Below are 55440 nucleotides of genomic sequence, written 5' to 3' on the forward strand. Positions count from 1 at the left end.
CGAGCCGGGCCTCGACCAGCTGGTGGGCAGCAATGCGGCGGCCGGCCGCCTGACCTTCACCACCGATCTGGCAACCGGCGTCAAGGGCGCGGACGCGATCTTCATCGCCGTCGGCACGCCCTCGCGCCGGGGCGATGGCCATGCCGATCTGTCCTACGTCTATGCTGCAGCGCGGGAGATCGTCGAGGCGCTCGACGGCCCGGCGGTGATCGTCACCAAGTCGACCGTGCCCGTGGGCACTGGCGACGAGGTCGAGCGGATCGCCCGCGACCTGCGCCCCGATCTCGACATCCAGTGCGTGTCGAACCCTGAATTCCTGCGCGAAGGCGCGGCGATCGGCGACTTCAAGCGGCCCGACCGCGTCGTCGTGGGCACCACCGGCTCGGAACGCGCGATCGCGGTGATGAGCCAGGTCTACCGGCCGCTCAACCTCAACCAGGCGCCGCTCATGTTCACCGGCCGTCGCACCGCCGAGCTGATCAAATATGCCGCCAACGCCTTCCTGGCGACCAAGATCACCTTCATCAACGAGATGGCCGACCTGTGCGAAGCGGTCGGCGCCGAGGTGCAGGACGTGTCGCGCGGCATCGGCCTCGACAATCGCATCGGCTCCAAATTCCTGCACGCAGGGCCGGGCTATGGCGGCTCCTGCTTCCCCAAGGACACGCTGGCGCTGGTCAAGACCGGCCAGGATCATGACGCCCCCAGCCGCATCGTCGAGACGGTGGTGCAGGTCAACGACCTGCGCAAGCGGGCCATGGGCCGCAAGATCGTCAAGGCGCTGGGCGGCGACGCCCGCGGCAAGACGGTCGCGCTGCTCGGCCTCACCTTCAAGCCCAACACCGACGACATGCGCGACGCGCCCAGCATCGCCATCGTCCAGGCGCTCGAGGATGCCGGCGCGAAGATCGTCGCCTATGATCCCGAAGGCATGGAGGTCGCCGCGCCGATGATGCCCGGCGTCACCATGGCGAAGGACGCCTATGAGGCCGCCAGGGATGCCGACGCCCTCGTCCTCGTCACCGAATGGGATATCTTCCGCGCCCTCGATCTGAAGCGCCTCGCCGGTTCGATGAACGGCAACGCCCTCGTCGACCTGCGCAACATCTACCCCGTCGCCGAAGCCGCAGAGGCCGGCTTCTCCCTCTCCCGCGTCGGTGGCGCGGGTACAACTCACTAACTCGGACCAGGCAAAGCTTCATGAAAACAGCCATTGTAACGGGCATTTCCGGCCAGGACGGCGCGTATCTTGCCGAATTGCTGCTGGATAAGGGATATATGGTCTACGGCACCTATCGCCGGACCAGCTCGGTCAATTTCTGGCGGATCGAGGAACTTGGGATTGCAGACCACCCCAATCTGCATCTGGTCGAATATGACCTGACCGACCTGTCCACCACCATCCGGTTGCTGCAGAAGTCGGGCGCGACCGAGGTGTATAATCTCGCCGCGCAGAGTTTTGTCGGCGTCTCCTTCGAGCAGCCGCTGACCACCGCCGACATCACAGGCATCGGCCCGCTCAACCTGCTGGAAGCAATCCGCATCGTCAATCCGGCGATCCGTTTCTATCAGGCCAGCACGTCCGAAATGTTCGGCAAGGTGCAGGCGATTCCGCAGAAGGAAAGCACGCCCTTCTGGCCGCGCAGTCCCTATGGCGTATCGAAGCTTTACGCCCATTGGAGCACCGTCAATCATCGCGAGAGCTACGGCATTTTCGGATGCAGCGGCATCCTGTTCAACCATGAAAGCCCGCTGCGCGGCCGCGAGTTCGTGACCCGCAAGATCACCGACAGCGTCGCGAAGATCGCGCTGGGCAAGCTGGATTGCCTGGCGCTCGGCAATATCGATGCCAAGCGCGACTGGGGCTTCGCCAAGGAATATGTCGAGGGCATGTGGCGGATGCTGCAGGCTGACGAACCCGATACCTATGTGCTGGCGACCAACCGCACCGAAACCGTCCGCGATTTCGTGCGCCTGGCGTTCAAGTCTACCGGCGTCGACATCGAGTTTTCCGGCGAAGGCGAACAGGAAGTCGGCATCGACGCCGCATCCGGCAAGACGCTGATGCGGATCGATCCGCGCTTCTATCGCCCCGCGGAAGTCGAACTGCTGATCGGCGACGCTAGCTATGCCAAGGAAAAGCTGGGCTGGGAGCCAAAGACGACGCTTGAGCAATTGTGCGACATGATGGTGCAGGCCGACCTTCGCCGCAACGAGGCAGGCGCGAGCTTCTGACCGGAGGACGGGCGATGAGCACGACCCTGATAACCGGTGCGGCGGGGTTTACAGGCCGCTACCTCGCCCGCCGGCTTGCCGAGCAAGGCCATCGCCTATGCGGCCTTTTCCGGGAACCGCCGCAGGATCGGATCGAAGGCATGGCGGAAAGCCATGTCTGCGATCTGGCTGACGGCCCCGGACTTCGCGCGGTGCTGGATGCGGTGCAACCCGATCATGTCGTCCATCTGGCGGCGATCGCCTTTGTCGCCCATGGCGATATCGGCGAGATGTATCGGACCAATGTCATCGGCACCCGCACCCTGCTGGGGGCGCTGGAGATGATGGATCGCAAACCACGCTCCGTGCTGGTCGCAAGCAGCGCCAATATTTATGGCAATGGGCGCGATGGCATGCTGGACGAAAGCATGCCCCCCGCGCCTGCCAATGATTATGGCGTCACGAAGGTCGCAGGCGAACTGATCAGCGGCCTGGCGACGGCACGCCTGCCGATCATCGTCACCCGACCGTTCAACTATACCGGCGTTGGCCAGTCGAAGAGTTTCCTGATCCCGAAGATCGTCGACCATGTCCGTCAACGGGCGCCCGAGATCGAACTGGGCAATCTGGATGTGGCGCGCGACTTTTCGGACGTGCGCATGGTCGTGGACACCTATGCCCGGCTGCTGGAAACACCCGCCGCCATTGGCGGTACATTCAACGTCTGCTCCGGTCGCGCGACAAGCCTGCATGCCGTCCTCGACGCCGTTCGTCGCATTTCCGGCCATGATTTTGCCGTGCGGGTCAATCCCGCCTTCGTCCGCGCCGACGAGGTCAAATCGCTGTGCGGCAATGCCGCCCGGATCGAATCCGTGATCGGACCGCTCAGGCATGTACCGCTTGACGATACGCTCACCTGGATGCTGACGGCATGAGGTGACAGTATTGCAGCCGGTCGATATTAGTCTTGCAACCGGCTGCGGCCTATTGTTTGAAATGGTGGCATCTGAACAGTTTGCGCCGGGATGCCAAATTCAGCCCCGGGGCACTAGGAGACTTCATGAATAGCTTGTTGCATCGTCGGATCGGCACCCGTCTTCCTCGCCTGTGCCTGACCGCCGCGCTGCTGACGACAGCAGCCTGCACCTCGGTCGGGCCGAGCACGCAGAGGGTCGCGAATGCCGGCGAGAGCCGCAACGTCTCCATCCGCGGCATCCAGGTGATCCGCCTGGATGAACAGATGCTGGCGGCACGCCCCCGCGCCACGACGATCGACTTCGCAACGGCGCTGGGCCATGTGAATGCGGTCGGGGAAACGGTGGGCCAGGGCGATGTGCTGGAAGTCACCATCTGGGAAGCGCCGCCGGCGGTTCTGTTCAGTTCGGCTCCCGCCGTCAGTTCGGTCGATACCAGCCGCGCGACGGCATTGCCGCAATTCATCGTCGGCGAATCCGGCAGCATTTCGGTACCCTTTGCCGGGCTGGTCCCTGTCAGGGGCCGGCGACTGGACGAAATCGAGCGGGATATCACCGCGCGCCTGCGGGGCAAGGCCCATTTGCCGCAGGTTGCGGTACGCCTGCTCCGCAACCTGAGCGCCAATATCTCTGTCGTCGGCGAAGTGACGGCCAGCACCCGGATGCCGTTGACGCCCAAGGGCGAACGGGTTCTCGATGCGATCGCCGCGGCCGGAGGCACCAAGGCGCCATCGGACAAGGTGACAATCCAGGTCAGCCGGGATGGACAAGTCTACGCCATGCCCATGGCAGCCGTGATCAGCGACCCCAATCAGAATGTCGTATTGAAGCAGGGCGATGTAGTGACCGCCCTCTTCCAGCCTTACAGCTTCACCGCGCTGGGCGCAGCGGGCAAGAATGAAGAGGTCAATTTCGAAGCGACCGGCATCACCCTTGCCCAGGCGATGGGACGCATGGGCGGGTTGCAGGATGGCCGGGCCGACGCCAAGGGCGTATTCCTGTTCCGCTGGGAAGACCCGGCGCTGGTTCCGGACCGCGGCGCGGATGTCGCGCCGGGACCGGATGGCCGGATACCGGTCATCTATCGTGTCGACATGAAGGATCCGACCACCTATTTTGCGATGCAGCATTTCGCGGTGCGCAACAAGGACGTGCTCTACATATCCAACAACCCCGTCGCCGAGGTCCAGCGCATCATCGGCCTGTTCGCGTCCACCGTGCTGCCGCTGGTCGCGATCGACAATGCTGTAAGCACCAATTGATGCGGGCATGAAACGCAGCGTACCGGCCAGTAGCATGCAGCGATTGCAACCGCGCCTTGTGGAAAAGCCCTGGGGTCGTTCCGCCCTGCCTGCCATATTCGGCGCGGGCGGCGCGGTACCGATCGGCGAGATCTGGTTCGAGAGCGCAGCGGAAAAGCAGCTGCCGCTACTGGTCAAATATATCTTCACCAGCGACCGGCTGTCGATTCAGGTTCATCCCGACGATACGACAGCGCAGGCGGCCGGGTTGCCGTTCGGCAAGGAAGAAATCTGGTATATCCTTGATTGCGAGCCGGGTGCGACGCTGGGTATCGGCCTAAAACAGCCGATGACGCCCCAGGCCTTCCGCGCGGCGGCGCTCGACGGGTCGATCGAAGAGATGATCGATTGGAAACCGGTGAAGCCCGGCGATTGCTATTTCATCCCGGCCGGCACCGTTCACGCCATCGGCGCGGGGATCGTGCTGGCAGAGATTCAGCAGAATGCGGATGTGACCTATCGCCTTTACGATTATGGGCGACCGCGTGAACTGCATCTGGATCAGGGGCTGGCGGTCAGCATCCTTGAACCTTATCGACGACCCGCCGTCCATGCGCCGCTCGGAACGCAGGACGCCATCCTCACGCCTGCCGACGCCCCCTTCCGCCTGACCTTGCACCAATGGGACGCAGGCGTCGTTGCACTGCCGGCAGCCGAGCAGATCTGGTTCACGCCGCTGGACGGCCATGGCGCCATCGATGGTGCGAGCTGGACCAAGGGCGATTGTTGGCTGCTCGATGGCGGATGCCGGCTGGAAGCTATGGCGCCCACATCCGCGCTGATCGCCACTCTGGCCTGACGATAGCGCATCCTGCACAGAGGCATGTTCAGGCGCTGAAGTTGCAGCCGGCCCGATTGAACCAGTACCACTCCAGCATCGGCCACGGTCCGCTTTGCCTATCATCGGCCGTATCGCCGACTGCAGGACGCGCCTGACGGATCAGCCGAGCGCGCCGGCCTTCATTTTCTCCGCCACGGCCTTCACGTCCTGGGACCGGTCGCGCGGCATGACAAGCACGCCCTTGGCCGTCGATACGACCACCGAGTCGCGCAAGCCGATCGTGGCGACCGGCGGACCGCCATCGACATAGATGAGATTGCCCGCGCCATCGACGCTGACAGACCCGCCCTTCGTCGTATTGCCATCACCATCCCGCTCGCGGATCGACCAGAGCGCGTCCCAGGATCCGACATCGGACCAGCCCATGTCGACCGGCACCACGGCGGCGCGATCGGTCTTCTCCATCACGCCGACGTCGATCGACACGTCAGGGCTGGCGCCGAATGCCGCGCTGTCGGGGAGAATGAAGCCATCCTCTTCGCGTGCTTCGGCCATGGCGCGCGCAGCCGCAGCCGCCACCTCCGGTGCATGCCTCTCCATCTGATCGAGCAAGGCACCCGCGCTGAACAGGAAGATGCCGCCATTCCAATAATGGCTGCCCCCCGCCAGATAGGCTTCGGCCTGGGCGCGCGGCGGCTTTTCGACAAATTGCGCAACCGCATGGACTGCGCCATCTGCGTCGATCGGGCCGCCCTTGGCGATATAGCCATAGCCCGTTTCGGGATAATGGGGCTGGATGCCGAAGGTCACGAGCCGCCCGTCGCGCGCAGCCGGTACCGCGGCCGCAATCGCGGCATGAAAGGCGGGCACGTCCGCGATGACATGGTCCGAGGGCATGACCAGCATCAGGGCATCGCGGTCCCGCGCCGCAATCCAGCAGGCCGCAAGGGCGATGGCGGGGGCGGTATTCCGTCCCATCGGTTCCAGGATGACGGCTGCGGGCACATGATCCAGTGCAGCCACCTGTTCCCGCACCAATTCACCATGACCGGCGTTCGACACGACCAGCGCCGGTTCAAAATTCTTGACGCCCAGGGTGCGCAACAATGTTTCCTGCATCATGGACCGGTCGGTCACGAGAGGAATGAACTGCTTGGGGCATTCCGGCCGCGAAAGGGGCCAGAGGCGCGTGCCGGAACCGCCCGACAAAATCACCGGATAGACGGGCGCATGAGGAGAGATGGCAGAAATGGCTAATCGTCCCTGTTAGTTCGCTAAGGCAGATCGATACATGATGCGACCAGCAAGTCGAGGCAGCATGTCGGGCGGCCCATTTGCGCCCTGTCTATTCGGGCAAATCAACCGATGCAATGCGGTGCAGCACACCACCATCCTTTTTGTGCGTTTTGCAAGATCGACAAAAAGGACTGTTCGCCGCGGGTCGCTGCGGATATGCCCCCCTGCGAGCAATCGTCCGATCCGGGCATTGCGGACCCGGGGGTGTGAATGGATTGGTTGCATGCGGTCGCCGGACTGTTCGTCGGCGTCATGGTGGGCATGACCGGCGTGGGTGGCGGATCGCTGATGGCTCCGATCCTGATCCTGCTGTTCGGCGTTTCGCCGACCACCGCAGTCGGCACTGACCTATGGTTCGCGGCGATTACCAAGTCCGTGGGCGGCTTCGTGCATCATCGCCATGGCGGTACGCATGGCGGCCCTGACTATGAGGTCATCCGCCGCCTCTGCATGGGTAGCCTGCCCGCCGCCATCATCGTGCTGATCCTGCTGTCCCAGATCGACGCGCATCAGATCAAAAGCGGCCTCATCATGACGGCGCTGGGCGTGGTCCTGATCCTGACTGCGTTCGCAACCCTTTTCCGCAGTCGCTTCCATCACTGGGCCGTTCATGCCCGCACCGATACGGCGAGCAATTTCCTGCGCTACCAGGCCGGCCTCACCGTGGCGGCCGGGGCGCTGCTGGGGGTGATGGTGACATTGACCTCGGTCGGGGCCGGGGCACTGGGCGCGACGCTGCTGCTGGCGCTCTACCCCTTGCGCATGCGGCTGCAGCGGCTGATCGCGACCGACATCGTCCACGCCGTGCCGCTGACGCTGGTGGCAGGCATGGGGCATTTGTGGATCGGCAATTTCAACCTGATGCTGCTGCTCAATCTGCTCATCGGCTCCATCCCCGGCATCATTCTGGGATCGATGCTGGCATCGAAAGTGCCGGAACGCGTGTTGCAGCCCCTGCTCGCTGTGGTCCTGCTCGTCGCGGGGTGGCGCCTGATCGGCTGACTCGGCGATCAAGGCGTATCGTCGAGCAAGCCTGTTTCATGGGACAAATGAGACCCCTCCCATATGGGAGGTTCCATTCAAATTGCTTGCTGCCATGAGTCTGCGCACAGAAATTGCGAGGATAGTTTGGTGGACGCAAAGACTCTGACCCATTTGGAGCGACTCGAAGCCGAGAGCATCCACATCCTTCGGGAAGTGGTGTCGGAAGCGGAGAAGCCGGTGATGCTTTACTCGGTGGGCAAGGACAGCGCGGTGATGCTGCATCTGGCGCGCAAGGCCTTCTATCCCTCGCCGCCGCCCTTCCCGCTGCTGCATGTCGATACGACCTGGAAATTCCAGGCGATGTACGAACTGCGCGACCGCATGGCGCAGGAGTCGGGCATGGAGTTGCTGGTCTATCAGAACCCCGAAGCGGCCGAGCGGGGGATCAACCCGTTCGACCATGGCCCGTTGCACACCGACATGTGGAAGACCGAAGGGCTGAAGCAGGCGCTCAACCTCTATGGTTTCGATGCGGCCTTCGGCGGGGCGCGCCGCGACGAGGAAAAGAGCCGGGCGAAGGAGCGCATCTTCTCCTTCCGAACCGCATCGCACGGCTGGGATCCCAAGAACCAGCGGCCGGAACTGTGGAACCTCTACAACGCCAGGAAGAATAAGGGCGAGAGCATCCGCGTCTTCCCGATCAGCAACTGGACCGAGCTGGATATCTGGCAATATATCCACCTCAACGACGTGCCGATCGTCCCGCTCTACTTCGCGGACCAGCGCCCGACCGTGGAGCGCGACGGCATGCTGTTGATGGTCGATGACGACCGCTTTCCGCTCAAGCCCGGCGAGGAGCCGGTGATGCGCTCGATCCGGTTCCGCACGCTCGGCTGCTACCCGCTGACCGGCGCGGTCGAGAGCGAGGCCAAGACGCTGCGGGAGGTGATCCAGGAAACGCTGCTCACCACCACGTCGGAGCGCCAAGGCCGCGCCATCGACAAGGATGCGGGCGGCGCCGGCATGGAGAAGAAGAAGCAGGAAGGGTATTTTTGACGCGTCACGTCATCCGCGCAGCGGGTGACGAAGCGTCAACTCCGGCGAAAGCCGGGGCCTCGTGCCTCCGGGCTGAACCTCTCCCCAGATCAACGTATTCCCCGCTTTCGCCGGGATGACGGGACAGACAACATGACCGATATTGCTGAACCCATCTACAAGACCGACGCGCTCATCGCGCAGGATATCGACGAATATCTGAAGGTGCATGAGCACAAGACGATGCTGCGCTTCATCACCTGCGGCAGCGTCGACGACGGTAAATCGACGCTGATCGGCCGCCTGCTCTACGACAGCAAGATGATCTTCGAGGATCAGCTCGCCGCCCTGGAAGCCGACAGCAAGAAGGTCGGCACCCAGGGGCAGGAGATCGACTTCGCGCTCCTCGTCGACGGCCTCGCCGCCGAGCGCGAACAGGGCATCACCATCGACGTCGCCTATCGCTTCTTCGCCACTGAAAAGCGCAAGTTCATCGTCGCCGACACGCCGGGCCACGAACAATATACGCGCAACATGGTGACGGGCGCGTCCACCGCCGACCTCGCCGTCATCCTGATCGACGCGCGCAAGGGCGTGCTGACCCAGACGCGGCGCCATAGCTATCTGGCGCACCTGATCGGCATCAAGAATATCGTCCTGGCTATCAACAAGATGGACCTCGTCGACTATGATCAGGCCGTCTATGACGGCATCCTCAAGGATTATACCGAGTTCGCCAACAGCATCGGCATCAAGGCGTTCACGCCCATCCCGATCTCCGGCTTCAAGGGCGACAATATCACCGGCCCGTCGGCCAATACGCCCTGGTACAAGGGGCCGGCGCTGATCGAACATCTGGAAACGGTCGAGGTCAACAGTGCGACCGATGCGGAAAAACCCTTCCGCATGCCGGTCCAGTGGGTCAACCGCCCGAACCTCGACTTCCGCGGCTTTTCGGGCCTGATCGCCACCGGTACGGTGAAGCCGGGCGACGCCGTGCGCGTGCTGCCTTCGGGCAAGACCAGCACGGTCACGCGCATCGTGACGCTCGGTGGCGATCTCGATCAGGCGGTGGCCGGCCAGTCGGTGACGCTCTGCTTCGCCGACGAGATCGACTGTTCGCGCGGCGACGTGATCGCGCTGGCCGACAGTCCGCCCCAGACCGCCGACCAGTTCGAGGCGACCATCGTCTGGATGGCGGACGAGGAAATGCTGCCGGGCCGCTCCTATTGGCTCAAGATCGGCACACAAACCGTGACCGCCACGATCCAGCAGCCCAAATATCAGGTCAACGTCAACACGATGGAGCATCTGGCGGCCAAGACGCTGGAGTTGAATGCCATCGGCGTCGCCAACCTGTCGACCGACAAGCAGATCGTGTTCGAGCCTTATGAGGCCAACCGCACGCTGGGCGGCTTCATCCTGATCGACAAGATCAGCAATGCCACCGTCGCGGCAGGCATGCTGCACTTCTCCCTGCGCCGCGCGCAGAATGTCCACTGGCAGGCAACCGACGTCAGCCGCGACTTCCATGCGGGCCTCAAGAACCAGAAGCCCGCCGTGCTGTGGTTCACCGGCCTGTCGGGCGCGGGCAAGTCGACCATCGCCAATCTGGTCGAGAAGAAGCTGGCGCGGATGAACCGCCACACCTTCCTGCTCGACGGCGACAATGTCCGCCATGGCCTGAACAAGGATCTGGGCTTCACCGATGCCGATCGGGTGGAAAATATCCGCCGCGTGGGTGAGGTCGCCAAGCTGATGACCGATGCGGGCCTGATCGTCATCACCGCCTTCATCTCGCCCTTCCGGTCGGAACGCGACATGGTGCGGCAGATGATGCAGCCGGGCGAGTTCGTCGAGGTGCATATCGACACGCCGCTGGCCGATGCGGAGGCGCGCGACGTCAAGGGTCTCTACAAGAAAGCGCGATCGGGTGAACTGAAGAACTTCACCGGCATCGATAGCCCCTATGAGGCGCCGCATGACCCGGAAATCCACATCGACACGACCAGCCTTACCGCCGAAGAAGCGGCTGATCTGATCGTTGCGAGGTTGATCCCATGAGTGAGGCGCAGAACAACGCCACGATGACCGACGCCGATCTTGCCGCCCATCTCGCCGATGTGGCGGGGCGCATCCTGGTCGAGGTTCGATCTTCCGGGCTGTTCAGCGCCAAGGCGCTGGGCAAGGCGGGCGACCAGACCGCCAACCAGTTCCTCTGCCACGCCCTGCGCGAAGTGCGGCCCGAGGACGGGCTGCTGTCGGAGGAGGAGAAGGACAATCCCGCGCGGCTCGACAAGAGCCGGGTATGGATCGTTGATCCGGTCGATGGCACCCGCGAATATGGCGAGGAACGGTCCGACTGGGCCGTCCATGTCGGCATGGCGATCGACGGGGTGCCGGCAATCGGTGCGGTGGCGCTGCCGGGACTGGACCTCGATGGATCAGGGGGGGGCACGGTGCTGCGGTCGGACCAGCCGCGCCCAGTGCCGCCCGCGCCCGAAAAGCTGCGCATGGTCGTCAGCCGCACCCGCCCCGCTGCCGAAGCGGTCGCGGTGGCGCAGGCGCTGGATGCCGAACTGGTCCCGATGGGCAGCGCCGGGGCAAAGGCCATGGCGGTGATCCTGGGACAGGCCGACATCTATCTCCACTCGGGCGGCCAATATGAGTGGGACAGCATGGCCCCGGCCGCCGTCGCGCTCGCCCATGGCCTTCATGCGAGCCGCATCGACGGCAGCTCGCTGGTCTACAACCGGAGCGACGTCTACCTGCCCGACCTGCTCATCTGTCGAAAGGAACATGCCGACGCGGTGCTGGGCCATATCGCCGCGCTGGCGAAGGACGCCGCCTGATATCCAAGCGGCCGGGCGATCTGCATCACTCGGCCAGCAAACGGTCGATCAGCCTGCCCCAGGCGGCCGATACCGCCTCCATGCCAAATTGATCGATACGATGGCCCGGCCGGATTCGGGTCGCGGGATCGATCTGTAGGGCGATGGCCTGCGCCATAGCCTGTGCATCGGCCGGGTCGACCAGCAGGCCATGGCGGCCGTCATCGAGAAGCTGTGCCGCATTGCCCGCGCTGACCGACGCGATGCACGGTGCATCGACCGCCATAGCCTCCAGCAGCACATTGGCCGTCCCTTCCCACCAGGATGGCAGCACGAAGGCATCGCAACGGGCCAGCCAGGGGAAGACATTATCGACCGTGCCCGGCAGAGCGAGATCATCGGCGACGCCGAGTTGGCGGGCTTGGGCCATCAGCGTCGCGCGCGCAGCGTCGCGGCTTTCGCCCAGGATGATGAGGCGGGCATGCTGCCGCTGGCGGAGCAGCGCGAAGGCTTGGAGCAGCGTGCCAAAGTTCTTTTGCGGCGCAAGGCGACCAATGGCGAGCAGCGCCGGCACGTCCCCGCCGAGCCAGGGGTGCGGCACATCCGTGCCGATCCGCTCTCGCGCGGCCACCGCATCGATGCCATTGGCAATGACGCTCGACCGGTCCTCCTGCGCGGCACGGGCGAAAGCCGGCGTTTCCGCAAGGGTCGGTGACACCAGCACCAGATGCGCGGCATCGGCCGCGACCAACCGCATCATGGCGCTCCGCACCTGACGGGACAGGCCATGGGACGGCGCACCGCGCCGCATGATGTCGTTGCTGATGCGATAGACCCGCTTGACGCCGGCGACGCCGCGACTGCCGGCCCAGGCCACGCCATGACCATGATTGCCGGCGGAAATCAATATCGCCGGCCGTTTCCCCAGCAGATGGCGGCGCAATGCCAGCGCCGCCTGCCCCTTTTCCAGCAGGCGCGACCGGCACGCATCGGACAGCAATGCGCGATGGGAAACGCCGGGCACGGCATCCCCTCCCGGCAGGGCCGTCACCAGTTGCACCCGATGCCCCCGCGCGGCGAGATCGGCCGCGATCAGGCGCGCATTGCGCACCACGCCCGTCGCGACCAGCGCATGGACGTAAACGCAGATCAACGGCCGCGCCGGTCCCATTGCACCACCGCTGCGCCGCGCCAGCGCTCGATCGAAACCTGTTCCAGATGATGGCGATAAAGCGCGCCCAGCCGGGTGTCGGCCAGCCCCTGCCCGCTCACCAACTGGAGAATGTCGGTGCCGGGATTCCAGTTGCCCTCGACCAGCATCGGGCCGTCGCTGGTCAGGCCGATGTCCCAGCCGATCACGGTGAAACCTGCGAAGGCCAGATGCGCGCGGCAGGCCAGCGCGATCGCCTCCGCCAGATCAGGAACGAGCGTGCCGGCGATGGCCGCACCGGTGGTCGGATGCCGGTCATGGGCGGTCGGCTTGTCGCTGCCTCCCAGCCAGGCGGTCAGGCACCGCCCCTGATCGTCGATCCCCAGCACCAGATTGCCGGCGTTGAAATTGTCGACCGGCCGCGCGCCGCCCGCCGACAGGCGCAGCGCCAGAGCGCAGGCTTCGGGTGCACCCGTCTCGTCCAGACAGGTCACGACACGCAGGGTCGGGAGCGCTCCCGGTGACAGGTCCGCCAGCGCCGCATGGGTCGGCAAGCGCCGCTGGATCACACCACCCGCCTGCCACAAGGCCCGCAACCGGGCCTGCAACCTGTCATTGGCGATCAGGCCATCCGCGCCTTGCCAGCCATCGGCACCGCGCCGGAAGCGTTCCACGCCCTGCCCTTTGGAGCGGAAGCTGGGCTTGGCGATGATGTCGCTTTCGTTGGCCAGCCACGCGTCCAGATCGTCGCGCATGGGGTCGCACGCCGTCGCGACCGGCAGGCCCACCTGCTGCGCGACTTGCGCAAACAACTGCTTGTTCTTGAGCGGATTGGCGGCAATCGGGAAAGCCCCCGGATTGAGCAATCGGTGCACCCCCTTGCGATCGCGCATCGACAGGCCCGCGCGCCGCACGGCATCGGGCAGCAGGTTTCGCTCCGACGACGACCAGCCACCCCGCCCCGCCCTTGCGAGCAGGCCGGCAAGGGTGCGCGCGCCGAGCGGCCAATGCCGGCGCAGCCCGGCATGATAAGCTGCGAGCAGGCTATTCTCGTCCCGGTGCGGAACCGCGCGGATAGTGAGCAAATTCTACTCCGCCGCCTGCATCAGGGCGGCGCGCTGGTCCAGTACCTGTGTCGCGACGCCGTGCGTGCGCGCATTGTCGACATCGATCGCGACCGCGCCATCCGATAGGATCACCGGCGCGACCGTCATGCGGAAACGGCGCGAGAAGCGCTCGAACGTAGCCGCCAACGTGCCGAGGCCGAACCGGAAGCGGATGAGGTTCATGAGGCCAAAGGTGCCGATGATGCGCATCGGATGCTTCACGAACTGCCCGCCGGTGCGGAAGGTCTCCGCCGCCGCCAGCGCCGCACGATCCTTCAGCCAATAGCTGTTGCAGTTGGAATAGCTGTCTTCGGAAAAGCGGTAGAATTTCCGCTGCCCTTCCGGATGCGCCGCCAGCACGGATTCGCGCCGGGTGAAGGCGACAGCCGCGTCCGCGCTCTGCGCCTTGCAGCCGTCCAGCATCTCGGCAATGGCGGACGGGGTCAGCAGCACATTGTCGGCGGTGGTGATGAGCAACGGGAACTGTGCGCCCTCCGCCGCCGCCAGCACCGAATCGACCAGGTTGGGGCGAGCCGCGACCGGCACCAGCCGCCCGGTCGAGATCAGACCGCGCAGTTGCGCCAGCCCCTCCAGCACCGCCGGTTCCTCGATAGCGACGCGAATTTCGCCGATCCGATCGCTCTTCGCCAGCGCGTCGATGACATGGACCAGCATCGGCTGGCCCGCCACCGGCACCAGGCATTTATGGGTGACACCCGCTTCGAGCGCGAGCGGATCGGTCGCCCCATCGCGCTTGCCGGCCAGCACAAGGGCTGTCGTCATGCCACCCATGTCAGGCAGCGACCCGCATCGGTGCTTCGGTCAACAGCCCCTGCCGTTCCAGGCTGTGGCCGATGATGGTTTCGACCAAGGTCTGGTGATCGACGCCGATCGAGCGGGCGGAGCGCGAGATCGTCTTCTTCGACCAGAGGTTGCACGACAGGTTTACTTCCATGAACTGCACCGCACCGCTCACCGGATCATAGCGAAACTCGAAGCGGCCATAGTCGAACGGCCAGAGTTCGGGCAACAGCCGACGGGTCATGTCCTCCAGCTGGCCGAGCAACACGCGATCCTCGACCAACACCAGCGGATCGTCGCCCGCGTCGATCAGGCCACGCTTTTCCTCATGGCTGCGCGCACGGTGGGGGTCGGCGGGAACATACATCATCGGCGGCAATATCCAGGGCTGGCCGCCGCTGCCGCCCACCACCGGGACGGCGACGTCAAGCAGCGGCGCCCATGCCTCGACCAGCGCGTCATGGCCTTCGCCATGGAGATAGTCGATCTGCGCCTGCGCCTGCGTCCAGCTGTCGACCATGGCGAGGCCCCATGAGGCAGAAGAGGCATTGGGTTTCACCACCAGCCGCTCTGCGCGGAAAGCGGGTTCGGCGGGCAGGCCGCCGCGACGGAAGATCTGCGCATCCATGGTCGGCACGCCATGGGCGCGAGCGATCAGCTTGCTGAGATATTTGTCGTCCGACACGCCGCGCAGGATCGGGCTGGCGCCCATATGCGGCACGTCGCGCCAGCTCAGCAGCAGCGGCGCCATCATCTCGCTATTCTGGAAGCCCCCGCGATTGAGCAGGGTGACGACGAAGTCGACATCGGGCCGCTCGAACAGCGATTCGTAGCTGTTGGCGATGCGGATGTTGAGGCCGATATCCTCCAGCGTCGTGCGCATCTCATGATGGTAGATGGCATGATTGCCGTCCACCATGTCAGGCGCGCCGGTCGCCCGCGCATGCTTGGCGAGGAAGAGGACGCGCAGCCGGGCCTTGTCGGCCGGGGAAATGCGCACGCAACGGTCGATATGGTTCAGCATGCGGGCCTTTTGCCCGCGCCGCGTGACATCGTCTTGACCGCGCGATGACGCCGCCGCGACGACACGGAGGCATGGTCATGACGATGGCATGACGGGAGAATGTCAGCCGGCGGAGATCGCCAGCGCGACGCCCTCTGCCACCTTGATGCCGTCGATCGCCGCGGACAGGATGCCGCCGGCATAGCCCGCGCCCTCGCCGGCCGGGTACAAACCCGCGACGTTGAGGCTCTGTAAATCCTTGCCGCGCGTGATGCGCAGCGGGGAGGATGTTCGGGTTTCGACCCCCGTCATCACCGCATCGGGATGGTCGTAATGGGCCAGTTGCCGGCCGAAGACGGGCAGCGCCTCACGAAACGCCTCGATCACGAAGCCGGGCAAGCATTGCGACAGGTCGGTCGGGGTGACGCCGGGCTTGTAGGAGGGCGTGACGGAGCCGAGCGCGGTCGAGGGGCGCCCGGCGAGAAAATCGCCCACCGTCTGCCCCGGTGCCCAGTAGCTGGAGCCGCCCGCGACATAGGCCAGGCTTTCCCAATGGCGCTGGAAATCGATGCCGGCCAGCGGCCCGCCGGGATAATCGCGCTCCGGGTCGATGCCGACCACCAGTCCCGAATTGGCGTTGAATTCGGCGCGGCTATACTGGCTCATGCCGTTGGTGACGACGCGGCCCTCCTCCGACGTGGCGGCGACCACGCGGCCGCCGGGACACATGCAGAAACTGTAGACGGTGCGGCCGTTGGCGCAATGATGGGCCAGGCTGTAGGCCGCCGCGCCCAGATCCGGATGCCCGGCGCAATTGCCGTAGCGCGCGCGGTCGACCCAGCTTTGCGGATGTTCGATGCGCACGCCGATGGAGAAGGGCTTGGCCTCCATGTGGACGCCCTGGCGGTGGAGCATCTCGAAGGTCGGGCGGGCGCTGTGGCCGACCGCCATGACGACATGGTCGGTCTCGATCACGCTGCCGTCATGGATGACGAGGCCGCGCATCTTCTGCGTGCCGTCTCCCTGCCGTTCCAGCACGAGATCGTCGACGCGATGCTGCCAGCGATATTCGCCGCCCAGCGATTCGATCTGGCGGCGCATCGACTCCACCATCGAAACGAGGCGGAAGGTGCCGATATGGGGATGTGCTTCCCAGAGAATATCGTCGGGCGCGCCGGCGGCGACGAATTCCTCCAGCACCTTGCGGCCGAGGGAACGGGGGTCTTTTACCCGGCAATAGAGCTTGCCGTCGGAGAAGGTGCCCGCCCCGCCCTCACCGAACTGGACGTTGGAATCGGGATTGAGTTCGGCTCGACGCCACAGCCCCCAGGTATCCTTGGTCCGCTCGCGCACCACCTTGCCGCGATCGAGGATGATCGGCTTGAAACCCATCTGCGCGAGGATGAGGCCCGCGAACAGGCCGCACGGTCCCGCGCCGATCACCACCGGCCGCTTGCCCTGCCAGCCTTCGGGCACATGGGCGACGAACTTGTAGCTGGTGTCGGGCGTCGGGCGGACGTCATGGTCGGCGGCGAAGCGATCCAGCACGGCGGTTTCGTCGGTCAGGTCGACGTCAACTGTATAGACCAGCTGGATCGCATTCTTCCGCCGCGCGTCATTGCCGCGCCGGACAACACTGTGGCCAAGCAGCTCATGCGGTTCGAGGCCGAGGCGCTCGCAGATGGCGACGGGCATCGCCTCGGCCGGGTGGTCGAGGGGCAGTTTCAGGCCGGAAAGACGGATCATCGCCGCCCCATAGTCCTTCCCGGCCTGAAAAACCATTCCCCTCCTAGAAGCGCGCCCGAACACCGGCGTAGAAGGCGCGGCGCTCCACGGGGTAGAAGCTGGCGCTGCCTTCGTCGGCGGCGGTGGCGGGATTGTCGGGCGTGTAGCGGACCAATGCACTGATATCGCCGATCGCGCGCTTGCCCGTCAGGTTACGGGCATCGAGGAACAGGGTGACGCCATCGCGCACTTGCGCCTGCGCGGCGAGGTTGAGCAGCGCGTAGCTGCCGACCCGCTTCGTGTTGGCATAGTCGACCCAGGCGCCTTGCGGCAGCCATTCCATGGACGGCGAAATAGACAATCGATCGGTACCGATTTTTAATTCTACCCGGTAAAAATTACGCGGCACGACCGGCAGGCTGTTGTCGCCGAACTGCGCATCGTCGCGGAAGCGGAAATCGCTATATTGCCAGACTTGGCGCAGGCTGGCCCAAGGGGTCAGGGTCAGGTCGAGTCCCGCCTCGATCCCCTGATGCCGGGTGCGATCAGCATTGAAGGTGGCGGCGGGAATGGTGCCGGCGACGACGCTATATTGCAGCATCTCTCCGCTGATGTCGGCGCGATAGAGGCTGATGTCCCAGGCGGCGATGCCCAGCCGCCCACGCGTGCCGATTTCCGCCGTCCATGCCTTTTGCAGGCCGACCGGCGTGAAGCCCGGAGCGCCACCGGCGGGGGTCTGGCTGAGTTCGCCGAAGCCCGGCATTTCCACAGACCGGCCGTAATTGGCATAGACTTGCAGCGCCTGCGACGGCTGGTAGAGCAGGCCCAGCTTGGGCGCGAAACTGTCGAAATCCGCGTCTCCGCTGCGGGCCGAGACGAAGCGGTTGACGATGCGGCGCTCGCCATGGCTGTAGAGGCCGCCGCCGATCAGCCAGAGGTTCGGCACGGGCGCGATGCGGACCTCGCCATAGCTGTTGATCGTCTGCGCGGTCTGTCGGGCATTGGCGGTGATCGCCCCGCGTCGCCCCGCGACATTGACGAATTGCCGCGCCTCGACCTTGCCGAAGCGGGCCTGACTGCCGAGGGTCAGTTCGACCGGCATCCCGCCCAGATCGCCCGCCAGATCGAGGCTGGCGAACAGGCCGCGATCCTCCGATTTCTGGTCGATCACCTGATAGATGGGGTGGAGCAGGCTCTTGCTATTATAGAAGACGCCGAAGGCCAGGCTGCCATTGCCCAGATCCACGCTGGTGCAGTTCTGGAGACGAAGCGAATCGATGTCGCGCGCCTGATCGCCGGTGAAGTTGCCTTTGCCGGGATTGGCGAGCGCATCCTTCTCGCTCAAAGCGCCTGCCAGATGTTGGCGGATGGTCTGGGCGCTCACGTAGAAGCGGGTTTCGACCCGGTCGCTCAGTTTCAGCCCGGCATTGGCGTTGAAGCGCAGCGCCTTGCGGTCGCCATGGGCGCGGTCGCTGTCGGATCGGTCGCCCGCGACAGCGACATAGACATCTCCGCGATCATCGGCATGACCGTAGGCGATCTTGCCGCGCTGGGTATCGAAGCTGCCGCCGTCAAAGCGCAATTCGAAGCCCGGCGCGCTGGGGCCGGTCGGCGTCACCGCGTTGATCGCGCCGCCCAGAGTCGATCCGCCAAAGCGCAGCGCATTAGCGCCGCGATAGACTTCCAGATGCTGGAAGAGCTGAGGATCGAGTTCCTGGAAATCGCCATTATCGTCGGCGGCGTTGATCGGGATGCCGTCCTGCAACAAAGTGAGGCCGCGCATATGATAGCCGCGCGACAGGCCGGAACCGCGGATCGAGATGCGGACCTCCTGCCCGAAGCGCGGCTGGGTATAGACGCCGGGCGAGAAGGCCAGCGCATCGCGGAGCGAGACGGCGACTTTATTCCCGAATTCCTCCGCCGCGACGACATCGACGCCGCCGGGGGTTTTCTGGACGCGAGTGGCGACTTCCTCGACGATGGGGCTGGCGGTGACGATGATCGCGCTCTGATCCGCCTCCTCGGCGAAGGCGGGAATGGCGGACAGGATGAGAGCGCACAGCGGCAGGCTGCGCACGGCATGAATGGGACGCATGAATCTGGTAACTTTCTGAAATAGCATGACGAAGCGCGCGCCAACGAAGGCACGGCCGAACGGTGAATTTCAGAAACCCAGTGGTGGCCCCAAGGCCGGCGGCGGCGGCGCGGCGAGGCGAGCGATCAGGCCCGTCTTGAGCGCAAAGGCAATCGGACCGAAGGCCAGTTGCCAGGCGGGCAACGGCAGGTCCGCCAGCACCAGTGGCGGCACAACCGGCTGGACCGAGGCGGCGAAGGGACAATGCTGCTGCCCTGCCATGCCATCGTCGCGGCCATGATCGCGCCGCTCGGGCGCCATGCCGCGATCGACCACGACATTGACGGGACCGGTGCCGGTGCAGAGCGTGACGACGACGCCGCGCTCCGTCCGCACCGGCATGAAGCCAGAGGGCGCGACAAGTTGGATGGCGAGGACCAGCAGCGCCAGCGCGGCCAGCAAGCCACGCGCGCCTTCGCTCTGTCTGATCGCCCCCATCATCGCGCTGCCGTAGCGGCTTGGCCCTTGCCTGTCACTGAGGCAAAAGGACCATGAAAGCGAAACGGGACTCTCTTTCACTCACCTTGACGTAAACGTAAAGCGAGGCTACATCGGCATCATGGACAAGCGCAGCAGCATCGCCGGCATTGAACTGCCCGACCATAGCGAACGGCAGAGCTACACGATCACCGACCTTTCGGAGGAGTTCGGCGTCACTGCGCGGGCGCTGCGCTTCTACGAGGATGAAGGATTGATCTCGCCCGAGCGGCAGGGCCTGTCCCGCATCTATTCGCGCCGCGACCGCGCCCGGCTCGCCTGGATCTTGCGGGGCAAGCGAGTCGGCTTCAGCCTCACCGAGATCCGCGAGATGATCGACCTGTATGACGCCGACGAAGGTCATGAAGAACAGCGTCGCGTGACCGTGGACAAATGCCGGGCGCGCATCGACCTGCTGACGCGGCAGAAGGACGATATCGATGCCGCCATCGCCGAACTCGCTGCCTTTGTAGAGACCATCGAAGAATAATCCCTCCCCGCCGGGAGTCCCGAAAAACATGTCAGGAGAAGATCATGCCCAGCTATGCCGCCCCCATTCGTGATACCCGCTTCGTGCTGGACCATGTCGTCGGGCTGGACCGCTATGCCAATCTGCCTGGCTTCGAAAATGCCACACCCGATCTGGTCGAGGCGATCCTGGCCGAGGGCGGCAAGCTGGCGGCGGAGATTCTCTTCCCGTTGAACGCCGTGGGCGACAAGGAAGGCTGCACCCGCAATCCTGACGGCAGCGTGACCACGCCGACCGGCTTCAAGCAGGCGTTCGACACCTATGTCGAGGGCGGCTGGACGACGCTGCACGGCCCGACCGAATATGGCGGCCAGGGCCTGCCCAATGTCGTCGCGGCGGCCGTGGGCGAATATGTGCTGTCGTCCAACCACAGCTTCGAAATGTATCATGGCCTGACCAGCGGCGCCGTTTCCGCCCTGCTCGCCAAGGGCAGCGACGAGCTGAAGCAGAAATATGTCCCCAACATGGTGTCGGGCAAATGGACCGGCACGATGAACCTGACCGAGCCGCATGCCGGCACCGACCTTGGCCTCATCAAGACCAAGGCCGTGCCCAATGCCGATGGCAGCTACGCCATCAGCGGCACCAAGATCTTCATTTCCGCCGGCGAGCATGACCTGTCGGAGAACATCATCCACCTCGTCCTCGCCAAGACGCCGGGCGCGCCGGACAGCAGCAAGGGAATCTCGCTGTTCGTCGTACCCAAATTCTTCGTCAACGAAGACGGGTCGCCGGGCGAGCGCAATGCCGTGTCCTGCGGCTCGCTGGAGCACAAGATGGGCATCCACGGCAACGCCACCTGCGTCATGAACTATGACGGCGCGACCGGCTGGATCGTGGGCGAGGAGAATAAGGGTCTCGCCGCCATGTTCATCATGATGAACGCCGCGCGCATGTGGGTCGGCATGCAGGGGCTGGGTCAGGCCGAGATCGCCTATCAGAATGCGGTTCACTATGCCCGTGACCGCCGGCAGGGCCGTGCGCTGACCGGTCCCAAGGAGCCGGACGAAAAGGCCGACACGCTGTTCGTCCATCCCGATGTGCGCCGCATGCTGATGGAGGCCAAGGCGCTGACCGAAGGGCTGCGCGCGCTGATGCTGTGGGGCGCCCTGCAGGTCGACCTGGCCCATCAGGCCGCGACCGAGGAAGAACGGCAGGCGGCCGACGATCTGGTCCAGCTGCTGACGCCGGTGCTCAAGGGCTATGGCACCGACAAGGGCTTCGACGTCACCGTGATGGCGCAGCAGGTGTTCGGCGGCCATGGCTATATCTGGGAAAATGGCGTCGAGCAGTATGTGCGCGACGCGCGCATCGCCCAGATCTATGAAGGCACCAATGGCGTGCAGGCGATGGACCTGGTCGGCCGCAAGCTGCCGATGAACGGCGGGCGCGCGCTTCAGGGCTTCCTCAAGATGGTCGGTGACGAAGTCGCCGCAGCCAAGGACAATGAGAAGCTGGCGGGCATCGCCGACGCGCTGGAAAAGGCCAGCGGCCAGCTGGGCGCGGCGACCATGTGGCTGATGCAGAACGCCATGAAGAACCCCGACAATGCCGGGGCGGGCGCGCATCATTACATGCACATCCTGGGCATCGTGGCGACCGGCCTGATGTGGCTGCGCATGGCCAAGGCCGCCGCTACCCTGATCGAGGCGGGTGACGGCGACGCCAAATATCTGGAAGCCAAGCTGGTGACGGCGCGCTTCTTCGCTGAACGGATCATGCCCGATGCGGGATCGCTGCGCCGCAAGATCGAGGGCGGCGCCGATGCGCTGATGGCGCTCGATCCGGACATGTTCCTGGTCGCCTGATCCGACGACCATATTCAGTCAAGCGAAGGGCGGCCCTATGGTCGCCCTTTTCGTTCATTCCTTATCGTGATTTCCGAGCCGTGAAATGTGCCATTTCACTCGAAATCACTTGTGGATCAGGCGGCGAGCGGCAGCTGTTCCTCGACCGGAGCCGGGGTGACGTCGTCGGCGACAGGCGCCTTCGTCCTGTTGAGCGCAGCAATATAGCGCTCGGCAGAAACGACATCACGGCGATAGGCGAAATAGAGCGACAACAGGGAAAACATCTTACAGCCTCGATTGGGAATTTGCTGCGTTGCAGCATCGCAGCCTATCTGCGCTTCCATGGGCTATTTCGCAAATGCAATACGATCGAAGGCGATTGCAGGAAATGTATCCCTGCCTGACCGAGCGGGTGACGGAGAAGTGGAGGAAATAACTCGGGCGGGTTCGAAACGAGCAGGAGCGGACATTCAATGTCCGTAACCCAGCGAAGGCTTGCATCTCAGGCCATGTCGCGCGACCTCGCCTGAGACACCAGCCTTCGCTGGGGTGACGGCTAAGAAGAGAGGACGTGGCCTGTCCCCGACCTACCCATCTTCACCATTCCCACGCGGCAGCCTAGCAATCGATCGCGTCCGCCATTAGGCATTCGGACATGAGCAATCCGTCGAACGACGCCGGCCCCCCGCCCGCATCCTCCCGAACCCTGGGCCTTGCCGCCTGCATCGCGCTGGTCATGGGCAATATGATCGGGTCGGGCGTGTTCCTGCTGCCGGCCAGCCTTGCACCGTTCGGATGGGACGCGGTCGCGGGATGGGTGTTCACCATTGCCGGCTCGCTGGTGCTGGCCCTCGTCATCGCGCGGCTGACCGTGGCGATGCCCGACGCCAACGCATCGCAGATGATCGCGCGCGCCTATGGCCCGCTGGCGGGCTTCGCGATCGGCTGGATCTACTGGATCTCGATCATCATCACCAACGTCACCATCGCGGTGGCGGCGACCGCGAACCTCAGCAGCGTGGTGCCCGCGCTGGCCGAGCCGGGCGTGGGCGCGCTCTGTTCGATCGCCTTTCTCTGGGCGATGACCGGCGTCAACCTGATCGGCGCGCGGGCGGCGGGGCTGACGCAGATCGGCACGACGATCATCAAGCTGATCCCGATCATCGTCGTGCTCATATTGCTGGTGCTGATCCTGGGCAGCGGCAAGGCGGAGGTTGTCCCCTTCCCCGCACAGGGCCTGACCGGTGCAGGCATCACCGCATCGGCGGCGCTGACCCTATGGGCGCTGCTGGGCTTCGAATCCGCCAGCGTCGCGGCCGACAAGGTCCGCGATCCGGCGCGGACCATCCCGCGCGCAACGCTGATCGGCACGGCGGCGACCGGCTTCATCTATCTGGTGGTCTGTTCCGGCATCGCACTCACCCTTCCGGCGGCGGAAACCCAGACCGGATCCCCCTTCGGCGCGTTCGTCAGCCATTACTGGTCGGCGGGGCCAGCAAGTTTCATCGCCATCTTCGTGGTGGTGAGCTGCCTTGGCGCGCTCAATGGCTGGACCCTCTTGCAAGGCGAAGTGCCGCTGGCGATGGCGCGGGCAGGCGAGCTGCCGCGCTGGCTGGCAGGCACCGATGCCAGGGGGACACCCCGGCGCGGGCTGATCCTGTCAACCGTGCTGGCCAGCCTGATGCTGGTGGCGAACAGCCTGCAGGGACTGGTGGCGCTGTTCACCGCGATGGCGCTGCTGGCGACGTCGGCGACGCTGTGGCTTTATGTCGGCTGCGCACTGGCGAGCCTGCGCTTCCGGCTGGTGGTGCCGGCGGCGCTGATCGGCCTTGGCTATGCGCTCTGGACGCTATGGGGGGCGGGGCTGGTGGCCAGCGGGTCCAGCATCCTGCTGATGCTGGCGGGCCTGCCCTTCTACTGGTGGGCGCGGCGGGGCCAGCGCGCATAAAAAAGGGCTGCCCCCGCCCTGGCGGGAACAGCCCTCCTTTTCCCGTGGGAAGAGGATCAATCCCCCCACAATTCCTTGAGCTTGGAGAAGAAGCCCGTCGATTGCGGGCATTCCTCGCCGGTTTCCGTCTCGCGGAAGGCTTCGAGCAGTTCCTTCTGCTTGGCGCTGAGCTTGGTCGGCGTCTCGACATCGACCTGGATGACGAGGTCGCCCTGCCCGCGTCCGTTCAGCACCGGCATGCCGGCGCCGCGCTGACGGATCTGCTTGCCCGACTGGATGCCGCTCGGAATCTTGATCTCATGCCGCGAGCCGTCGAGGCCCGGCACTTCGATCACGCCGCCCAGCGCCGCCGTAGTGATGCTGACCGGTGCGCGGCAGAAGAGCGTCGTGCCGTCGCGTTCGAAGATCGAATGGCGCTTCACATGCAGGAAGATATAGAGGTCGCCCGCAGGCGCGCCACGCGCGCCGGCCTCGCCCTCGCCCGACAGGCGGATGCGGGTGCCTTCGTCGACGCCGGCCGGAATATTGACCGACAGCGCCTTGGGCTTGTCCACGCGCCCCTCGCCCCGGCAGGAGCGGCAGGGGCTTTCGATCACCTGGCCCGCGCCATGGCAGGACGGACAGGTGCGCTCGACCACGAAAAAGCCCTGCTGCGCACGAACCTGGCCATGGCCGCCGCAGGTGCCGCAGCTCTTGACCCCGGTGCCGGGCTGCGCGCCCGACCCGTCGCAGCTTTCGCAGGCCGCCGACACCTCGATCTGAATCTCGGTCTGCTTGCCATGATAGGCTTCGTCGAGCGTGATCTCCATATCGTAGCGCAGATCCGCGCCACGGCGCTGCTGCTGGCGGCCACCGCCGGCGCCGCCGAACCCGGCCTGGCCGAAGATCGTCTCGAAAATATCGCCAAGGTCGGAAAAGCCGCCCGCGCCGCCGCGGAACCCACCACCGCCGCCGCCACCCGACTGGGCGTTGGTATAGGCCGCATGACCATAACGGTCATAGGCCGCGCGCTTCTGCGGGTCTTTCAAGCACTCATAGGCTTCGGAAACCGCCTTGAACCTGGCCTCGCTGTCGGTGCATCCCCCGGTCTTGTCCGGGTGATATTTCATCGCCATCTTGCGATAGGCGCTCTTGATGGCTCCGCCATCAGCTGTGCGCTCGACTTCGAGCAGCTCGTAATAATCAACTTCGGTAGTCATATCGCCCCCGGCGCGCACGGTCCCCGGCTTCGCCCCGAACGGTCGCGCTGGTCAAGGACCATGCCGTCCGCATGAGGCGAAGTCGAGAAGCGTTTCATCGGGCTTACGCCTTGTTGTCGTCCACTTCCGAGAATTCGGCATCGACGACATCGTCGTCGGCCTTGGCGCCCGAGGCACCTTCTCCGTCCGGAGCCGCGGCCGAAGCCTGCTCCTTCTCGTAGATCGCCTGGCCGAGCTTCATCGCGACCGTGGCGAGTTCCTGCGCCTTGGTCTTCATCGCTTCAGCATCGCCGCTTTCGATCGCGCTCTTGGTCGCAGCGATCGCGGTTTCGATCTCGCCCTTCAGCGATGTGTCGACCTTGTCGCCATGTTCGGCCAACTGCGCCTCGGTGGTGTGGACCAGGCTTTCGGCGTTGTTCTTGGCTTCAGCCGCTTCGCGACGCTTCTTGTCGTCTTCGGCGAAACGTTCGGCGTCCTTGACCATCTGGTCGATGTCGGAGTCGCTGAGGCCACCCGACGCCTGGATGCGGATCTGCTGTTCCTTGCCGGTGCCCTTGTCCTTCGCGGACACGTTGACGAGGCCGTTGGCGTCGATGTCGAAGGTGACTTCGATCTGCGGCACGCCGCGCGGCGCCGGGGGGATGCCGACGAGATCGAACTGGCCGAGGATCTTGTTGTCCGCCGCCATTTCACGCTCGCCCTGGAACACGCGGATCGTCACCGCCTGCTGATTGTCATCGGCGGTCGAATAGACCTGCGACTTCTTGGCGGGGATGGTGGTGTTGCGGTCGATCATGCGGGTGAACACGCCACCCAGCGTCTCGATGCCCAGCGACAGCGGCGTCACGTCGAGCAGCAGCACGTCCTTGACGTCGCCCTGAAGCACGCCCGCCTGAATGGCGGCGCCCATGGCGACGACTTCGTCCGGGTTGACGCCGGTGTGCGGTTCCTTGCCGAAGAATTCCTTCACGGCTTCGCGCACCTTGGGCATGCGGGTCATGCCGCCGACGAGGACGACTTCGCTGATCTCGCTGGCCGAAACGCCCGCGTCGGCCATCGCCTTCTTGCAGGGCTCCATCGTGCGCTTGATGAGGTCGGCCACCAGACGCTCCAGATCGGCGCGGGTGATCGTCTTCACCAGATGCTTGGGACCATTCTGGTCGGCGGTGATGAAGGGCAGGTTGACTTCGGTGGTCTGCGCCGAGGACAGCTCGATCTTCGCCTTTTCAGCGGCTTCCTTCAGACGCTGGAGCGCCAGCTTGTCCTTGGTGAGGTCGATGCTCTCCGCCTTCTTGAAGTCGGCGGCCAGATATTCCACCAGCTTGGCGTCGAAATCTTCGCCGCCCAGGAAGGTGTCGCCGTTGGTCGACTTCACTTCGAACACGCCGTCGCCGATTTCGAGAATCGAGATGTCGAAGGTGCCGCCGCCAAGGTCATAGACCGCGATCGTCTTGCCGTCCTGCTTGTCCAGCCCGTAAGCGAGCGCGGCCGCAGTCGGCTCGTTGATAATGCGCAGCACTTCGAGGCCGGCGATCTGGCCGGCGTCCTTGGTCGCCTGACGCTGAGCGTCGTTGAAGTAGGCGGGAACGGTGATGACCGCCTGCGTCACGGTTTCGCCCAGATACGACTCGGCGGTTTCCTTCATCTTCTGAAGGATGAAGGCACTGATCTGCGACGGGCTGTAATTTTCGCCGCCGGCCTTGACCCAGGCGTCACCGTTCGGCCCCTTCGAAATGTCGTAGGGGACGAGTTCCATGTCCTTCTTGGTCATGGGATCGTCGAAGCGGCGGCCGATCAGGCGCTTCACCGCGAAAATCGTGTTGTCCGGGTTGGTCACCGCCTGGCGCTTGGCCGGCTGGCCGATCAGACGTTCGCCATCCTTGGCGAAGGCGACGATCGACGGGGTGGTGCGGGCCCCTTCCGCATTCTCGATCACCTTGGGCTTGCCGCCGTCCATCACAGCGATGCAGCTGTTGGTGGTGCCAAGGTCAATACCGATTACTTTTGCCATCTCTTCCTCTTGTAACCCCAAATATACTCAGCGGTTGACGGCCCCATACCTCACAAAAGCGCCAAGGCAAGGCCGGTTTGCACGAGGGATATAGGCGCGCTTTCGCTTGGCACAAGAAGCGGGTGCGATTACCTATGCATAGAAGCCAGAACGGGACAGTCATGGAGTATCGGATGCGCGCGCTTTTTGCCCTTTTCGCTCTTGCCGCGCCCCTTCTCGTCAGCGGCTGTGGCGATCCCGCGCCGACCTATGTCGACCAGGCCTGGATTCGCCTGTCGCCCAACAAGGCAATGCCGTCGGCCGGCTATTTCGTCGCCCATGGCGGCGATGCGGGTACGCAGTTGCGCGGCGTCATCACCGACTATGCGCTCAAGGTCGAGATGCATGAAAGCCTGACGAAGGACGGGATGACGACGATGGAGCGTATCGACAGCGTCGACATCCCCGCCAAGGGCAAGGTCGCCTTCGCGCCGGGCGGCAAGCATCTGATGCTCTTCGGCATCAACGATACAGCGATCAGCCGGGGCAAGATGCAACTGACCTTCCTGATGGCCAATGGCGACCGGCTGCTGGTCGACGCGCTGATCCGCAAGCCCGAGGCCGCCGCTGCGCCCGCGCCCAAGGCCGACGACGCTGCCGGGCATTGACCGGGCTCCCATTGACCGGCCGGGCGCTTACCCCACAGGAAACCGCCCTCGCCCGCTCGGTCTTCGGGCAGGCGATCGACTATGGGAGGGTACGGGTGCATAATCGCAAATGGTGGCCGTTCCAGCCCAGAGGTGTGACCATGGCGCCCGACGGCGAGCTGTGGTTCCATCCCGACAGCGGCCTGTTCTGCGCCGATTTCTGCGAAAGCCCGCTGCATCTTCAAGGCCATTTCATCCATGAGATGACCCATGTCTGGCAGGCGCAGCGGTCGGGCAGATATTGGCTGCCGCTGATGCGCCATCCCTTTTGCCGCTACGCCTATGACATCGTGCCGGGCAGGCCGTTCGCCCGCTACGGCATCGAGCAGCAGGCGGAGATCGTGCGCCATGCCTTCCTGCTGCGGCGGGGCGTGGCGGTGCGGGGCAAGCCCGGCCTGCCGGTCTATGAGGCACTGCTCCCCTTCGCCTGACCGGGCTATTGTCTTTTGATTACCGCATTCTGCGAGCCGTCGACTGTTCCAGTCGACTTCAGAATGCGGTCTTTTGATTGCCGCATTCTGCGAGCCGTCGACTGTTCCAGTCGACTTCAGAATGCTCTAGCCGACCAACGTCCCCTCGCCGCAACGGGCGCCGTTCACGCGCACATCGGCTTGCCCGATATGCAGGCCGAGCAGATCCTCCACCTGCTGCAACAGCGCGTCGACGGCGGGCGCGCCCGCCTGCAACACCGTCCCGATCAGGCTGGTGACGGAGGACAGGTTGAGACCGAGGCCCAGCAGCTGCACGCGCAAGTCCATGCCCTTGACCAGCGAACCGGTCAGCCCCTGCACCAGGCCCGTGGCATTGACCGTCTTGAGCGTGGCGGCATCAATCTCCGCCTGAGTGAAGCGCACGCTCTTCCAGTCGGTGCTGGCAAGGTCGATGCTGGCCTTGGCCGTCGCCGTGACCAGCAGCAGTTGCAGCAGCGTCACGGGGTTTTCCGTCACCGGCACGCCCATATTGCCCAGTTGCGCGGTGTTGATGTCGGCGATGGCGACATGGCCGGGGGACGGCCGCACCAGAAGATCGACGGTTGCGCTCTTGCCCGAACAGCTGATGGCCGACAGCCGGGCCTGTCCCTGCGCCAGTTCGACATAGACGGGCAGGCGCAGGCTGGCGACGCCGAGCAGGTCCGCCCCACCCACCTGTGTGTCCAGATAGGCGCGCGCCTGCGCGGTGCGGATGATGAGGCTATTGTCCCGCGCCACGGCGAGCCAGGGCGAATCCGCCGCGCGCTGGCCGATCGCCAGGTAGATTTTCGCGGAGGTCAGCCCCGGAATGTTGAGGCCGGTGTTGAGCGCCAGCTGTCTGCCGCCATTGGCCAGCATCAATATCTCGCGCAGCATGGAATAGGCATCCACGCTGCCGACGCCGGCCGTCCCATTCTTGTCCCGACTGCCCGCTGCGCCCAGGTCGATCAACTGGTCGAGCTTCACCGATGTCCCCGGCGCCTGCACCGCAAGCAGGCGCAGCGCATTGGCGGCATTCGTATCGCCGGTCGTCGCGGCCAGCGCCGACAGCACTTGCGGCAGCGTCGCATTGGCGCTCAATATGTCGTCGAAGGTCAGGGCGTTGGCATTGATGCTGGTCCCCAACGCACGGGAAAAGCCGAGCAGGTCGATCTTGGCGCTGGCCAGCGCGTTATAGTCCGAAACCGACAGATTGACCGACGTTCCGAGCAGGCTGGACAGAAGGGCATTGGGCAGGCCGCCCGAAAAGGCGCCCAGCCGCGACCCGATGGAAAAGCTCGCCAGGTCCGTCCGCGCCGCGGTCGCCCTGGCCTGAACGATACCGCCGCTGCGCCCGGCGACGAAACGGCCAAAAAAGAAGGTGACATTCTGCTGGAGCGTCACCTGCACCGCCCCCGCCTCCGCGCCCGCGGTGAAACGCGAATCCCAGGTGACGGTTGGATCGGCGACATAACGGCCCGGCGCGATGAGCGGCGTCTGCATGCCGGGAAAATTCTGTTGCGCGAGGATGCGCCGGACTGCTTCGCCCCGCATGTCGGGGGCCGATGCCGCCGCGGCGATGGCGGCGGCATCGGCCGCGCCCTGCAACCGCCGCTTCGACACATAGAGATTGCCGATATCGACGACCAGCGCCGCGCTCGCGATCAGCATCCCCAGGGCCATGACCATGATGACCGTCGTCGCCCCCCGCTCGTCCGTTCGCAAGCGCCGGAGCCGCCGCATCAGAGCCCGCCCAGCATGACGGTGGCGCTGGTCGTGATGGCTTTGCCTGGCAGGGGTACAAGAGGCAGGCGCAGCAGCGGTTCCGCCGATACGTCGTAGCTGATCGACACCTGGACCAACTGGCCCGTCTCGGTAACGCTCACCGTGCCCTTGGCCGGATCGAGCGGCACGCCCTTCAACGCGGCCTTGACGCTGGCCTCCGCAATCTGCCGCCGTTCCGTCGCGCTGAGGCCGGCCAAGGCGGAGCGCGCCGCATTATTGGCGAGCAACTGCAACGACTGGGCCGTGTAGAGCCAATTGCCATAGGCCAATATGCCCATGAGCAGAACGAGCAGGATGGGAAGCGAAAACGCCAGTTCGATCAGCGCCGCCCCACGCTCATCGGCCTGAAGCCGTGAGCAAATTTTCTCCCCCTTCGGACTTCGAGCCGTCATGGCCGTCTCCCTCAGGTATGGGAGATGGTCAGACAGCGGATTTAAGAAAAGCTTAAGAAGCTCCGATCTGGTGGGATTCCCGGAGGAGCGCCTACCAGGCTGCGGCCAGCATCGCTTCCAGCAGGCGCGGGAAATCCCATCCCTCCGCGCGGGCGGCGATGGCGGAGAGGCAATCCTGATGGTCGCGGCCGGGACGGCCGGGACCGGTCATGTTGGGCTTCATATTGAGGTCGAACAGCGTGAATCGGCCCGCCGCGTCGGCCCGGCAATCGATGCGGATCGGCGCCCGCGCGCCGACCAGCGCCGCTGCTCTGACGCATGCCTCCAACATCGCCTGCACGGCCGGCGACGCCAGTTCGTCCGCACCGATCGCCGCGCTGTTCGCCGTCACCGCGACATCGCCATTATAGGGCGCGACGCCGTCCTTTTGATCGAAACGGCGCACGGGACGCAACGCGCGATAGGTGCCGTCGACCGGCGGCATCACCGTCACCGTGACCTCTTCCCCGGCGAGATATTCCTCGACGATCAGCGTGTCGCCGAACTTCGCATCCTCGATCAGGCCGGCCGCCGCCGCCCGAAGCGCCGCCAGATCGGCGACGCGCGAGACGCCCTGGCTGCCGCGCCCGCGCACCGGCTTCACGATGAGCGGGAAGGACAGGCCGGCGTCCGCCAGCGCGGCCTCGACCTCGGCCAGCGCCCGCACATCCGGCCGCGCCGCCTGCGCCATCAGGAAGGAGCGCGCGACCGGCAGTCCCGCCTGCTCCAGCATCCGGTTGGTCGCGAACTTGTCATCATAGCGCTGCATCAGTTCGGGCAATTGCCCGACGATCCGCACCTGCCCCACCACGGCCTCCAGCGGATGCCCTTCGAACAGCACGCTGTTGGCCCAGAGGATGGTCGCGCCCGCCGCCATCGCCGCGGCGATGCCTTCCTCCGTGTCGGGAAAGACCCAGTCGAGCGGCCGGGTCGGGTCGGGATCGGCCACCGGCGTCAATATGTGATGCCCTTGCCCGCGCAGCACGAAAGCGATGTCCGCGCCGCCATCCGAATAGCCGCCCGGCTTGGCATCCTTGCGCAGCCCGTCGATCACCGGCGGCGGCAGCGCCTGATAGAGGATGGCCACGGCGTCCTGCGTCATATCGTCATTCCCGGAAAATGCGTCGTGAACGCAAAAGGGGGCCAGCCTTTCGGCTCGCCCCCTCCCGCATGTTTCGGCCTGTCGGCGCGGCGTTTAGTAAACGCGGGCCTTGGGTTTGATATATTCGGCTTCGTCCGTGAGCGTATAGTCATGGACCGGGCGATAATCGAGCGTCACCTTGCCGCCCGATCCACCCCAGCCTTCGAACCAGCTGATGGTGTGCTTCATCCAGTTTTCGTCATCGCGGTTCGGGAAATCCTCATGCGCATGGGCGCCGCGGCTTTCCTTGCGGTTTTCCGCGCTGACCATGGTGCACACGGCCTGCGACATCAGATTGTCGAGTTCCAGCGTCTCGATCAGGTCGGTGTTCCAGATCAGCGAGCGGTCGGAGACGGCGACGTCTTCCAGGCGCTTGTTGACCTGTTCCATCTTCCTGACGCCTTCGCCCAGCAGTTCGCTGTCGCGGAACACGGCGGCATGCTTCTGCATGGTGTGCTGCATTTCGAGACGGATCTGCGCCGTGGGCGTGCCGCCCTTGGCATTGCGATATTTGTCGAGACGCGACAGCGCCAGATCGGCGGCATCGGCCGGCAGCGGCTTGTGCGACGCGCCCGGCTTGAGGTTCTCCTTTAGGTGCAGGCCGGTCGCGCGACCGAACACGACAAGGTCGATCAGCGAGTTGGAGCCAAGGCGGTTCGCGCCATGGACTGACACGCAGGCCGCTTCGCCGACCGCATAGAGGCCCGGCACGATCACTTCGGGATCGTCACCGACCTTCGTCACCACCTGGCCATGATAGTTACAGGGGATGCCGCCCATATTGTAATGGACGGTCGGGGTCACGGGCAGCGGCTGACGGGTCAGGTCGACGCCCGCGAAGATCTTGCCGCTTTCGGTGATGCCCGGCAGACGCTCCGCGAGCACCTTGGGATCGATATGGTCGAGGTGCAGGAAGATGTGATCCTTGTTCGGACCCACGCCGCGCCCTTCGCGCATTTCCATCGCCATCGAACGCGACACGACGTCACGCGACGCCAGATCCTTTGCCGAGGGAGCATAGCGCTCCATGAAGCGCTCGCCTTCGGAATTGGTGAGGTAGCCGCCTTCGCCACGCGCGCCTTCAGTGATCAGAACGCCCGCGCCGTAGATGCCGGTCGGGTGGAACTGCACGAACTCCAGATCCTGGAGCGGAAGCCCTGCGCGCAGCACCATGCCGCCGCCGTCGCCGGTGCAGCTGTGCGCCGAGGTGGCGGAGAAATAGGCGCGGCCATAGCCGCCCGTCGCCAGCACCACGGCATGGCTGCGGAAGCGATGGATCGAGCCGTCTTCCATGCAGATGGCGATGACGCCACGGCATTCGCCATTTTCCATGATGAGGTCGATGGCGAAATATTCGATGTAGAAGTCGGCGTCATACTTCAGGCTCTGCTGATACAGGGCGTGGAGCATGGCGTGGCCGGTACGGTCGGCCGCGGCGCAGGTGCGCTGCACCGGCGGGCCAGCGCCCATATTCTGCATGTGGCCGCCGAACGGACGCTGGTAGATCGTCCCATTCTCGTTACGGCTGAACGGCACGCCGGCATGTTCCAGCTCGATCACGGCCGCCGGCGCTTCGCGGACCATATATTCGATCGCGTCCTGGTCGCCCAGCCAGTCGGACCCCTTGACGGTGTCGAACATGTGCCAGGTCCAGTGGTCGGGGCTGTTGTTGCCCAACGAGGCGGCAATGCCGCCCTGCGCCGCCACGGTGTGGCTGCGGGTCGGGAACAGCTTGGTGATGCAGGCGGTCTTGAGGCCCGCTTCGGCGCTGCCCATGGTGGCGCGCAGGCCCGAGCCGCCGGCGCCCACGACGACCGTGTCGTAGGTATGGTCGATGATCTTGTAGGCGTCGCTCATTATTTGACGATCCCCGTGAAGGCGATCTTGGCGATCGCGAAGACGCCCGCGGCCGCGCCGCCAAAGGCATAGAAGTTCAGCACCAGCATGGAGAAGAAGGCCAGACCCTTGTCATGGACATAATCCTCCAGCATCACCTGCATGCCGAGGCGCAGATGCATGAAGATGCTGACCACCATCAGCATCAGCGGCACCGCGACCAGCGGATGGGAAATCCAGCCCACGACGCTTTCATAATCGAGGCCGGGCAGCGCGATCAGGCTGAAGAGAAGCCACAGGACCAGCAGCAGGTTGCCGACCGCCGTGTAGCGCTGCGCCAGCCAGTGATGCGCGCCGTGCCTGGCCGAGCCAAGGCCACGAACGCGGCCGATTCCGGTTCCGGTTCCCATCAGAATTTCCCCGTGCAGATCGCGGCCCAGAAGGCCAGCGTGGCGAGAGTGGACAGGACGAAGGTCAGCAGCGACCAGATCTTGTTGTTCTTCAGCTCATAGCCCGCGCCCATGTCGAGCACGAAGTGGCGAAGGCCGGAGAAGAGATGCTGGAAGAAGAACCAGCTGAGGCCGGCCATCACCAGATAGCCGATCGGCGAGGTCGCGCAGGTGACGAAGGTCGCATAGGCTTCCGGCCCGCTCGCGGCGGCCATCAGCCACCAGACGAGGCCAAGCGCGCCGGCGGTCGCCAGCCCATTGCCCGTCACGCGGTGCATGATGGAGACGGCCATCGCCGGCCCCCATTTCCAGATCGTCAAATGCGGCGAGAGTGGCCGGCTGGTGGAACGCGCCATGTCTACCCTAGTCCCTGATACTTGTCCCTGAGTCCCGTCCCCTTAGGAGCGAAGAGGCGAGAGGGCAAGCGGCACAGGAAAAGTGCGACGGCAGGTTCGAATAAGGATCAATTAACCAAAGGCCGCTATCCCTGACGGCCAAAGGTTCGTGCATTGTCGAGGGGCACCCGAATACCATGAATTTCGCCGAGTCATTCCGGATCGTGAACGCCAATGCCATGGCCAGTCCCGATCTGGCCGACAGCATCGCGCCCGAGGCGCTGGAAATTCACGCGATGATCCGGGATTCGCTGCCGCTCGTCACGCGCACCTTCTTCGACAGCTATGCCGCTGACGCCAATCTGCGCCAGCATCTGAGCGAGACGGCGCTGCGCAAGATCGAAATGGAAACCGCCCGCTATATCGAGGAGAAGCTGGCGAATTTCTCGGCCGGCGCCTGGATCGAGACGGCGACCAATTGCGTCCGCCATGCCAGCAAGCATGGTTTCCCGGTGCAGGCGGTGCTGACCGCGGTGTCCCGGTCCAACGAGAAGATCGCCGATCTGGTATGCGACCGCTGCTGGGACGACCGGGAGCGCTGCCAGCGCCTGCTGCGCGCGATCAACCGCCTCTCCTCGCTCGACATCGCCATCATGAGCAATGTTTTGGCGCAGGATGTCGCCGAGTCCCAGAAGGTTGAACGCCAGCGCTATGGATCGCTGTTCGAACAGCGCATCGTCGGCGAAATCGACGGCGCATCGAAGCTGGGCGAATCGCTGCGCGAACAGGCCAAGGATGCGTCGGCCGCGACGCGCGGCATGCTGGGCAAGGCGTCCGAAGTCGCCGCCGCCGCCGAGCAGTCGGCGCTCGCCATGCGCGAAGCCGCCCGCACCTCCGCCGGCCTGATCCGCGCGATTGAGGATGCCCGCACCGAAGTCGAAGGCGCCGCCGACGTCGCCCAGCGCGCCGCGCGCCAGTCAGGAGATGCCGTCACCATGTCCGCCACCCTGTCCGAACATGCCAAGTCGATCGAATCGATTTTGGGCCTGATCCGCGACATAGCGGGGCAAACCAACCTGCTGGCGCTCAACGCCACGATCGAAGCCGCCCGTGCGGGCGACGCGGGCCGTGGCTTCGCGGTCGTCGCGCAGGAAGTGAAGAGCCTCGCCAACCAGACCGCGCGCGCCACCGACGAGATTGCCGGCAAGATCGCCGACATCCAGATGTCGACCCGCCAGTCGGTCGAAACCAACGAGCGTATCCGCGACACGGTGGGCGAAGTGCAGGCCAGCGCCGAACGCATCCGCCATGCCATGGACGCGCAGGCGCAGACCGTCACCATGATCACCGCCGCCGTCGACGAAACCGCGCTGGCGGCCGACTCGATGTCGACCACCATTTCGGCGATCCGTCAGGATACCGAAGTCGTCGCGTCGGAAATCGACCAGCTGGAGCGCGGCTTCATGAGCGTCGAAGAAAAGCTGGCCAGCCTGCGCCATGCCTCGTCCGACTTTGGCCGTCAGGTCGCCTGATAGCGAACATACCAAGAAACGATCGGACGTGCTTTAAGGCATCCCGCCGCGCTTCCCCTCTCCCGTCCCCTCGTCTAAAGGCGCGGGATGAACGATGTCGTCCAAAGCTGGAAAGTCACCCTGCCCTGCACCCGCGCCGAAGCGGAGGCGCTGGACGGGGATATCGCCGCTTTCGCCCTGATGGAGCATCCGCCGGTGCTGATGACCAGCGAGGCTGAGCCGGATGACGAGGACAAGTGGCAGCTCGACGCCTATTTCGAGGGCAAGCCCAGCGCCGCCGCGATCAAGCTGCTCAAGACGCTGGTGCCCAGCGCCGCCGGGACGAAGCCTGCCGTCGAGCCATTGCCTGACGAGGATTGGGTGACGCTGAGCCAGCAGGGGCTGGAAGCCGTCACAGCCGGGCGATTCCATGTCCGCAACCTTGCCAGCGATCCCGAGCTTCCCGGCCACAAGAATCTGCTGATCGAGGCGAGCCGCGCCTTCGGCACCGGCCAGCATGAAACCACCGCCGGCTGCCTTATCATGCTCGACCGGATGCGCCGCGTCGGCATCCGGGCGCGCAACGTCGCCGACATCGGCACCGGCACCGGGCTGCTCGCCTTCGCCGCGCTGCACCTCTGGCCCCGTGCCCATGCGATCGCATCCGACATCGATCCGGTCGCGGTGGAGATCAGCGTGGAGAATGCGCGCGCCAATGGCGTGGCGCTGGGCGACGGGGCGGGCCAGCTCGCGCTGGTCACAGCCGCCGGTGCGGATCATCCGGCGCTGGTCGGCCGGGCGCCCTACGACCTGCTGATCGCCAATATCCTTGCCGGGCCGCTGATCGAACTGGCCCCGGCGCTCTGCGCGCTGGTCGAGGATGGCGGGACGATCCTGCTGGCGGGCCTGCTCAAGGGACAGGCCGACGCGGTGCTGGCGGCCTATCGCGCCGAAGGGATGCGCCTTGCCGAGCGCAGCGACCGGGGCGACTGGCCGACGCTGCGTCTGCGCAAGCGCCCCAGCATCGGCTGGAAGCGCCCCCGCCGCCTGAGCGCCACGGCGCGCGGCGAAACGCCCGGTTTCGGCAGCATCTGACTCATTATCCAGAGAGCGAGGTAGACAATCATGGGCATCACCCGCAGCGTCATCTTTTCGGACATTGACGGACAAGCCTTTGAACATGTGACGGTTTTCGACGAATCCGACATAGGGACACGTCCTGGCATCCTGCTGTTTCCCAATGTCCTGGGCACGAAGGAAGCGGATTTCATCCGGGCGGAAATGGTCGCGGCGCTGGGCTATGTCGTGCTCGTCGTCGACATGTTCGGGCAGGGCAAGCGCACCACCCGCGCCGATCCCGATTCGGCGCGCTACATGAACGCGCTGAACGCCGATCGCATGATATTGCGCGACCGGGTGAACGCCGCCCATACGCTGCTCAAGGGGCTGGACGGGGTCGATCCGGCGCGCACGGCGGCGATCGGCTTCTGCTTCGGTGGGCGCTGCGTCCTCGATCTCGCGCGGAGCGGCGCGGACATTGCGGGGGGCGTCAGCTTCCATGGGGTCTATCAGGCGCCGCCCTTCCCCAATGCCGCCATAACCGCCAAGTTATTGATCTGCCATGGCTGGGACGATCCGATCGCCCCGCCCGACGCGACCGTCGCGCTGGCGAAGGAACTGACCGAGGCGGGCTGCGACTGGCAGATCCATGCCTATGGCGCGACCGGCCACGCCTTCACCGACGAATCGGTGAACATGCCGGAAAAGGGCCTGGCCTACAGCGCCGACGCCGACCGGCGCAGCTTCAGGGCGATGGTCGATTTTCTGGGCGAATTGTTCGGATAAGTTGCAACTTCTGTTGGGGCCAGCCTTCGACAAGGCTGGCCCCAGCGGCGATATCACTTCAAATCTCGTCGATCATTTCCGCCAGCGCGGCAAGGCAATCCTTGCCCAGCTGGATCGATCGCGCCGGCGACCAGCCATAATCGGCGTCGGGCAGGTCGTCATTGTCCTTGAACGGCATTTCCAGCGTCATTGCCACCGCGCCGAAGCGTTCGGCCACCTGATTGGTCGACATGGAGAGGTTGGCCTTCCCCGCTGCCGCGACGGGATAGCCCAGCCGCGTCTGGAAATCGGGCGTCCGCGCGGCCAGCGTGTCGCGATAGCGATGATAGAGCCGGCTCTGCTTCTCGGTGATCGACGGGATGCCGTCGAAGCCCGCGATGAAGACGGCGGCGATCGCCTCGTCCCCATGCAGGTCCATCGCGAAGTCCACGCCCGTCGCATCCATCGCATTGCGGACCAACAGCACTTCGGGACTCTTGTCGGCGGTCGGCTCGTGCCATTCGCGGTTCAGGTTCACGCCCGCCGCATTGGTGCGCAGATGACCGCGACGGCTGCCGTCCGGGTTCATGTTGGGGACGAGATGGATGGTGGCCTTCTGCCGCAACAGGCGCGCGACGGCATCCTGCTCGTCGCAGAGCCGCTCCAGCGCGCCTTCCATCCACCATTCCGCCATCGATTCGCCCGGATGCTGGCGGGCATAGAGCCACACCTGCCTGGGACCGTCGCCGATGGTCAGCAGGTCGAGCGGCTGGCCGTCCAGCGTCAGGCCCAGCTCGCGATGGGCGACGCCCGGCTGGCTAGCCGCCCAGGCGATCAGGTCATGGTGGCGCTCCATCGAGTAAGGCGCGAAATAGGCGAGCCAGACGGCGTTGCTGTCGGGCGTCAGGCGAATTGTCAGCCTGCCGTCGGCATAGCTGGTGTCGGCCAGATACCAGTTCTCGCGATCCTCGCTCGCCCGCGCGCTATAGCCCGGCCAGCCGTCGGGATAGGCGGAGCCGGCCCCGTTCACGATCGCCAGTTCCACCTCGCGCCCCGCCGCATTGGCGAGCCGGAAGTGGAACCATTGATAGAAGTCGCTCTGGTGATCGGTCACGATCTCCAGCTCGGCACGGACGCCGGCGGGCGTATCGGTGATGGAGAGGACGCGAATATTGCCGCTGTCGAAGCCGCTGGAAATGCTGATGGTCATTTGATGTTTATAGTGCGGCCCGATTCGCCCGGATAGCCCCCGATCAAAGCGGTAGCGAGTTTCTGCGCCGCCGTGGCGGGCTGCGCGGCGGGCGAACCCTGCTTTGCCTCGGTCGATGCGCGCCCTTCCCAGATGGCCGTCGAATCGGACCGGCGGCGAACCTGCACATGCAATTGGGTGGTCACGATATCCTTGGGCTTGCCCGACAGGTTGATGCCGACGCCCACGCCAAGCCCGCCGAAACTGCCGCCGCGACGACCGCCACCGCTGCCGATCCCGCCACCCACGCCGACGCTGACCGGCTTGTCGCTGCTGCGGTCGATGCCGGACGGGCGGAAGCTGCGGCTGAAGCTGACGAGCGCGACATAGTCGCTCTGCTTGCCGTCGTCCGGGGTGAAGCCGACCTGCTGGAAGGCCTGCGACACGGCCGAAGCATAGGTGCGAAATTCCAGGCTGACGTCCGGGTTTCCGGGCATTTCCTCGACCGCGAGCGAACCCGACCGCGCCGGATTGTCGATATGGAAGCGCGTCACCTCCACCGGCGGCGCGGCGGTCGCGCAGGCGGCAAGTGGCAGGGCGAGGCTGGCGGCGAGAATCAGGCGCTTCGACATGGGCTTACTCCAACGGGCATTTACCGATACACGGCGCGGAGGACATAATCCCCTCCAACGCGTGAAGCCATCGTCTTGCTGCACGAAGGATGAACAGATGGCCATGCCTGCGGATGTTCGGGGGCAAAATCCGGCTCGCCGCCCTTGACTTTGGCCCGTCGCACCCATAGGGGCTGCGCTTCGATTTTTCGATCAAACCAAGATTCATCAAAGGCCGATTGCCATGAAGATCCGCAACTCGCTCAAGTCGCTCAAGGGCCGCCACCGGGACAACCGCGTGATCCGTCGTCGCGGCCGCACCTACGTCATCAACAAGACCAACCGCCGCTTCAAGGCCCGCCAGGGCTAAGCGACGGCAAGCCGCCTCTTTCGGGAGGCAGCGCCAGGATCTTGTATCCCGATCAGCGCCCGGTCATCGACCGGGCGCTTTTCTGCGTGCGCGTGATGCAGATGAGCGAGGCGATTCGGCTGATTCAATCTCGGGGCGTGGCACCCCGCCCGTTCGCTTCGAGCGAAGTCGAGAAGTGGATAGCGTAACGCTTCCCGTTTCTCGACACGCTCGAAACGAACGGACTGGGCCGAATCACGCCTCTTCGCGGCCCTTGAGTTCGTCGCCGCGCACCGCCGCGACGTGCAGCACGTTGGTCGATCCCGGCGTGCCGAAGGGAACGCCGGCGAGCACCACGATCTTGCCGCCCTTGTCCGCCATGTGATGGCGCAGCGCCATGCGGCGGGCCTTGCCGATCATCTCCTCGAACGTCCCGATATCCTTGGTGCGGATCGCATGGACGCCCCAGGTCAGGCCCAGCTTGCGCGCGGTGTCGGCCCGCGGCGTCAGCGCCAGGATCGGCGCGGAGGGCCGTTCGCGCGCGACGCGGCGCACCGTGCTGCCCGACGAGGTGAAGCAGGTGATGGCGCTCGCCCCCACGACCGAGACGATGCCGCCCGCCGCCTCGGCCAGCGCGTCGGCGGTGGTCGGGTCGGGCCGCGTCTCGGTATAGTGGAGCCGGCCGAAATAGCCCGGATCGCGCTCCACGCTGTGGGCGATGCTGTCCATCATCGCGACCGCCTCGACCGGCCAGTCGCCCGCCGCCGTCTCCGCCGACAGCATGATGGCGTCGGCGCCGTCATAGACCGCCGTGGCCACGTCCGACACTTCGGCACGGGTCGGCGAGGGCGACTTGATCATCGATTCGAGCATCTGGGTCGCGACCACCACCGGACGGCCCATGCGCCGCGCGGTGGCGACGATCTGCTTCTGGAGCGGCGGCACGGCCTGGGGCGGCAGCTCGACGCCCAGGTCGCCGCGCGCGACCATCACGCCGTCGGCCAGCTCGACAATCTCCTCCAGCCGCTGAACGGCGGAAGGCTTCTCGATCTTGGCCATCAGCGCACCATGGCCGCCCATCAGCTTGCGCGCCTCGGCCAGATCCTCGGGCCGCTGCACGAAGCTCAAAGCGATCCAGTCGCAGCCCTGCTCGACCGCGAAGCTCAGGTCGCGGCGGTCCTTGTCGGTCAGCGCAGGCACCGGCACCACCACGTCGGGCACGTTCACGCCCTTGCGGTTGGACAGGGTGCCGCCGACCTCGACGATGGTGTCGATCCGGTCTTCGCCGATCGCCTTCACCCGCAGCACCATCTTGCCATCGTCCAGCAGCAGCCGGGTTTCGGGCACCAGCGCCGCATAGATTTCGGGATGGGGCAGGTTCACGCGGCGCGCGTCGCCGGGGGTTTCATCCCGGTCGAGAATGAAGGGCGCGCCAGTCTCCAATATGGCCAGCCCCTTCTCGAACGTGCCGACGCGCAACTTTGGCCCCTGAAGGTCGCCAAGGATGGTGGTCGGCCGGTTGAATTCCTTTTCCAGCGCGCGGATGGAGGCGATGCGCGCGGCATGATCCTCATGCGCGCCATGGCTCATGTTGATGCGGAAGGCGTCGGCCCCTGCGACGAAAAGAGCCCGGATCATCTCGGGCGTATCGCTCGCAGGACCCAGGGTCGCGAGGATGCGAACCTTGCGCGAACGGGGCGGTAGTCGTGTCATGTCTTCTCCTGGCCGTCATGATCGCTCCCGATCTTGTCAGGGCGTCGTTATGGGTTATCCGTGCTGCACGACAGGATGATGTAGATCAGCGAAAGGGATCGCCGATGACCGATAACATACTCACGGATGCGGTTGCTGCAACCGCCTTCCGCCGTCTGGTGGCGCATTTGCAGCATCGGACCGACGTCCAGAATATCGACCTTATGGGCAGCGCGGGCTTCTGCCGCAATTGCCTGGCCGACTGGATCGCGCAAGCCGACGGCCAGCTGACGAAGGATCAGGCGCGCGAAATCATCCACGGCATGCCCTTTTCCGACTGGAAAGCGCGCCATCAGGGCGAAGCAACGCCCGATCAGGTCGCGAAGATGCAGGAGAGTGTGGCGAAGAACGCGGACAATCATTAGAGGCGTCCGCCAGCCTGATTCATTTCGGCCGATTCATCTCGACCGATTCACATTTTCACCCTCATATGGAGATCCCCATGAGCGAACCCAATGTCGCCGCCGATCAGCTACGCCTCTTCATCGAGCGCATCGAGCGCCTGGAAGAGGAAAAGAAGGGTATCGGCGACGATATCAAAGACGTCTATCTGGAAGCCAAGGCCAACGGCTATGACGGCAAGATCATGCGCCAGATCGTCCGCCTGCGGAAGATGCAGCCCCATGACCGTCAGGAAATGGAAGCCATCCTGCAGACCTACCTGTCCGCTCTGGGCATGGAGTAACACCTGCCCCGAACGCGCCGCCCTTGTCGAAGGGCGGCGCGCGGGGTAGCCCGAACAGGTCTTAACGGAGAGGAAAGCCCCATGTCCGAGATCATCGTCAGCACCACCAGCCGTCTGGAAGGAAAGCCCGCGAAGGAATATCTCGGCATCGTCACGGGCGAAGTGATCGTGGGCGCCAACCTGTTCCGCGACCTGTTCGCCAGCGTGCGCGACATCGTCGGCGGCCGGTCGGGCGCCTATGAGGATGTGCTCCAGCGCGCCCGCGAGCAGGCCATTTCGGAAATGCGTACCCGCGCCGCGACCATGGGCGCCAATGCCGTGGTCGGCGTCGACCTCGACTATGAGGTGATCGGGTCGAACGGGTCGATGCTGATGGTGTCGGCTTCGGGCACGGCCATCCTCTATTGACCATCCGCATCCGTCCCGCAGAGGCCGGTGACGCCGCATCCTGCGCGACGATCTATGCCCCCTATGTGACGGACGGCTGGGTCAGCTTCGAAACCGACCCGCCCGATGCCGCCGACATGGCGCGGCGCATCGCCGATCATGGCGCATCGCATGGCTGGCTGGTCGCCGAAGCCGAAGATGGCCGGATCGCGGGCTATGCCTATGGCAGCGCGCATCGCACCCGCGCCGCCTATGCGACCTCCGCCGATGTCGCGATCTATGTGGATGCGGCTTTTGCCCGTCAAGGCGTGGGCCGCGCGCTCTACGCGGCGCTGTTCCCGATATTGAAGGATCGCGGTATCCATGCCGTCTTCGCCGGCATCGCCCAGCCCAATGAGGCCAGCGTCGCGCTGCATGAGGCGATGGGCTTCACTCCCATCGGCATCTATCGCGAGGTCGGGTGGAAGATGGGCGGCTGGCGCGATGTCGGCTGGTGGCAGAGATTGCTCTGAAGGTTGCTCTTGGGGCAGGCGCTGGTGTAAGGGCGCCCATCACATTCAACCGGCAGATAAGAATTCAGGACCATGGCAGGCCATTCCAAATTCAAGAACATCATGCATCGCAAGGGCGCGCAGGACAAGAAGCGCTCGTCGATGTTCTCCAAGCTCAGCCGCGAAATCACCGTCGCGGCCAAGATGGGCATGCCCGACCCGGACATGAACCCGCGCCTGCGTCTGGCGATCAACGCCGCCAAGGCCCAGTCGATGCCCAAGGACAATATCCAGCGCGCGATCGACAAGGCCGCGGGCGGCGACATGGAGAATTATGAGGAAGTGCGCTATGAGGGCTACGGCCCAGGCGGCACCGCCATCATCGTGGAAGCGCTGACCGACAACCGCAACCGCACCGCCACCAATGTCCGCACCGCCTTCGCCAAGAATGGCGGCAATCTCGGCTCGTCGGGCGCGGTGAGCCATGGCTTCGACCGTCTTGGCCTCATCACCTATCCGGCCAGCGCGGGCGATGCGGACGCCGTGTTCGAGGCGGCGCTGGAAGCGGGCGCGGACGATGTGTCCTCGAACGAGGACGAGCATGAGATCTGGACCGCGATGGACGCGCTCCACGAAGTCGCCAAGGCGCTGGAAGCCAAGATCGGCGCGGCCGATGCGGCCAAGCTCGCCTGGCGGCCCACCACCACCGTCGAAGTCGACGAAAGCAACGCCGCGACCCTGCTCAAGCTGGTCGACGTGCTGGAAGATGATGACGACGTCCAGACCGTCTGGGGCAATTATGAAATGTCCGACGAGGTGATGGAGAAGCTGGGCTAAGATGCCCGACAACCGTTCGTGTCGAGCGAAGTCGAGACACGGTAGCGCAAGCGCTTCTCGACTCCCCTCGAAGCGAACGGAACCTGTTCCATGATCCTCCTCGGACTCGACCCCGGCCTTGGCACCACCGGCTGGGGGCTTATCGCCGCCGACGGCAACCGGCTGACCCATATCGGCAATGGCCAGATCAAGACCGACAGCGCCATGTCGCTGGCCACGCGGCTGCTGGCGCTCGACCTGGCGTTGACCGACCTCATCCTCGAACACCGGCCCGATGGCGCGGCGGTCGAAGAGGTGTTCGTCAATGTGAACCCGCAATCGACGCTGAAACTGGGTCAGGCGCGCGGCGTCGTGCTGCTGGCCGCGTCGCGGTCGGGCATGGAGGTGGGCGAATATGCCGCCCGCCTCGTCAAGAAATCGGTGGTCGGCGTCGGCAATGCGTCCAAGGAGCAGGTCCACGCCATGGTGTCGCGCCTGCTGCCGGGGGCGAAGATCGCCGGACCGGACGCGGCCGACGCGCTGGCTGTCGCCATCACTCACGCCCATCATCTGGCGAGCGCGCGGCGAATCCCGCACAAATGAAAAGGGGCGGATCGCTCCGCCCTCTTTCCGCACTTCGACTTGCCCGTTTATTTCCAGTCGAACGGCAGCGGCGCCTCGCGAAAGGCGAAGCGGTCGAGATGGTCGGCGACCACCTGCTTGAACCGCTCGACATCGACGTCGGCGTTCGGCTCCAGCGCCACGACCAGCGCCTCCGGCTGCGCTTCCATCCGGATCGGCCCCATGGGAAAGGCGATCTCGCCCTTCTCTGGGTCGAAAGTCACATCGAACTTGTGGCTCCAATGTTTGCAGAGCTGCTGGAGATAGCGGCTGCCATTGGTGGTCGGGACGGTTGCGGTCAGGGTCATGGGTTATAGCCTTTCGATCTTGACGACGGCTTCGTCGATCAGGGCGGCGACGTCGAACATGGTCTGGTTATCCGCCCCTTCCTTTTCAAGCCGTTGCTGGATGGCGAAGCGCAGATTGTGCATCGCGCGGCGCACCGGGCCGCCATCGACCCGCTCCGCCTTGCGGGCGAGATGGGACAGGCGTTCCAGCGCCATGTCGAGCGCGTCCTTGCGCTCCCCGATCTGGGCGCGACCGGCATCGGTGATGGCGAAGCGCTTGCGGCTGCCTTCGCTCGGTTCTTCGGCGATCAGGTCCATTTCCGACAAGAGGGTCAGCGTCGGATAGACGACGCCGGGGCTGGGCGCATAGGCCTCGCCCGACAGCGCCTCGATCGCGCGGATCAGTTCATAGCCATGGCGCGGTTCGTCGGCGATCAGCTTGAGCAGGATCAGGCGCAGCGCGTCATTGTCGAACAGGCGACGGCGGCCACCGCCCCGGCCACCACCACCCATGCCGCCCCGGCCACCGCCACGGGGGCCGTCTTCGCCAAAGGGATCGCCGCCGCCGAACGGCCCGCCACGACCACGGCCGAAGCCGTCGGGACCAGCGAAACGGCCATGACCGGCATGGGCGCCATGTGGGTGATGATGACCGCGATGGCGGCCGTGGAAATTATGGGGGAATCGCATCATTGAGTCTTTCATATATGTCATGATGCTTTGCGATATATCTTAGAAATGAAAAACGTCAAGAGTTGCGATATATCTTTTTATATCGTTGGAGCGGGTGGTGAAGTGAAGATTTGGCGCGGGCGCTCGCTTGCGGCCAGAAATTGTCGCCCAGGAGGCGACCATTTCCACATCCCGAAATCGGTCACGCCTGAGCTATCCAGCGGCAAGGTTCGAACGTGCAATCTGCCGAGGCAGGGCGGTTGTAACCGGCGGGTCTACCAATTCCCCAACGCTGGACGCCGTCTTTCCAAGCAACGATAGTCGGATTGCAAAGCAGCCGATCCTCATAGGATCATTCGCGGCTGGCTGCGCGCGCAACGCCATCGTTCGAAAGCGGTCATCCTTGTTTCCGTCACCCCAGCGAAGGCTGGGGTCTCAGGCGTTGGCGAGACAGGCTGGGACAAGCGCCACGCTCGACCGTTCCGCGCCGTCGCCTGAGATGCCAGCTTCCGCTGGCATGACGGTTAAAAACGACCAGAAACGGTCACTCATTGAAACAGGCTTAATCTCCAGTAGCAGACAAGTCAGGCCTGATTACGGCGCTTTGTATCCGATTGAACACCCTGCCAGTGGCAAGGAAATTGATTAGCGCGAACTGCCCGACCATAAACCGAACGACGGATACGAAATGCGTGCCGTTACTATGCTTCAAGCGAATGACGCGGCCGATCTTGTGGAGGCGGATCAGTTCGACATCCTCAACATCTTGGAATGCAATGTGATAAGAATTGTCGCCTGATTTGATGGCAATGGCCTTATTGTCGATTTCCAGAACGCCCTTTGCCACTTTCGTAGCTAGGCCAAGTTCAGCGCCGTGGTGATAGAATATCCGATAGCTCATATATTGCCTGTATGGGTGATGCCGTCCTTGCGATGCTAGCCCATAAGCGGACCGTCGCAAAACACCCCATCCCGGCCAATCCGCCAGTCGCGGGACCGCCTGCGCCTTTTATAGCGCCGCGAAATCGATCGGTGCGTGGCGATCCAGGGTATGGCTCTGGTCCTCCAGCGGATATTTGAGGCCGCTGGCGCAGTTGAACAGCACCGCCCGCTCGTTGCGGCCGATCAGGCCTTCGTCGAGCGCTTGGCTGTAGGCGGCCAGCGTCGCGCCGCCTTCCGGGCACAGCAACAGGCCATCGTCGCGGGCGACATCGCGCACCGCCGCCGCGATCGCCGCGTCCGACACGGCCAGCGCCGCGCCGCCGCTCTCCCGCACCGCGCGCAGGATCAGGAAATCGCCGACCGCGCGCGGCACGCGGATGCCCATAGCGATGGTCTGCGCATCCTCCCAACGCTCGGCGAATTCCACGCCTTGCTCGAAGGCGCGGACCATCGGCGCGCAGCCTTCGGCCTGCACCGCGAACATTTTCGGGCGCTTTGAGCCGATGAAGCCGATCTTCTCCAGCTCGTCGAACGCCTTCCACATGCCGATCAGGCCGGTGCCGCCGCCGGTGGGGTAGAAGATCGCGTCGGGCAGTTCCCAGCCGAGCTGTTCGGCCAGTTCGAGGCCCATCGTCTTCTTGCCCTCGATCCGATAGGGTTCCTTGAGCGTCGAGAAGTCGAACCAGCCGCGCTCCTTGACGCCCTGCCCCACGATCGCGCCGCAATCGTCGATATAGCCGTTGACGCGATAGACGCGCGCGCCCTGCGCCGCGATTTCGCGCACATTCACTTTAGGCGTGTCAGCGGGGCAGAAGATCACCGATTCCATGCCCGCGACGGCGGCATAGGCGGCCAGCGCCGCGCCGGCATTGCCGTTGGTGGGCATGGCGACCTGCGTGACGCCCAGTTCCTTCGCCATGGAGACCGCCATGACGAGGCCGCGCGCCTTGAAGGAGGCGGTGGGCAGGCGGCCTTCATCCTTGGCGAGCAGATGCGCCCCGCCCAGCCGCGCCGCCGTGCGCGGCAACGAAATGAGGGGCGTCGCATTTTCGCCGAGGCTGACGATGTTGGATGTCTGCCGCACCGGCAGCAATTCGCGCCAGCGCCACAGGTCCATCGGCCGCTGGGCAAGCGCCTCCTTAGTCAGCGCGGCGCGCACGCCATCCAGGTCGTAGCGGACCAGCAGCGGCTTCCCCGCCGCCGACAGCCCGTGCAGCCGATCCGCCTCATAGCGCTCGCCGGTCAGCGAGCATTCGAGATGGGTGACGAAGGTCGGGCGATCGGTGGTGAGGTTGAGGTCGTGGCGCATCTGGCCCTCCTGAAAACACAAGACCCCTCCTTTTACGGGAGGGGTCTGAATGGGGCGGTTGCGAGCGCCGCCCTCTGCGAGGCGCGCCCCACCCCCTGCCCCTCCCCTGAAGGGGAGGGGTGATTTTCTTTGTTATTCCGGCTTTTTCGCCACGCTCACCATGGCGGGGCGCAGCAGGCGGTCCTTGATCATGTAGCCGGCCTGCATCTCGACCAGGATGGTGCCCGGTTCGGCGTCGGCCGAAGGGACTTCCATCATCGCCTGATGCTTGTTGGGGTCGAGCGGCTGGCCGACCGACTCCAGCTTGCTGATGCCGTTACGGCCGAACACGCTTTCCAGTTCGCGACCGGTGGCTTCGAGGCCGACGACCAGGCTCTTGAACTTCTCATCCTCGCGCAGGTCGGCGGGGATCGAGGCCAGCGCGCGGCTCAGATTGTCGGCGACCGACAATATGTCGCGGGCGAAGGCGGTCGCGGCATAGGCGCGCGCGTCGGCCAGTTCCTTTTCCAGCCGGCGGCGCACATTTTGCGTGTCGGCATGGGCGTAGAGAATATCCTGCTTCGCGGTGGCGAGTTCCGCCTCCAGCGCGGCGATCTTCTCGGCCGTGGTGCCTCCCGCAGGCGCAGCATCTTCCGGCAGCGCGTCCACGACTTCGGTATTTTCCAGATTCTGTTTGTCTTCGCTCATCTCATCAATCTCGACAGCGTCTGTGCAGTGAAGTCCACCATGGGGATCACCCGCGCATAGTTCAAGCGCGTGGGGCCGATCACGCCGACCACGCCGACGACCCGGCCGTCCGCGCCACGGTAGGGGGCGGCTATGACGGAAGAACCCGACAGGGAAAAGAGCTTGTTTTCCGAGCCGATGAAGATTTTGGTCGCGCTGCCCGCCAGAGCGCCGCGTAGCAGGTCCAATATTTCCTGCTTTCCCTCCAGCTGCTCCAGCAATTGCCGCGCCCGTTCGAGGTCGGCGGCGGCGCCATCGTCCAGCAGATGCGACTGGCCGCGCACGATCAGCACCGGCCGGTCGTCGGCGTCATGCGACCAGATGGCTAGCCCGCGAGCGGCCAGATCGCGCGCGCTCTGGTCCAGCGCGCTGCGTTCCGCCTCCATCTCGCGCGCCAGCGCCTCGCCCGCCTCGCGCAGGGTCAGGCCGCCGAAACGCGCCGACATGAAATTCGCCGCCTCATTGAGCATCACCGGACTGACGCCGTCGGGCAGGTCGAGCATGCGATTTTCGACCGATCCGTCCTGCCCCACCAGCACCGCCAGCGCCTGCCGCGCGTTCAGCGGCACGAAACCGAACTGGCGCAGCACCGGCTCGCGCTTGGGCACCATGACGATGCCGGCGCAGGCGGAAAGGCCCGAAAGCGTCGCGGTGGCGGCGGACAGCGCTTCCTCGATCGGGCCGCTTTCGGAAATGCCCGCCTCGATCGCGCGGCGCTCCTCGGCCGAAGGCTCCGCCGCCTGCATCATGCCGTCGACGAACAGCCGCAGTCCCGTCTCGGTCGGCATCCGCCCGGCCGACGTATGGGGCGCGGCGAGCAGGCCCAGCTCCTCCAGATCCTGCATGACATTGCGGATCGAGGCGGGCGACAGGCTGAGCGACGTCATCTTGCTGATGGTGCGCGATCCCACGGGCAGACCCGTCCCCAGATAGCTTTCCACCACCAGGCGAAACACGTCGCGCGCACGATCATTCAGTTCGGAGATGGGGATGACCGACATGGATCCTATCTAGACAAGGGGGCCCGCACGCTCAAGCCGCCTCATGGCGTCACCGCCTTGGGATTGAGCATATGCTCGACGTCCAGAATCTTCGGCACCGAGGCGATCGCGACGCGCAGCCGGCCATATTGCGGGTCCATGCAGCCCGACTGATAGTCCAGCCGGGTCGCCGGCTGGCCCGGCCGCGTCCATTCCACCGTATAGCCCGGCATGTCGGTGGCGAAACGGTCGCAATTCCTGCCGTGGGCGATCGTCTCCGTCGTACCCGCCGCCGGCCGGTGCGGCGCCAGCGTGGCGACCAGCTTGCGATATTGCAGCCGGGTCAGGGTGAAGCGCGTCGGTCCCGGCACGGAGGTGAAACGCTCGGGCGTCAGCAGGCCCGACCCGTCAGGCGACACCTGCACCGTATAGGCCGGACAGGCGCCGAAACAGCGCCCGGCGGTGAAGCGGATCACGTCGCCCGGCGCCTTGGGCGGCTCCAGCCCTTCCTGATCCGCCATGCACCCCGCCAGTGCGAACAGCCCGGCCAAACCCAAGATTTTTATCTTCATAACCCCTCATATCGTCCAATTCACGCTCTGGACACTGGCAACTCGTCCTGCCGGACGCTAAGCGGCGTCTTAAATGCGCTTCCCGGCGCATTGGCGGCTCCGGCTGCCTCTCGAACGCTTCGGAGTAGAAATTATGCGTCCTTCCGGCCGCGCGCCCGACCAGATGCGCGATATCACCATGGAACCCGGCTTCACCATCCATGCCGAGGGCAGCTGCCTCATCAGCTTCGGCGACACGCGCGTGCTGTGCACCGCCTCGATCGAGGAAAAGGTGCCGCCCTTCCTGCGCGGCAAGGGTTCGGGCTGGGTCACGGCCGAATATGGCATGCTGCCCCGCGCCACCCACACGCGCGGCAGCCGCGAGGCGGCCAAGGGCAAGCAGTCGGGCCGCACCCAGGAAATCCAGCGCCTGATCGGCCGTTCCCTGCGCACGGTCGTGGACCTCAAGAAGCTGGGCGAGCGCCAGATCGTGATCGATTGCGACGTGATCCAGGCCGATGGCGGCACCCGCACCGCCGCCATTTCGGGCAGCTGGGTCGCGCTGCGCATCGCCGTCGACAAGCTGCTGGCGTCGGGCGCGCTCGCCGAAGACCCGATCATCCAGAAGGTCGCGGCGATCAGCTGCGGCATCTATGAAGGCACCCCGGTCCTCGACCTCGACTATGCCGAGGACAGCAATGCCGAAACCGACGCCAACCTGATCCTGACCGGCGACGGCAAGTTCGCCGAAGTGCAGGCGACGGCCGAAGGCGCCGCCTATGACGAGGAGGAACTGCTCCGCCTGCTCCGCCTCGCCCGCATCGGCTGCGCGAAGATCTTCACGGCGCAGGATGTGGCGACGGGGCGGTAAACGACCATAATCCCTTATTGCCGTCACCCCGGGCTTGACCCGGGGTCCCGCTTTCCTTTGACTGGGTTGAAGAAGAAGCGCGAACCCGGCTCAAGGCCGGGATGACGAGAAAAAATAGGCTAGGGTAGTAGAATGAGCGACGAATTCGGACAGGAACAGGCGATCCGCAAGTTGGCGCCGGGCAAGCTGGTGATCGCCAGCCACAATCCCGGCAAGGTGCGGGAAATCGCCGCTTTGCTCGGCCCCTACGGGATCGAGCCGATTTCCGCCGCGGCGCTCGACCTGCCCGAGCCGGAGGAAACCGGCACGACCTTCATCGCCAATGCGGAGCTGAAGGCGATGCAGGCCGCCGACCTCTCCGGCCTGCCCGCGCTGGCCGACGACAGCGGCCTGTGCGTCGACGCGCTGGGCGGCGATCCGGGCCTGTTTTCCGCGCGCTGGGCCGGCCCGGACAAGGATTTCGACTTCGCCATGCGCACGGTGTGGGAAGGCGTCGAGGCCAAGGGGCCGGATGCCGGGCATGACGCCCATTTCATCTGCGCCCTCGCCCTCGCCTGGCCCGACGGCCATGTCGAGGCGTTCGAGGGCCGCGTCGACGGCACGCTCGTCTGGCCGCCGCGGGGCGATCAGGGCTTCGGCTACGACCCGATGTTCCAACCGCTCGGCTACGACATCAGCTTCGGCGAAATGGACCCGGACAAGAAGCACGCCATGAGCCACCGCGCCGACGCCTTCGCGCAACTGGTGAAGGCGGTTTTCTAGACGCCGCTGGCCGTCTGGCGGCGGCAGGAAGGCAATGAGAGCAGCAGCTCAACATCCGTTCGGACTGAGCCTGTCGAAGCCCCGTCCCTTCTCTTCAAGCATCGTGTTGACGAAGAACGGATGCCCTTAGACAAGCTCAAGGCGAACGGAGGTTGATGTGTGGAAGCGACGATATTCCGTCATCCCAGCGAAAGCTGGTATCCCAGGCCAAGTCGCGCAACCTCGCCTGAGACCCCAGCCTTCGCTGGGGTGACGGCCAAGAAGAAGAACAGCCGATCGTCCGCTTCCCACCCCAAGACAACCTCCCCGACTTATCCCGTCGGCGCAGCCTTCAGCTTCGCCGATCCGACATGCCATCGCAGTTGCGCCGATGAAGCCCCATCCACGCCATTCACCCGGCGCACCACATAATCGCCGACGAAGCGCTGGCGCGTGCCGTCCCGCAATTCCGAATTCACGACCACCGGCACCGTCTGGTAGATCGATCCCGCCCCCGCATCACCCGGCTCCAGTTTGCCGATCGTCACCGTCGTGGCGCGGGTGTTAGCGAAACCGGCCTGGAAGCCGTCCATCGTCTGGTTCGGCGGCCCATTCTCGCCCCATTGCGACCAGGCGGTGCCATAGTCGCGCGCGTTGATCGCGGCATAATAGCGCTTCACGACATTGGCGGCCGCCGCCATGCTGCCGGGCGAGGGGCTGCATCCGGGCGTGGGCTTGCCCTCTTCGCCAAAGCCGTCGATCAGGGCGCAGCTACGCGCAATCTCATCTTCGATCATCGCGCAGCTGTTCGCGGCGTTGCAGGGCGGGCGGGTTGCGGGCGAAACCTGCCGGCACAGCCTGACGCGCTTTTCCGCCGCTGCGCCCCCGATTTCCGCCGTGCAGGAGAGCGGTCCGGCTTCCACCGTTTCGGCGGCGGGCGTTTCCCCTGTCGCATTCAACGCCGCGTTCAACGTCTCCGCTTGATTGGCTGTCATAGCACGGGCCGCGTTGGCGGCAGGCTCGCTCTGCCGCTCCGGCGGCGCGCCACAGGCCGCCATCGCCAGCAGCGAACCGGCCATGATGATGGATGACAGCTTTGGGCGGCGCATGATCTTCTCTCCCGGTCGGCGCGACATGGCTATCCAATGTTCGCGCGCCGGGAAATATCCGCCCGCCCTATTTCGTGCCGTGCGCCATCACGCCGTTGCCGCTCGCCAGCACGCTCGGTTCGGCGTCCAACGGCCCCTGCCCGAAGACATTGCCGGCGGGATAATAGCGGCAGACCAGATAGTCATATTGCGCGCTCTCACCCAGCGCGCAGCCGACCTTGCGCGTGCTGCGCCAGATGATCTGGCTGTAATGGCCGACATCCTGCCAGCGGCCGGTAGTGGAGAGGTCAGGCATCCGCCCGCCGCGCCGCATCATCCGCTTTTCATCGAGGAAGCTGCCGATCATCGCTTCATAGTCGAAGGCGCCGCGCGTCCCCATCCACAGATTCTCGCCGCTCGGCACCGATCGGCTGGCGCGATTGGAATGGGCGAAGACACCGGTCCGCGCCATCGACCGCGCATAGCGGTTCGCGTCGGCCGCCAGCGCCGCGTCCCACTCCAGCGGCGCAAGGCCAAGCGATTCGCGCTCCTCATTCTGCATGCCCAGAACGACGTCCTGCATCAGATCGTCGCCGCGCTCCACCTCGGTCGTTTCTTCATAATAATATTGCTGCGCCCCGGCGGCGCCCGCCACCATCATCAGCGCGGCCGCGCCTGCCCGTAGCAGCGCGCGACAAATCGGTCTAAAGCCCGCCCCATCCATGTCGATCAACCAGTCCAGCAACCCGTCGGCTCTTGCCGCTCCTTTAGCCTTATATGTGCATTGGCCCTTTTGCGTCTCCAAATGTCCCTACTGCGATTTTAACAGTCATGTGCGTGACCGGATCGACACAGAGGCATGGCGCACGGCGCTGGTCGCGGACATGGCGCATGAGGCGGCGCTGACCGGCGGGCGGCCGCTGACCTCCATCTTCTTCGGCGGCGGCACGCCGTCGCTGATGCCGCCCGCGCTGGTCGCGGAGCTGATCGCGGCGGCCGAGCGCCATTGGGGGCTGGCGGACGACGTGGAGATCACGCTGGAGGCCAACCCCAATTCGGTCGAGGCGGCGCGCTTCGCCGATCTCGCCGCTGCCGGGGTCAACCGCGTGTCGCTCGGCCTTCAGGCGCTGGACAATGCGGCGCTGCATTTCCTTGGCCGCGCGCATGATGTGGACGAAGGGCTGGCGGCGCTCGATACCGCGCAGCGCGTGTTCGAGCGGGTGAGCTTCGACCTCATCTACGCCAGGCCGGACCAGAGCGAGGCCGACTGGCAGGCGGAGCTGGAACGGGCGCTGGGCTTTGGCACCGGGCATCTGTCGCTCTACCAGCTGACGATCGAGCCGGGCACGCGCTTCGCTACGCTGGTGGCGCAGGGCAAGCTGACGCCCGCCGATCCCGACCATGGCGCGACGCTCTATGAACTGACGCAGGCGATGACCGGCACGGCGGGCATCCCGGCCTATGAGATCAGCAACCATGCCCGCGCGGGTCAGGAAAGCCGGCATAACCTCACCTATTGGCGCTATGGCGACTATATCGGCATCGGCCCCGGCGCCCATGGCCGTCGCACCGGCGCGGCGACGCTGCGGCACAAGAAGCCGGAAAACTGGATGGGCGCGGTGGAGCGCAACGGCCATGGCACCCAGAGTGAGGAGCCGCTCGCCGGCGAGGATCGCGCGCGCGAGGCGCTGCTGATGGGGCTGCGTCTGGCCGAAGGCGTCGACCTCGACCGGATAGCCGCCCTGTCGGGCATCGGCATCGCGCAACTGGTGGATGAACGCACCATCGACCAGCTGATCGATATCGGCCTGCTGCATCGCAAAGGTGCGAAACTTCAGGTCGCGGCGGCGGGGATGCTGCTGCTCGATGCGATCCTGCCGGAAATCGTGATAGTGTGAGGCGCAAAGGGCGCAGAGCAATCCGAGGCACGGCCTCCTCTACGCGAAAGCCCGGATCAGGGCTGCTCGGTGGTCTTGCCCTGCCCGCCCTGCGGCACCGGCACCGCGTCCTTGCTGGTCATGGCGACGGCGGGCGGTCCCTTCCGGATCGCGGCGGCCAGCTTGCCGACGGGCGCGCAGTCGCCCTTGCACAGCTTCTGCGCCTCCGCGAGCACTTCCCTGGCGCGCGCGACCGCGCCCTTTTCCATCATCGCCTCACCCTGTCCGGCCAGCGCCGCGACATCGGTGGGGTCGAGCAGCAGCGCTTCCTTGTAGAGGCGGATTGCCTTGCCCTGCAGCCCCTGCGCGCGGGCGACCTCGGCCAACTCGACGAAGGCGGCGCGATTGCGCGGGTCGACAGCCAGCGCGCTTTCCAGCGCGTCGTTGGCGCCCTGCAAATTGCCGGCCTTGCGCGCTTCCTCGCCGGCTTTCTGCCATTCGATCGACCGCGGGCTGATCTGGTTGTCCGGCTTCTGGCTCAACCCCATGCTGGAAACGGTGGTCAGAACGGCAGCAAGGGCAATCGAGGCAGGGGTGAAACGCATTATAGTCTCCAGCCATGTTTCAGGCGTTGATTCCGACCAAGTGTCGCGGTTTTGCGCGGCCTTGTCCATGCTCTGTTTCAAGCCCCCCGCTTGAGCCGCGCGAAATAGAAGCCGTCACTGCCGTCATGTCCCGGCGTCAGCAGCAGCCCCTCGC

At 65.1% G+C, this 55440-nt stretch carries 58 protein-coding genes (1 of these 58 only partly in view); 27 read left to right on the forward strand and 31 right to left on the reverse strand.

Annotation, left to right across the window (positions count from 1 at the left end):
* From DM806_RS06405 to DM806_RS06425, 5 genes are all read left to right on the forward strand, one after another.
* Positions 1-1180, forward strand: a 1180-nt coding sequence (locus tag DM806_RS06405) for a UDP-glucose dehydrogenase family protein (RefSeq protein ID WP_179042399.1), incomplete at its 5' end; no start/stop codon positions are given.
* A 20-nt stretch (positions 1181-1200) separates the two neighbouring features.
* Entirely contained in the window at positions 1201-2235 is a 1035-nt protein-coding gene (gene gmd / locus DM806_RS06410) for a GDP-mannose 4,6-dehydratase (RefSeq protein WP_179042400.1), read from the forward strand.
* 14 nt (positions 2236-2249) lie between these two features.
* The gene (locus DM806_RS06415; RefSeq protein WP_179042401.1) at positions 2250-3149 is read left to right on the forward strand and encodes an NAD-dependent epimerase/dehydratase family protein; all 900 of its coding nucleotides are present in this window, start codon (positions 2250-2252) and stop codon (positions 3147-3149) included.
* A 125-nt stretch (positions 3150-3274) separates the two neighbouring features.
* Entirely contained in the window at positions 3275-4450 is a 1176-nt protein-coding gene (locus tag DM806_RS06420) for a polysaccharide biosynthesis/export family protein (RefSeq protein ID WP_179042402.1), read from the forward strand.
* 7 nt (positions 4451-4457) lie between these two features.
* A complete protein-coding gene (locus tag DM806_RS06425; protein WP_256869142.1) occupies positions 4458-5288 on the forward strand; it encodes a class I mannose-6-phosphate isomerase in 831 nt (276 codons plus the stop codon).
* A 141-nt stretch (positions 5289-5429) separates the two neighbouring features.
* On the opposite strand, the gene DM806_RS06430 is transcribed toward DM806_RS06425, so the two are convergent.
* Positions 5430-6485 carry a mannose-1-phosphate guanylyltransferase/mannose-6-phosphate isomerase gene (locus DM806_RS06430; RefSeq protein ID WP_372859325.1) on the reverse strand — a complete coding sequence of 352 codons (1056 nt, stop codon included), beginning with the start codon at positions 6483-6485 and terminating at the stop codon, positions 5430-5432.
* Positions 6486-6776: 291 nt separating this feature from the next.
* On the opposite strand from DM806_RS06430, the gene DM806_RS06435 reads away from it, so the two are divergent.
* From DM806_RS06435 to DM806_RS06450, 4 genes are all read left to right on the forward strand, one after another.
* Positions 6777-7568: a sulfite exporter TauE/SafE family protein gene (locus DM806_RS06435; protein WP_179042403.1), complete on the forward strand. Its 792-nt coding sequence runs from the start codon at positions 6777-6779 to the stop codon at positions 7566-7568.
* 126 nt (positions 7569-7694) lie between these two features.
* A complete protein-coding gene (gene cysD, locus DM806_RS06440) occupies positions 7695-8606 on the forward strand; it encodes a sulfate adenylyltransferase subunit CysD (protein ID WP_179042404.1) in 912 nt (303 codons plus the stop codon).
* A gap of 132 nt (positions 8607-8738) precedes the next feature.
* The gene (gene cysN, locus DM806_RS06445) at positions 8739-10649 is read left to right on the forward strand and encodes a sulfate adenylyltransferase subunit CysN (protein WP_179042405.1); all 1911 of its coding nucleotides are present in this window, start codon (positions 8739-8741) and stop codon (positions 10647-10649) included.
* Positions 10650-10672: 23 nt separating this feature from the next.
* Complete coding sequence (locus DM806_RS06450; RefSeq protein WP_179042604.1) at positions 10673-11437, forward strand: 3'(2'),5'-bisphosphate nucleotidase CysQ; 765 nt, start codon at positions 10673-10675, stop codon at positions 11435-11437.
* Between the two features lie 25 nt (positions 11438-11462).
* Here the strand turns inward: DM806_RS06450 and DM806_RS06455 are convergent, their stop codons facing one another.
* From DM806_RS06455 to DM806_RS06485, 7 genes are all read right to left on the reverse strand, one after another.
* Positions 11463-12569 (reverse strand): glycosyltransferase, encoded by a 1107-nt coding sequence (locus tag DM806_RS06455; RefSeq protein WP_179042406.1) that lies wholly within the window; start codon positions 12567-12569, stop codon positions 11463-11465.
* The gene (locus DM806_RS06460; protein WP_179042407.1) at positions 12566-13651 is read right to left on the reverse strand and encodes a sugar-transfer associated ATP-grasp domain-containing protein; all 1086 of its coding nucleotides are present in this window, start codon (positions 13649-13651) and stop codon (positions 12566-12568) included. Before DM806_RS06460 ends, DM806_RS06455 begins: the two co-directional genes overlap by 4 nt.
* A 3-nt stretch (positions 13652-13654) precedes the next feature.
* On the reverse strand, positions 13655-14455 hold the full coding sequence (locus tag DM806_RS06465; RefSeq protein WP_256869144.1) for a nucleotidyltransferase family protein: 801 nt from the start codon (positions 14453-14455) through the stop codon (positions 13655-13657).
* 10 nt (positions 14456-14465) lie between these two features.
* Positions 14466-15497 carry a phosphoribosylglycinamide synthetase gene (locus DM806_RS06470; protein ID WP_179042409.1) on the reverse strand — a complete coding sequence of 344 codons (1032 nt, stop codon included), beginning with the start codon at positions 15495-15497 and terminating at the stop codon, positions 14466-14468.
* 102 nt (positions 15498-15599) lie between these two features.
* Positions 15600-17222 carry an NAD(P)/FAD-dependent oxidoreductase gene (locus DM806_RS06475; RefSeq protein ID WP_179042605.1) on the reverse strand — a complete coding sequence of 541 codons (1623 nt, stop codon included), beginning with the start codon at positions 17220-17222 and terminating at the stop codon, positions 15600-15602.
* A gap of 43 nt (positions 17223-17265) precedes the next feature.
* Positions 17266-19296: a TonB-dependent receptor family protein gene (locus tag DM806_RS06480; RefSeq protein ID WP_179042410.1), complete on the reverse strand. Its 2031-nt coding sequence runs from the start codon at positions 19294-19296 to the stop codon at positions 17266-17268.
* A 69-nt stretch (positions 19297-19365) separates the two neighbouring features.
* Positions 19366-19776: a DUF2946 family protein gene (locus tag DM806_RS06485; RefSeq protein WP_179042411.1), complete on the reverse strand. Its 411-nt coding sequence runs from the start codon at positions 19774-19776 to the stop codon at positions 19366-19368.
* A 118-nt stretch (positions 19777-19894) separates the two neighbouring features.
* Between DM806_RS06485 and DM806_RS06490 the strand changes: the two genes are divergently transcribed.
* Together DM806_RS06490 and DM806_RS06495 are read left to right on the forward strand one after the other, a co-directional pair.
* Positions 19895-20302, forward strand: a complete 408-nt coding sequence (locus DM806_RS06490) for a MerR family transcriptional regulator (protein ID WP_179042412.1) — start codon at positions 19895-19897, stop codon at positions 20300-20302.
* Between the two features lie 44 nt (positions 20303-20346).
* Positions 20347-22149 carry an acyl-CoA dehydrogenase C-terminal domain-containing protein gene (locus tag DM806_RS06495; protein ID WP_179042413.1) on the forward strand — a complete coding sequence of 601 codons (1803 nt, stop codon included), beginning with the start codon at positions 20347-20349 and terminating at the stop codon, positions 22147-22149.
* A gap of 116 nt (positions 22150-22265) precedes the next feature.
* On the opposite strand, the gene DM806_RS06500 is transcribed toward DM806_RS06495, so the two are convergent.
* Complete coding sequence (locus DM806_RS06500; protein WP_179042414.1) at positions 22266-22415, reverse strand: hypothetical protein; 150 nt, start codon at positions 22413-22415, stop codon at positions 22266-22268.
* A 371-nt stretch (positions 22416-22786) separates the two neighbouring features.
* Here DM806_RS06500 and DM806_RS06505 point away from each other — a divergent pair, with 371 nt between their 5' ends.
* Positions 22787-24079 (forward strand): amino acid permease, encoded by a 1293-nt coding sequence (locus DM806_RS06505; RefSeq protein ID WP_179042415.1) that lies wholly within the window; start codon positions 22787-22789, stop codon positions 24077-24079.
* A gap of 56 nt (positions 24080-24135) precedes the next feature.
* On the opposite strand, the gene dnaJ is transcribed toward DM806_RS06505, so the two are convergent.
* Complete coding sequence (dnaJ, locus tag DM806_RS06510; protein WP_179042416.1) at positions 24136-25278, reverse strand: molecular chaperone DnaJ; 1143 nt, start codon at positions 25276-25278, stop codon at positions 24136-24138.
* Between the two features lie 103 nt (positions 25279-25381).
* Positions 25382-27289 carry a molecular chaperone DnaK gene (gene dnaK / locus DM806_RS06515; protein WP_179042417.1) on the reverse strand — a complete coding sequence of 636 codons (1908 nt, stop codon included), beginning with the start codon at positions 27287-27289 and terminating at the stop codon, positions 25382-25384.
* 173 nt (positions 27290-27462) lie between these two features.
* Between dnaK and DM806_RS06520 the strand changes: the two genes are divergently transcribed.
* Together DM806_RS06520 and DM806_RS06525 are read left to right on the forward strand one after the other, a co-directional pair.
* Positions 27463-27936: a copper chaperone PCu(A)C gene (locus tag DM806_RS06520; RefSeq protein WP_179042418.1), complete on the forward strand. Its 474-nt coding sequence runs from the start codon at positions 27463-27465 to the stop codon at positions 27934-27936.
* An 11-nt stretch (positions 27937-27947) separates the two neighbouring features.
* Positions 27948-28406: a vgr related protein gene (locus tag DM806_RS06525; RefSeq protein WP_179042419.1), complete on the forward strand. Its 459-nt coding sequence runs from the start codon at positions 27948-27950 to the stop codon at positions 28404-28406.
* A gap of 126 nt (positions 28407-28532) precedes the next feature.
* Here the strand turns inward: DM806_RS06525 and DM806_RS06530 are convergent, their stop codons facing one another.
* The 6 genes from DM806_RS06530 to sdhC all read right to left on the reverse strand — a co-directional run bounded on the left by DM806_RS06530 (position 28533) and on the right by sdhC (position 34422).
* Positions 28533-30167, reverse strand: a complete 1635-nt coding sequence (locus DM806_RS06530; RefSeq protein ID WP_179042420.1) for a pilus assembly protein TadG-related protein — start codon at positions 30165-30167, stop codon at positions 28533-28535.
* Entirely contained in the window at positions 30167-30601 is a 435-nt protein-coding gene (locus tag DM806_RS06535) for a TadE/TadG family type IV pilus assembly protein (RefSeq protein WP_179042421.1), read from the reverse strand. Before DM806_RS06535 ends, DM806_RS06530 begins: the two co-directional genes overlap by 1 nt.
* A gap of 91 nt (positions 30602-30692) precedes the next feature.
* The gene (locus DM806_RS06540; RefSeq protein WP_179042422.1) at positions 30693-31742 is read right to left on the reverse strand and encodes an ATP-binding protein; all 1050 of its coding nucleotides are present in this window, start codon (positions 31740-31742) and stop codon (positions 30693-30695) included.
* A 93-nt stretch (positions 31743-31835) separates the two neighbouring features.
* Entirely contained in the window at positions 31836-33638 is a 1803-nt protein-coding gene (gene sdhA / locus DM806_RS06545) for a succinate dehydrogenase flavoprotein subunit (protein ID WP_179042423.1), read from the reverse strand.
* Positions 33638-34027 carry a succinate dehydrogenase, hydrophobic membrane anchor protein gene (gene sdhD / locus DM806_RS06550; protein WP_179042424.1) on the reverse strand — a complete coding sequence of 130 codons (390 nt, stop codon included), beginning with the start codon at positions 34025-34027 and terminating at the stop codon, positions 33638-33640. Before sdhD ends, sdhA begins: the two co-directional genes overlap by 1 nt.
* Positions 34027-34422: a succinate dehydrogenase, cytochrome b556 subunit gene (gene sdhC, locus DM806_RS06555; RefSeq protein ID WP_179042425.1), complete on the reverse strand. Its 396-nt coding sequence runs from the start codon at positions 34420-34422 to the stop codon at positions 34027-34029. The genes sdhD and sdhC overlap by 1 nt, the downstream gene beginning before the upstream one ends.
* Positions 34423-34598: 176 nt before the next feature.
* On the opposite strand from sdhC, the gene DM806_RS06560 reads away from it, so the two are divergent.
* The 3 genes from DM806_RS06560 (at position 34599) to DM806_RS06570 (ending at position 37757) form a co-directional block, all read left to right on the forward strand.
* The gene (locus tag DM806_RS06560; RefSeq protein WP_179042426.1) at positions 34599-35933 is read left to right on the forward strand and encodes a methyl-accepting chemotaxis protein; all 1335 of its coding nucleotides are present in this window, start codon (positions 34599-34601) and stop codon (positions 35931-35933) included.
* Positions 35934-36020: 87 nt separating this feature from the next.
* The gene (locus DM806_RS06565) at positions 36021-37007 is read left to right on the forward strand and encodes a 50S ribosomal protein L11 methyltransferase (RefSeq protein ID WP_179042427.1); all 987 of its coding nucleotides are present in this window, start codon (positions 36021-36023) and stop codon (positions 37005-37007) included.
* A gap of 30 nt (positions 37008-37037) precedes the next feature.
* Entirely contained in the window at positions 37038-37757 is a 720-nt protein-coding gene (locus DM806_RS06570) for a dienelactone hydrolase family protein (RefSeq protein WP_179042428.1), read from the forward strand.
* Between the two features lie 58 nt (positions 37758-37815).
* Here the strand turns inward: DM806_RS06570 and DM806_RS06575 are convergent, their stop codons facing one another.
* A complete protein-coding gene (locus DM806_RS06575) occupies positions 37816-38946 on the reverse strand; it encodes a M14 family metallopeptidase (protein WP_179042429.1) in 1131 nt (376 codons plus the stop codon).
* On the reverse strand, positions 38943-39557 hold the full coding sequence (locus DM806_RS06580; RefSeq protein WP_179042430.1) for a hypothetical protein: 615 nt from the start codon (positions 39555-39557) through the stop codon (positions 38943-38945). Before DM806_RS06580 ends, DM806_RS06575 begins: the two co-directional genes overlap by 4 nt.
* A 223-nt stretch (positions 39558-39780) precedes the next feature.
* Here DM806_RS06580 and ykgO point away from each other — a divergent pair, with 223 nt between their 5' ends.
* Positions 39781-39906: a type B 50S ribosomal protein L36 gene (gene ykgO, locus DM806_RS06585; protein ID WP_004210176.1), complete on the forward strand. Its 126-nt coding sequence runs from the start codon at positions 39781-39783 to the stop codon at positions 39904-39906.
* A gap of 234 nt (positions 39907-40140) precedes the next feature.
* Here ykgO and pyk read toward each other — a convergent pair whose 3' ends face one another.
* Positions 40141-41598, reverse strand: a complete 1458-nt coding sequence (pyk, locus tag DM806_RS06590; protein WP_179042431.1) for a pyruvate kinase — start codon at positions 41596-41598, stop codon at positions 40141-40143.
* Positions 41599-41702: 104 nt separating this feature from the next.
* Here pyk and DM806_RS06595 point away from each other — a divergent pair, with 104 nt between their 5' ends.
* From DM806_RS06595 to ruvC, 6 genes are all read left to right on the forward strand, one after another.
* Positions 41703-42002, forward strand: a complete 300-nt coding sequence (locus tag DM806_RS06595; RefSeq protein WP_179042432.1) for a DUF1244 domain-containing protein — start codon at positions 41703-41705, stop codon at positions 42000-42002.
* 77 nt (positions 42003-42079) lie between these two features.
* On the forward strand, positions 42080-42322 hold the full coding sequence (locus tag DM806_RS06600) for a DUF2312 domain-containing protein (RefSeq protein ID WP_024019628.1): 243 nt from the start codon (positions 42080-42082) through the stop codon (positions 42320-42322).
* 81 nt (positions 42323-42403) lie between these two features.
* Positions 42404-42730 (forward strand): heavy metal-binding domain-containing protein, encoded by a 327-nt coding sequence (locus tag DM806_RS06605; protein ID WP_179042433.1) that lies wholly within the window; start codon positions 42404-42406, stop codon positions 42728-42730.
* Positions 42727-43221, forward strand: coding sequence for an arsinothricin resistance N-acetyltransferase ArsN1 family B (locus DM806_RS06610; RefSeq protein WP_218647391.1), 495 nt, complete (start codon positions 42727-42729; stop codon positions 43219-43221). Before DM806_RS06605 ends, DM806_RS06610 begins: the two co-directional genes overlap by 4 nt.
* Before the next feature lie 72 nt (positions 43222-43293).
* Positions 43294-44037: a YebC/PmpR family DNA-binding transcriptional regulator gene (locus DM806_RS06615; protein ID WP_179042434.1), complete on the forward strand. Its 744-nt coding sequence runs from the start codon at positions 43294-43296 to the stop codon at positions 44035-44037.
* Between the two features lie 90 nt (positions 44038-44127).
* Complete coding sequence (gene ruvC, locus DM806_RS06620) at positions 44128-44619, forward strand: crossover junction endodeoxyribonuclease RuvC (RefSeq protein WP_179042435.1); 492 nt, start codon at positions 44128-44130, stop codon at positions 44617-44619.
* Positions 44620-44666: 47 nt separating this feature from the next.
* Here the strand turns inward: ruvC and DM806_RS06625 are convergent, their stop codons facing one another.
* The 7 genes from DM806_RS06625 to DM806_RS06655 all read right to left on the reverse strand — a co-directional run bounded on the left by DM806_RS06625 (position 44667) and on the right by DM806_RS06655 (position 50125).
* On the reverse strand, positions 44667-44945 hold the full coding sequence (locus DM806_RS06625; RefSeq protein ID WP_179042436.1) for a DUF2218 domain-containing protein: 279 nt from the start codon (positions 44943-44945) through the stop codon (positions 44667-44669).
* A gap of 3 nt (positions 44946-44948) precedes the next feature.
* A complete protein-coding gene (locus DM806_RS06630; protein ID WP_179042437.1) occupies positions 44949-45617 on the reverse strand; it encodes a PadR family transcriptional regulator in 669 nt (222 codons plus the stop codon).
* A gap of 541 nt (positions 45618-46158) precedes the next feature.
* Entirely contained in the window at positions 46159-46497 is a 339-nt protein-coding gene (locus DM806_RS06635; protein ID WP_179042438.1) for a hypothetical protein, read from the reverse strand.
* A 108-nt stretch (positions 46498-46605) separates the two neighbouring features.
* Positions 46606-47847, reverse strand: a complete 1242-nt coding sequence (locus tag DM806_RS06640; RefSeq protein WP_179042439.1) for a threonine synthase — start codon at positions 47845-47847, stop codon at positions 46606-46608.
* 132 nt (positions 47848-47979) lie between these two features.
* Complete coding sequence (gene grpE, locus DM806_RS06645; RefSeq protein ID WP_179042440.1) at positions 47980-48534, reverse strand: nucleotide exchange factor GrpE; 555 nt, start codon at positions 48532-48534, stop codon at positions 47980-47982.
* Entirely contained in the window at positions 48531-49574 is a 1044-nt protein-coding gene (gene hrcA / locus DM806_RS06650; RefSeq protein WP_179042441.1) for a heat-inducible transcriptional repressor HrcA, read from the reverse strand. Before hrcA ends, grpE begins: the two co-directional genes overlap by 4 nt.
* Positions 49575-49615: 41 nt before the next feature.
* Entirely contained in the window at positions 49616-50125 is a 510-nt protein-coding gene (locus DM806_RS06655) for a DUF6438 domain-containing protein (protein WP_179042442.1), read from the reverse strand.
* 133 nt (positions 50126-50258) lie between these two features.
* On the opposite strand from DM806_RS06655, the gene rph reads away from it, so the two are divergent.
* Together rph and rdgB are read left to right on the forward strand one after the other, a co-directional pair.
* Positions 50259-50975 carry a ribonuclease PH gene (gene rph, locus DM806_RS06660; protein WP_179042443.1) on the forward strand — a complete coding sequence of 239 codons (717 nt, stop codon included), beginning with the start codon at positions 50259-50261 and terminating at the stop codon, positions 50973-50975.
* Positions 50976-51107: 132 nt separating this feature from the next.
* Positions 51108-51737 carry an RdgB/HAM1 family non-canonical purine NTP pyrophosphatase gene (rdgB, locus tag DM806_RS06665; protein WP_179042444.1) on the forward strand — a complete coding sequence of 210 codons (630 nt, stop codon included), beginning with the start codon at positions 51108-51110 and terminating at the stop codon, positions 51735-51737.
* Positions 51738-52048: 311 nt separating this feature from the next.
* Here rdgB and DM806_RS06670 read toward each other — a convergent pair whose 3' ends face one another.
* The gene (locus DM806_RS06670) at positions 52049-52825 is read right to left on the reverse strand and encodes a hypothetical protein (RefSeq protein WP_256869145.1); all 777 of its coding nucleotides are present in this window, start codon (positions 52823-52825) and stop codon (positions 52049-52051) included.
* Between the two features lie 67 nt (positions 52826-52892).
* Positions 52893-53387 (reverse strand): CAP domain-containing protein, encoded by a 495-nt coding sequence (locus DM806_RS06675; protein WP_372859362.1) that lies wholly within the window; start codon positions 53385-53387, stop codon positions 52893-52895.
* A 139-nt stretch (positions 53388-53526) separates the two neighbouring features.
* Here DM806_RS06675 and hemW point away from each other — a divergent pair, with 139 nt between their 5' ends.
* Positions 53527-54702, forward strand: coding sequence for a radical SAM family heme chaperone HemW (gene hemW, locus DM806_RS06680; RefSeq protein ID WP_179042445.1), 1176 nt, complete (start codon positions 53527-53529; stop codon positions 54700-54702).
* Positions 54703-54758: 56 nt separating this feature from the next.
* On the opposite strand, the gene DM806_RS06685 is transcribed toward hemW, so the two are convergent.
* Complete coding sequence (locus tag DM806_RS06685) at positions 54759-55286, reverse strand: tetratricopeptide repeat protein (RefSeq protein ID WP_179042446.1); 528 nt, start codon at positions 55284-55286, stop codon at positions 54759-54761.
* A gap of 77 nt (positions 55287-55363) precedes the next feature.
* Positions 55364-55440, reverse strand: the end of a protein-coding gene (locus DM806_RS06690; RefSeq protein ID WP_179042447.1) for an RsmB/NOP family class I SAM-dependent RNA methyltransferase. Its footprint extends 1099 nt past the window's final position; the window shows 77 of its 1176 coding nt (coding positions 1100-1176); its start codon lies beyond the right edge, outside the window; its stop codon occupies positions 55364-55366.

Source organism: Sphingobium lactosutens, assembly GCF_013393185.1.
GTDB lineage: Bacteria > Pseudomonadota > Alphaproteobacteria > Sphingomonadales > Sphingomonadaceae > Sphingobium > Sphingobium lactosutens_A.

Excerpts from the sequence above, each read along its gene's own strand:
- gmd (WP_179042400.1), top strand. The coding sequence starts at position 1,201 with ATGAAAACAGCCATTGTAACGGGCATTTCCGGCCAGGACGGCGCGTAT.
- DM806_RS06415 (WP_179042401.1), top strand. The coding sequence starts at position 2,250 with ATGAGCACGACCCTGATAACCGGTGCGGCGGGGTTTACAGGCCGCTAC.
- DM806_RS06420 (WP_179042402.1), top strand. The coding sequence starts at position 3,275 with ATGAATAGCTTGTTGCATCGTCGGATCGGCACCCGTCTTCCTCGCCTG.
- DM806_RS06425 (WP_256869142.1), top strand. The coding sequence starts at position 4,458 with ATGAAACGCAGCGTACCGGCCAGTAGCATGCAGCGATTGCAACCGCGC.
- DM806_RS06435 (WP_179042403.1), top strand. The coding sequence starts at position 6,777 with ATGGATTGGTTGCATGCGGTCGCCGGACTGTTCGTCGGCGTCATGGTG.
- cysN (WP_179042405.1), top strand. The coding sequence starts at position 8,739 with ATGACCGATATTGCTGAACCCATCTACAAGACCGACGCGCTCATCGCG.
- DM806_RS06450 (WP_179042604.1), top strand. The coding sequence starts at position 10,673 with ATGACCGACGCCGATCTTGCCGCCCATCTCGCCGATGTGGCGGGGCGC.
- DM806_RS06465 (WP_256869144.1), bottom strand. The coding sequence starts at position 14,455 with ATGACGACAGCCCTTGTGCTGGCCGGCAAGCGCGATGGGGCGACCGAT.
- DM806_RS06470 (WP_179042409.1), bottom strand. The coding sequence starts at position 15,497 with ATGCTGAACCATATCGACCGTTGCGTGCGCATTTCCCCGGCCGACAAG.
- DM806_RS06475 (WP_179042605.1), bottom strand. The coding sequence starts at position 17,222 with ATGATCCGTCTTTCCGGCCTGAAACTGCCCCTCGACCACCCGGCCGAG.
- DM806_RS06480 (WP_179042410.1), bottom strand. The coding sequence starts at position 19,296 with ATGCGTCCCATTCATGCCGTGCGCAGCCTGCCGCTGTGCGCTCTCATC.
- DM806_RS06485 (WP_179042411.1), bottom strand. The coding sequence starts at position 19,776 with ATGATGGGGGCGATCAGACAGAGCGAAGGCGCGCGTGGCTTGCTGGCC.
- DM806_RS06490 (WP_179042412.1), top strand. The coding sequence starts at position 19,895 with ATGGACAAGCGCAGCAGCATCGCCGGCATTGAACTGCCCGACCATAGC.
- DM806_RS06495 (WP_179042413.1), top strand. The coding sequence starts at position 20,347 with ATGCCCAGCTATGCCGCCCCCATTCGTGATACCCGCTTCGTGCTGGAC.
- DM806_RS06500 (WP_179042414.1), bottom strand. The coding sequence starts at position 22,415 with ATGTTTTCCCTGTTGTCGCTCTATTTCGCCTATCGCCGTGATGTCGTT.
- DM806_RS06505 (WP_179042415.1), top strand. The coding sequence starts at position 22,787 with ATGAGCAATCCGTCGAACGACGCCGGCCCCCCGCCCGCATCCTCCCGA.
- dnaJ (WP_179042416.1), bottom strand. The coding sequence starts at position 25,278 with ATGACTACCGAAGTTGATTATTACGAGCTGCTCGAAGTCGAGCGCACA.
- dnaK (WP_179042417.1), bottom strand. The coding sequence starts at position 27,289 with ATGGCAAAAGTAATCGGTATTGACCTTGGCACCACCAACAGCTGCATC.
- DM806_RS06520 (WP_179042418.1), top strand. The coding sequence starts at position 27,463 with ATGCGCGCGCTTTTTGCCCTTTTCGCTCTTGCCGCGCCCCTTCTCGTC.
- DM806_RS06530 (WP_179042420.1), bottom strand. The coding sequence starts at position 30,167 with ATGCGGCGGCTCCGGCGCTTGCGAACGGACGAGCGGGGGGCGACGACG.
- DM806_RS06535 (WP_179042421.1), bottom strand. The coding sequence starts at position 30,601 with ATGACGGCTCGAAGTCCGAAGGGGGAGAAAATTTGCTCACGGCTTCAG.
- DM806_RS06540 (WP_179042422.1), bottom strand. The coding sequence starts at position 31,742 with ATGACGCAGGACGCCGTGGCCATCCTCTATCAGGCGCTGCCGCCGCCG.
- sdhA (WP_179042423.1), bottom strand. The coding sequence starts at position 33,638 with ATGAGCGACGCCTACAAGATCATCGACCATACCTACGACACGGTCGTC.
- sdhD (WP_179042424.1), bottom strand. The coding sequence starts at position 34,027 with ATGGGAACCGGAACCGGAATCGGCCGCGTTCGTGGCCTTGGCTCGGCC.
- sdhC (WP_179042425.1), bottom strand. The coding sequence starts at position 34,422 with ATGGCGCGTTCCACCAGCCGGCCACTCTCGCCGCATTTGACGATCTGG.
- DM806_RS06560 (WP_179042426.1), top strand. The coding sequence starts at position 34,599 with ATGAATTTCGCCGAGTCATTCCGGATCGTGAACGCCAATGCCATGGCC.
- DM806_RS06565 (WP_179042427.1), top strand. The coding sequence starts at position 36,021 with ATGAACGATGTCGTCCAAAGCTGGAAAGTCACCCTGCCCTGCACCCGC.
- DM806_RS06570 (WP_179042428.1), top strand. The coding sequence starts at position 37,038 with ATGGGCATCACCCGCAGCGTCATCTTTTCGGACATTGACGGACAAGCC.
- DM806_RS06575 (WP_179042429.1), bottom strand. The coding sequence starts at position 38,946 with ATGACCATCAGCATTTCCAGCGGCTTCGACAGCGGCAATATTCGCGTC.
- DM806_RS06580 (WP_179042430.1), bottom strand. The coding sequence starts at position 39,557 with ATGTCGAAGCGCCTGATTCTCGCCGCCAGCCTCGCCCTGCCACTTGCC.
- ykgO (WP_004210176.1), top strand. The coding sequence starts at position 39,781 with ATGAAGATCCGCAACTCGCTCAAGTCGCTCAAGGGCCGCCACCGGGAC.
- pyk (WP_179042431.1), bottom strand. The coding sequence starts at position 41,598 with ATGACACGACTACCGCCCCGTTCGCGCAAGGTTCGCATCCTCGCGACC.
- DM806_RS06595 (WP_179042432.1), top strand. The coding sequence starts at position 41,703 with ATGACCGATAACATACTCACGGATGCGGTTGCTGCAACCGCCTTCCGC.
- DM806_RS06600 (WP_024019628.1), top strand. The coding sequence starts at position 42,080 with ATGAGCGAACCCAATGTCGCCGCCGATCAGCTACGCCTCTTCATCGAG.
- DM806_RS06605 (WP_179042433.1), top strand. The coding sequence starts at position 42,404 with ATGTCCGAGATCATCGTCAGCACCACCAGCCGTCTGGAAGGAAAGCCC.
- DM806_RS06615 (WP_179042434.1), top strand. The coding sequence starts at position 43,294 with ATGGCAGGCCATTCCAAATTCAAGAACATCATGCATCGCAAGGGCGCG.
- ruvC (WP_179042435.1), top strand. The coding sequence starts at position 44,128 with ATGATCCTCCTCGGACTCGACCCCGGCCTTGGCACCACCGGCTGGGGG.
- DM806_RS06625 (WP_179042436.1), bottom strand. The coding sequence starts at position 44,945 with ATGACCCTGACCGCAACCGTCCCGACCACCAATGGCAGCCGCTATCTC.
- DM806_RS06630 (WP_179042437.1), bottom strand. The coding sequence starts at position 45,617 with ATGATGCGATTCCCCCATAATTTCCACGGCCGCCATCGCGGTCATCAT.
- DM806_RS06635 (WP_179042438.1), bottom strand. The coding sequence starts at position 46,497 with ATGAGCTATCGGATATTCTATCACCACGGCGCTGAACTTGGCCTAGCT.
- DM806_RS06640 (WP_179042439.1), bottom strand. The coding sequence starts at position 47,847 with ATGCGCCACGACCTCAACCTCACCACCGATCGCCCGACCTTCGTCACC.
- grpE (WP_179042440.1), bottom strand. The coding sequence starts at position 48,534 with ATGAGCGAAGACAAACAGAATCTGGAAAATACCGAAGTCGTGGACGCG.
- hrcA (WP_179042441.1), bottom strand. The coding sequence starts at position 49,574 with ATGTCGGTCATCCCCATCTCCGAACTGAATGATCGTGCGCGCGACGTG.
- DM806_RS06655 (WP_179042442.1), bottom strand. The coding sequence starts at position 50,125 with ATGAAGATAAAAATCTTGGGTTTGGCCGGGCTGTTCGCACTGGCGGGG.
- rph (WP_179042443.1), top strand. The coding sequence starts at position 50,259 with ATGCGTCCTTCCGGCCGCGCGCCCGACCAGATGCGCGATATCACCATG.
- rdgB (WP_179042444.1), top strand. The coding sequence starts at position 51,108 with ATGAGCGACGAATTCGGACAGGAACAGGCGATCCGCAAGTTGGCGCCG.
- DM806_RS06670 (WP_256869145.1), bottom strand. The coding sequence starts at position 52,825 with ATGCGCCGCCCAAAGCTGTCATCCATCATCATGGCCGGTTCGCTGCTG.
- DM806_RS06675 (WP_372859362.1), bottom strand. The coding sequence starts at position 53,387 with ATGCAGGACGTCGTTCTGGGCATGCAGAATGAGGAGCGCGAATCGCTT.
- hemW (WP_179042445.1), top strand. The coding sequence starts at position 53,527 with ATGTCGATCAACCAGTCCAGCAACCCGTCGGCTCTTGCCGCTCCTTTA.
- DM806_RS06685 (WP_179042446.1), bottom strand. The coding sequence starts at position 55,286 with ATGCGTTTCACCCCTGCCTCGATTGCCCTTGCTGCCGTTCTGACCACC.